This is a genomic window from Micromonospora sp. NBC_01638 (assembly GCF_045209745.1).
GTDB lineage: Bacteria > Actinomycetota > Actinomycetes > Mycobacteriales > Micromonosporaceae > Micromonospora.
This window is the reverse complement of sequence record NZ_CP109273.1, coordinates 5,329,397-5,387,067: the sequence shown is the minus strand read 5'-3', so window position 1 is coordinate 5,387,067 and position 57,671 is coordinate 5,329,397. Positions and strand designations below refer to the sequence as shown.

Annotated in this window: 48 protein-coding genes and 1 riboswitch (2 of these 49 running past the window's edge); of the genes, 25 read left to right on the top strand and 23 right to left on the bottom strand. The window is 70.6% G+C overall.

Translation table 11 applies throughout. The features are described from left to right. A protein-coding gene (locus OG811_RS25065; RefSeq protein WP_406069185.1) for a zinc-binding alcohol dehydrogenase crosses the window boundary here: on the bottom strand, positions 1–941 show its 5' portion. It extends 100 nt beyond the left edge of the window; only the first 941 of its 1,041 coding nucleotides appear in the window; its start codon is at positions 939–941; the stop codon falls past the left edge of the window. Positions 942–1,185: 244 nt separating this feature from the next. Here OG811_RS25065 and OG811_RS25060 point away from each other — a divergent pair, with 244 nt between their 5' ends. Both OG811_RS25060 and OG811_RS25055 read left to right on the top strand, forming a co-directional pair. Beyond that, positions 1,186–1,800, top strand: a complete 615-nt coding sequence (locus OG811_RS25060; RefSeq protein WP_406069183.1) for a methyltransferase domain-containing protein — start codon at positions 1,186–1,188, stop codon at positions 1,798–1,800. A 56-nt stretch (positions 1,801–1,856) separates the two neighbouring features. Further along, entirely contained in the window at positions 1,857–2,462 is a 606-nt protein-coding gene (locus OG811_RS25055; protein WP_406069182.1) for a class I SAM-dependent methyltransferase, read from the top strand. Positions 2,463–2,496: 34 nt separating this feature from the next. Here the strand turns inward: OG811_RS25055 and eccB are convergent, their stop codons facing one another. Beyond that, complete coding sequence (gene eccB, locus OG811_RS25050; RefSeq protein ID WP_406069180.1) at positions 2,497–3,882, bottom strand: type VII secretion protein EccB; 1,386 nt, start codon at positions 3,880–3,882, stop codon at positions 2,497–2,499. A 126-nt stretch (positions 3,883–4,008) separates the two neighbouring features. On the opposite strand from eccB, the gene OG811_RS25045 reads away from it, so the two are divergent. Together OG811_RS25045 and OG811_RS25040 are read left to right on the top strand one after the other, a co-directional pair. Next, the gene (locus tag OG811_RS25045) at positions 4,009–4,728 is read left to right on the top strand and encodes a spermidine synthase (RefSeq protein WP_406069178.1); all 720 of its coding nucleotides are present in this window, start codon (positions 4,009–4,011) and stop codon (positions 4,726–4,728) included. Between the two features lie 127 nt (positions 4,729–4,855). Next, positions 4,856–5,032: a hypothetical protein gene (locus OG811_RS25040; RefSeq protein ID WP_406069177.1), complete on the top strand. Its 177-nt coding sequence runs from the start codon at positions 4,856–4,858 to the stop codon at positions 5,030–5,032. A gap of 6 nt (positions 5,033–5,038) precedes the next feature. Here OG811_RS25040 and OG811_RS25035 read toward each other — a convergent pair whose 3' ends face one another. Then, the gene (locus OG811_RS25035) at positions 5,039–6,841 is read right to left on the bottom strand and encodes an acyl-CoA dehydrogenase (RefSeq protein WP_406069175.1); all 1,803 of its coding nucleotides are present in this window, start codon (positions 6,839–6,841) and stop codon (positions 5,039–5,041) included. 154 nt (positions 6,842–6,995) lie between these two features. Here OG811_RS25035 and OG811_RS25030 point away from each other — a divergent pair, with 154 nt between their 5' ends. Then, positions 6,996–7,418, top strand: a complete 423-nt coding sequence (locus OG811_RS25030) for an MmcQ/YjbR family DNA-binding protein (RefSeq protein WP_406069173.1) — start codon at positions 6,996–6,998, stop codon at positions 7,416–7,418. An 88-nt stretch (positions 7,419–7,506) separates the two neighbouring features. Further along, entirely contained in the window at positions 7,507–8,205 is a 699-nt protein-coding gene (locus OG811_RS25025) for an alpha/beta fold hydrolase (RefSeq protein WP_406069171.1), read from the top strand. 206 nt (positions 8,206–8,411) lie between these two features. On the opposite strand, the gene OG811_RS25020 is transcribed toward OG811_RS25025, so the two are convergent. The 3 genes from OG811_RS25020 to OG811_RS25010 form a co-directional block, all read right to left on the bottom strand. Continuing rightward, a complete protein-coding gene (locus OG811_RS25020; protein WP_406069169.1) occupies positions 8,412–9,668 on the bottom strand; it encodes an MFS transporter in 1,257 nt (418 codons plus the stop codon). Continuing rightward, entirely contained in the window at positions 9,665–10,258 is a 594-nt protein-coding gene (locus OG811_RS25015; protein WP_406069167.1) for an ArsR/SmtB family transcription factor, read from the bottom strand. The genes OG811_RS25020 and OG811_RS25015 overlap by 4 nt, the downstream gene beginning before the upstream one ends. 65 nt (positions 10,259–10,323) lie before the next feature. Further along, on the bottom strand, positions 10,324–11,895 hold the full coding sequence (locus tag OG811_RS25010; RefSeq protein ID WP_406069165.1) for an LLM class flavin-dependent oxidoreductase: 1,572 nt from the start codon (positions 11,893–11,895) through the stop codon (positions 10,324–10,326). 114 nt (positions 11,896–12,009) lie between these two features. Between OG811_RS25010 and OG811_RS25005 the strand changes: the two genes are divergently transcribed. The 4 genes from OG811_RS25005 (at position 12,010) to OG811_RS24990 (ending at position 15,891) form a co-directional block, all read left to right on the top strand. Further along, positions 12,010–12,606: a MarR family winged helix-turn-helix transcriptional regulator gene (locus OG811_RS25005; RefSeq protein WP_406069163.1), complete on the top strand. Its 597-nt coding sequence runs from the start codon at positions 12,010–12,012 to the stop codon at positions 12,604–12,606. 224 nt (positions 12,607–12,830) lie between these two features. Beyond that, positions 12,831–14,201: a multicopper oxidase family protein gene (locus OG811_RS25000; protein WP_406069161.1), complete on the top strand. Its 1,371-nt coding sequence runs from the start codon at positions 12,831–12,833 to the stop codon at positions 14,199–14,201. Between the two features lie 244 nt (positions 14,202–14,445). Further along, positions 14,446–15,456 carry an ion transporter gene (locus OG811_RS24995; protein WP_406069159.1) on the top strand — a complete coding sequence of 337 codons (1,011 nt, stop codon included), beginning with the start codon at positions 14,446–14,448 and terminating at the stop codon, positions 15,454–15,456. Between the two features lie 81 nt (positions 15,457–15,537). Then, positions 15,538–15,891, top strand: a complete 354-nt coding sequence (locus tag OG811_RS24990; protein ID WP_406069157.1) for a TraR/DksA family transcriptional regulator — start codon at positions 15,538–15,540, stop codon at positions 15,889–15,891. Between the two features lie 83 nt (positions 15,892–15,974). On the opposite strand, the gene eno is transcribed toward OG811_RS24990, so the two are convergent. Further along, entirely contained in the window at positions 15,975–17,240 is a 1,266-nt protein-coding gene (eno, locus tag OG811_RS24985; protein ID WP_406069156.1) for a phosphopyruvate hydratase, read from the bottom strand. Positions 17,241–17,358: 118 nt separating this feature from the next. Between eno and OG811_RS24980 the strand changes: the two genes are divergently transcribed. Beyond that, entirely contained in the window at positions 17,359–18,276 is a 918-nt protein-coding gene (locus tag OG811_RS24980; RefSeq protein WP_406069154.1) for a MerR family transcriptional regulator, read from the top strand. Here the strand turns inward: OG811_RS24980 and OG811_RS24975 are convergent. Beyond that, positions 18,273–19,268, bottom strand: a complete 996-nt coding sequence (locus OG811_RS24975) for a ribonucleotide-diphosphate reductase subunit beta (protein ID WP_406069153.1) — start codon at positions 19,266–19,268, stop codon at positions 18,273–18,275. The genes OG811_RS24980 and OG811_RS24975 overlap by 4 nt on opposite strands. A gap of 38 nt (positions 19,269–19,306) precedes the next feature. Then, complete coding sequence (locus OG811_RS24970; protein WP_406075901.1) at positions 19,307–21,625, bottom strand: ribonucleoside-diphosphate reductase subunit alpha; 2,319 nt, start codon at positions 21,623–21,625, stop codon at positions 19,307–19,309. Between the two features lie 193 nt (positions 21,626–21,818). Further along, positions 21,819–22,037: riboswitch (cobalamin riboswitch) on the bottom strand. Positions 22,038–22,414: 377 nt separating this feature from the next. Here OG811_RS24970 and OG811_RS24965 point away from each other — a divergent pair. Together OG811_RS24965 and OG811_RS24960 are read left to right on the top strand one after the other, a co-directional pair. Continuing rightward, on the top strand, positions 22,415–23,809 hold the full coding sequence (locus tag OG811_RS24965; RefSeq protein WP_406069152.1) for an enolase C-terminal domain-like protein: 1,395 nt from the start codon (positions 22,415–22,417) through the stop codon (positions 23,807–23,809). 8 nt (positions 23,810–23,817) lie between these two features. Then, positions 23,818–24,543 (top strand): FadR/GntR family transcriptional regulator, encoded by a 726-nt coding sequence (locus OG811_RS24960; protein WP_406069150.1) that lies wholly within the window; start codon positions 23,818–23,820, stop codon positions 24,541–24,543. 30 nt (positions 24,544–24,573) lie between these two features. Here OG811_RS24960 and OG811_RS24955 read toward each other — a convergent pair whose 3' ends face one another. From OG811_RS24955 to OG811_RS24935, 5 genes are all read right to left on the bottom strand, one after another. Next, positions 24,574–25,392 carry an ATP-binding cassette domain-containing protein gene (locus OG811_RS24955; protein WP_406069148.1) on the bottom strand — a complete coding sequence of 273 codons (819 nt, stop codon included), beginning with the start codon at positions 25,390–25,392 and terminating at the stop codon, positions 24,574–24,576. Next, positions 25,392–26,444: an ABC transporter substrate-binding protein gene (locus OG811_RS24950; protein ID WP_406069146.1), complete on the bottom strand. Its 1,053-nt coding sequence runs from the start codon at positions 26,442–26,444 to the stop codon at positions 25,392–25,394. The genes OG811_RS24955 and OG811_RS24950 overlap by 1 nt, the downstream gene beginning before the upstream one ends. 38 nt (positions 26,445–26,482) lie before the next feature. Further along, positions 26,483–27,487 (bottom strand): ABC transporter permease, encoded by a 1,005-nt coding sequence (locus OG811_RS24945; protein ID WP_406069144.1) that lies wholly within the window; start codon positions 27,485–27,487, stop codon positions 26,483–26,485. Positions 27,488–27,870: 383 nt separating this feature from the next. After that, entirely contained in the window at positions 27,871–28,749 is an 879-nt protein-coding gene (locus OG811_RS24940) for an amidohydrolase family protein (protein ID WP_406069143.1), read from the bottom strand. A 266-nt stretch (positions 28,750–29,015) separates the two neighbouring features. After that, the gene (locus OG811_RS24935) at positions 29,016–30,098 is read right to left on the bottom strand and encodes a glycoside hydrolase family 19 protein (protein ID WP_406069141.1); all 1,083 of its coding nucleotides are present in this window, start codon (positions 30,096–30,098) and stop codon (positions 29,016–29,018) included. 474 nt (positions 30,099–30,572) lie between these two features. Between OG811_RS24935 and OG811_RS24930 the strand changes: the two genes are divergently transcribed. The 5 genes from OG811_RS24930 to OG811_RS24910 all read left to right on the top strand — a co-directional run bounded on the left by OG811_RS24930 (position 30,573) and on the right by OG811_RS24910 (position 37,200). Beyond that, the gene (locus OG811_RS24930) at positions 30,573–31,598 is read left to right on the top strand and encodes a polysaccharide deacetylase family protein (RefSeq protein ID WP_406069139.1); all 1,026 of its coding nucleotides are present in this window, start codon (positions 30,573–30,575) and stop codon (positions 31,596–31,598) included. Positions 31,599–31,776: 178 nt separating this feature from the next. Beyond that, complete coding sequence (locus OG811_RS24925) at positions 31,777–32,880, top strand: endonuclease domain-containing protein (protein ID WP_406069137.1); 1,104 nt, start codon at positions 31,777–31,779, stop codon at positions 32,878–32,880. Then, the gene (locus OG811_RS24920) at positions 32,877–33,569 is read left to right on the top strand and encodes a hypothetical protein (protein WP_406069135.1); all 693 of its coding nucleotides are present in this window, start codon (positions 32,877–32,879) and stop codon (positions 33,567–33,569) included. The genes OG811_RS24925 and OG811_RS24920 overlap by 4 nt, the downstream gene beginning before the upstream one ends. Then, on the top strand, positions 33,566–36,829 hold the full coding sequence (locus OG811_RS24915; protein WP_406069133.1) for an ATP-binding protein: 3,264 nt from the start codon (positions 33,566–33,568) through the stop codon (positions 36,827–36,829). The genes OG811_RS24920 and OG811_RS24915 overlap by 4 nt, the downstream gene beginning before the upstream one ends. A 38-nt stretch (positions 36,830–36,867) precedes the next feature. After that, on the top strand, positions 36,868–37,200 hold the full coding sequence (locus OG811_RS24910; protein WP_406069132.1) for a putative quinol monooxygenase: 333 nt from the start codon (positions 36,868–36,870) through the stop codon (positions 37,198–37,200). Positions 37,201–37,254: 54 nt separating this feature from the next. Here the strand turns inward: OG811_RS24910 and pdxY are convergent, their stop codons facing one another. The 3 genes from pdxY to OG811_RS24895 form a co-directional block, all read right to left on the bottom strand. Then, positions 37,255–38,106: a pyridoxal kinase PdxY gene (gene pdxY, locus OG811_RS24905; protein ID WP_406069130.1), complete on the bottom strand. Its 852-nt coding sequence runs from the start codon at positions 38,104–38,106 to the stop codon at positions 37,255–37,257. 143 nt (positions 38,107–38,249) lie between these two features. Beyond that, the gene (locus OG811_RS24900; RefSeq protein WP_406069129.1) at positions 38,250–39,035 is read right to left on the bottom strand and encodes a S1 family peptidase; all 786 of its coding nucleotides are present in this window, start codon (positions 39,033–39,035) and stop codon (positions 38,250–38,252) included. A gap of 141 nt (positions 39,036–39,176) precedes the next feature. Then, positions 39,177–40,193, bottom strand: coding sequence for a LacI family DNA-binding transcriptional regulator (locus OG811_RS24895; RefSeq protein WP_406069127.1), 1,017 nt, complete (start codon positions 40,191–40,193; stop codon positions 39,177–39,179). A 256-nt stretch (positions 40,194–40,449) separates the two neighbouring features. Between OG811_RS24895 and OG811_RS24890 the strand changes: the two genes are divergently transcribed. Further along, positions 40,450–42,804 carry an AbfB domain-containing protein gene (locus OG811_RS24890; protein ID WP_406069126.1) on the top strand — a complete coding sequence of 785 codons (2,355 nt, stop codon included), beginning with the start codon at positions 40,450–40,452 and terminating at the stop codon, positions 42,802–42,804. Between the two features lie 145 nt (positions 42,805–42,949). On the opposite strand, the gene OG811_RS24885 is transcribed toward OG811_RS24890, so the two are convergent. Beyond that, positions 42,950–43,885, bottom strand: coding sequence for a hypothetical protein (locus tag OG811_RS24885; protein ID WP_406069124.1), 936 nt, complete (start codon positions 43,883–43,885; stop codon positions 42,950–42,952). A 310-nt stretch (positions 43,886–44,195) separates the two neighbouring features. Here OG811_RS24885 and OG811_RS24880 point away from each other — a divergent pair, with 310 nt between their 5' ends. Both OG811_RS24880 and OG811_RS24875 read left to right on the top strand, forming a co-directional pair. Beyond that, on the top strand, positions 44,196–45,176 hold the full coding sequence (locus OG811_RS24880) for an ATP-binding cassette domain-containing protein (RefSeq protein WP_406069123.1): 981 nt from the start codon (positions 44,196–44,198) through the stop codon (positions 45,174–45,176). After that, positions 45,173–46,000: an ABC transporter permease gene (locus tag OG811_RS24875; RefSeq protein WP_406069121.1), complete on the top strand. Its 828-nt coding sequence runs from the start codon at positions 45,173–45,175 to the stop codon at positions 45,998–46,000. Before OG811_RS24880 ends, OG811_RS24875 begins: the two co-directional genes overlap by 4 nt. 1 nt (position 46,001) lies before the next feature. Here the strand turns inward: OG811_RS24875 and OG811_RS24870 are convergent, their stop codons facing one another. Then, a complete protein-coding gene (locus OG811_RS24870; protein WP_406069119.1) occupies positions 46,002–49,178 on the bottom strand; it encodes a BTAD domain-containing putative transcriptional regulator in 3,177 nt (1,058 codons plus the stop codon). Between the two features lie 182 nt (positions 49,179–49,360). Between OG811_RS24870 and OG811_RS24865 the strand changes: the two genes are divergently transcribed. Both OG811_RS24865 and OG811_RS24860 read left to right on the top strand, forming a co-directional pair. Beyond that, complete coding sequence (locus OG811_RS24865; RefSeq protein ID WP_406069118.1) at positions 49,361–50,815, top strand: SDR family NAD(P)-dependent oxidoreductase; 1,455 nt, start codon at positions 49,361–49,363, stop codon at positions 50,813–50,815. A gap of 25 nt (positions 50,816–50,840) precedes the next feature. Next, positions 50,841–51,317, top strand: coding sequence for a heme-degrading domain-containing protein (locus OG811_RS24860; protein ID WP_272618255.1), 477 nt, complete (start codon positions 50,841–50,843; stop codon positions 51,315–51,317). 26 nt (positions 51,318–51,343) lie between these two features. Here OG811_RS24860 and OG811_RS24855 read toward each other — a convergent pair whose 3' ends face one another. Then, entirely contained in the window at positions 51,344–52,720 is a 1,377-nt protein-coding gene (locus tag OG811_RS24855; RefSeq protein WP_406069116.1) for an FAD-dependent oxidoreductase, read from the bottom strand. 235 nt (positions 52,721–52,955) lie between these two features. Here OG811_RS24855 and OG811_RS24850 point away from each other — a divergent pair, with 235 nt between their 5' ends. After that, positions 52,956–54,341: a serine hydrolase domain-containing protein gene (locus tag OG811_RS24850; protein ID WP_406069115.1), complete on the top strand. Its 1,386-nt coding sequence runs from the start codon at positions 52,956–52,958 to the stop codon at positions 54,339–54,341. A gap of 111 nt (positions 54,342–54,452) precedes the next feature. Here OG811_RS24850 and OG811_RS24845 read toward each other — a convergent pair whose 3' ends face one another. Next, the gene (locus tag OG811_RS24845) at positions 54,453–54,710 is read right to left on the bottom strand and encodes a hypothetical protein (RefSeq protein WP_406069113.1); all 258 of its coding nucleotides are present in this window, start codon (positions 54,708–54,710) and stop codon (positions 54,453–54,455) included. Positions 54,711–54,721: 11 nt separating this feature from the next. Between OG811_RS24845 and OG811_RS24840 the strand changes: the two genes are divergently transcribed. Then, positions 54,722–55,117: a DUF4386 domain-containing protein gene (locus tag OG811_RS24840; protein WP_406075900.1), complete on the top strand. Its 396-nt coding sequence runs from the start codon at positions 54,722–54,724 to the stop codon at positions 55,115–55,117. Between the two features lie 100 nt (positions 55,118–55,217). On the opposite strand, the gene katG is transcribed toward OG811_RS24840, so the two are convergent. Beyond that, positions 55,218–57,494 carry a catalase/peroxidase HPI gene (katG, locus tag OG811_RS24835; protein ID WP_406069112.1) on the bottom strand — a complete coding sequence of 759 codons (2,277 nt, stop codon included), beginning with the start codon at positions 57,492–57,494 and terminating at the stop codon, positions 55,218–55,220. After that, positions 57,491–57,671 carry the 3' end of a Fur family transcriptional regulator gene (locus OG811_RS24830; protein ID WP_406069110.1) on the bottom strand. The gene runs 275 nt beyond the window's last position, so only the last 181 of its 456 coding nucleotides appear in the window; its start codon lies beyond the right edge, outside the window — the gene reads right to left on this strand; it ends in the stop codon at positions 57,491–57,493. Before OG811_RS24830 ends, katG begins: the two co-directional genes overlap by 4 nt.

Genomic DNA, 57,671 nt, shown 5'->3' with positions numbered 1-57,671 from the left:
AGCGGCAATGGGTCGACGCTGTGGTCCGCCACCAGCTCCATGAAGGTCTGCGCCACCCGGTCCCCGGTCCACCGGCCGGCCATGCTCGGCGCGGGGGTGGGTCCGGAGACCTGGGCGGCCACCAACTGGATGCGGTTGTGGTGGAACTCCTCGCCGAGGCCGAGCGCGTCGGCCTGGCCCTGGTAGAAGCCGGCGGCCACGACCCGGCCGGCGTGTGCGGTGGACCGGATCGCCTCGTGCAGCGCCGGGTACGTGCCGGACAACTCCAGACAGACGTCCGCGCCTCGGCCGTCGGTGGCCCGACGCAGCACGGCGGCGGCGGATTCGGAGCCGGCGTCCACGGTGGATGCCGCGCCGTATCGGGTGGCGTGCTCCAGCCGGTCGGACACCCGGTCGACGGCCACCACGCGGGCACCGGAGAGCACGGCGAGTCGGGTGGCGAGCAGCCCGATGACGCCCTGCCCGAAGACACCGACCCAGTCGCCGAGGTGCAGGTCACCGGCGAGCACGGCGGTCAGCGCGATGGCGCCGGGCCGGGCGAAGACCGCGGCGAGCGGGTCCAGCCCGGTGGGCAGCGGACGGACCGCCTCGGCGGCGAGCACGGCCTCGGCCCGGTGCCCCCAGATGCCCCAGACGAGCTGCCCCGGGTGCCGGTCGGTGACCTCCGGCGCCACCTCGACGACCTCGCCGACCTCCTCGTAGCCGAAGCCGATCAGCGGGTAGGGCACCGGGGTCTGTCGGGGGACGAACATCCGGGCGGCGTCGTCCCAGTCCTTGCTGAGCCGGGGATTGCTGCCCCGGTAGAGGGTCAGCTCGGTGCCGGCCGAGATGCCCGAGTAGCAGGTGCGGACCCGGACCTGGCCGGGGCCGAGCGGATCCGGCGGGCAGGGCTCGAGGCTGATCCGTCGAGGCCCGGCGAGAGAGACAACCCAGTTGACCATGAGTCACATCCCGGTAGCACTGGGCTACAGGATAACAAAAAATCGCCATATGTCTTGTCATTGATCTATCGAAGGTGTTGAATCCGGCATGCACTCTTCGAGAGGAGGGTTCCGGATCGGCGAGAAGGGCTGAGCGGATCGGGCGTCACAGTCCGGAAAATTCGGGCTGTGACACCCCCCACAATCGCCTTCGTGTCCGTACCATCGGCACGTCCTTTTCTGGCACAGCTGAGGGAGCCGGTGCATGAGCCAGCCACGACGGAGCCGTCCGACCGAAACAGCGGGCGAGGATTACACCGACCGGCTGCAGCGCCTAGGTGGTGCCCGCTGGAAGCAGATGCTCGACGTGCAGGCGCCCTACCGGTGGAACCTACGCCGGCTCAATCTGGGCAACACCCTCGACGTCGGCTCCGGCCTGGGTCGCAACCTCGCCAACCTGGACGGCAACGGCGTCGGCGTGGACCACAACCCCACCTCGGTGGCGCACTCCCGGGCCGCCGGGCTCGAGGCGTACACGGTTGAGGAGTTCAAGGACAGCCCGCACGCCCGGCCGGGCGCGTTCGACTCGCTGCTCGCCGCGCACCTGCTGGAGCATCTGCCGGCCGAGGAAGCGTGCCAGGTCATCTCGTCCTACCTGCCGTACGTGCGTTCGGGTGGGCAGGCCGTGTTCATCACCCCGCAGGAGCGCGGGTATGCCAGCGACGCCTCGCACGTCCGGTTCGTCGGCTTCGCCGAGGCGGCGCAGACCTGCCAGGAGCTGGGCCTGACCGTGACCCGGCAGTTCTCGTTCCCGTTCGCCCGGCCGCTCGGGCGGGTCTTCACCTACAACGAGTTCATCACGGTGGCCCGGCTGCCCTGACCGCCGCCGTCCCGGGTCGCCTGCCGGGCCCCCACCCGCCCGGTTACGGTGGCCCCATGGCCAACCCGACCCGCTGGGCGACCGACACCGGTCCCGAGCACTCGCAGTGGTATATCGACCGGTTCCGGAAGCTCGCGGCGGAGGGCGCGGACCTGGCCGGCGAGGCCCGACTGGTGGACACCCTGGTCGCGCCCGGCTCACGGGTTCTCGACGCCGGCAGCGGGACCGGCCGGGTCGGTGCCGTGCTGGCCCAGCGTGGGCACACCGTGGTCGGGGTGGACGCCGACCCCGCGCTGGTGGCTGCCGCCCGCGCCGACTATCCCGGCCCGACGTGGCTGGTCGCCGACCTCGCCGAGCTGGACCTCCCGGCGATGGGTGAGGCGGAGCCGTTCGACGCGGCGGTGCTGGCCGGCAACGTCCTCACCTTCGTCGCCGTCGGCACCGAACCGGAGGTGCTGCGCCGGGTCGCCGCGCATTTGCGGCCCGACGGCGTGCTGGCCGTGGGCTTCGGCACCGAGCGCGGTTACCCGCTCACCGCGTTCGACGCCGACGCGGTGGCCGCCGGGCTGCGTGTGGAGCAGCGCTTCGCCACCTGGGACCTGCGCCCGTGGCGCGACGACGCCCCGTTCGCGGTCAGCATCTTGCGCCGGCCGGCCGACTGACAACCCGCGAAATCCCGGTCGGGCCGCGTCACCCTCAGTCGGGCGCGGCGACGGCCCGGGCGGCCGCCGGGTCCAGGGTGGCACCGGCGGGCACCAGGCTGACCAGCCCGGCCGGCAGCCGCAGCGGTCGCACATTGCGGTAGCCGAGCATCGCGAGCACCTCGGGGTCGGCCAGCACGAACCGTCGGCCCAGGTCGGTGACCACGGAGACCGCGCCGCCGGACGCCCCGGGCGCCGCGGCGGCCTCGACCACCGCGCCGCGACCCGGCTCCACCACCACATGGTCAGCCAGCACCGCCCCGCCGGTCGGCGCGGTCCGTGGCGCGGCCGTCAGGTCCCGCAGCGGTACGCCCCAGCGCACCTCACCAACCCCGCCGTCGTCGGCGACGCGGGTGCAGAGCGCCCCGTCGCGGCCCACCGCGAGCCGGGGCGGGGTCGGCGGCGGGGCGTTCGGGCCGGTCGGGGCGAGATCGGGCACCGTGGGCAGCGCGGCGAACCGGCCCAACGTCATCGACACCGGCTCACCCTGCCCGGTGCGAGCCAGCAACAGCCCCGCTTGCAGCTCGGTGATGCCGGCCAACCCGGCGTCGAGGGCCACCGCGTACTGTCGGCCGCCACCGGAATTGCTCACCAGGTAGACCGTGCCGATCGTCGCGCCCGGCACCCGCGTGGCGGGCCGGCCCAGCTCGGGCAGGGCGAGCGGGGCGAGGTCGGTGCCGGCGGGCAGCGAGTTGAGCAGGGCGGGCGCGACCGGCGCCGCCTGTGCCCGGGTGGTGGCGAGCGCCGCCAGCACCCTGCTGGGATCGCGGACGAGGTAGCGCCGTTGGTGCCAGACCAGGTGCAGCCCGCCGTCGGGGTGGCGCAGCAGCAACGCGTCGTCGCCCAGCGGCCGACCGCCGTCGGCCTCGGTGCCGATCAGCAGCGCGGAACGGGGGGCCTCGCCGCCCGCGCCGGCCGGGACCGTCGAGCAGACGGTCCAGGCCGCGGTGGCCAGCCGGCCGGGGGCGGGCAGCGAATCGGGCGCGTCGGCGATGCCCAGCGGCAGCCCGCGCGGCACACCGTCGATCGTGCGTCGGGAGACCAGCACGGTCTTCGACCTGTCCGCGCCGACGATGAGCAGCGCCGAGGCGTAGTTGAGCACCGGGTGCAGCTTCTGCTCGCGATAGACGAACCGGGCGCCGGACTCCTTCTCCACGATCACCGCGCCCGGGTCGCGCCACCCGTTGCCGCCACCGGCGAACAGGCCGTAGAGCGCCGAACCACCGAGCCCGATCGCCGCGACCAGGACGCTGGCCAGGCCGGCGCCGGCCAGTCGCCGAAACGGCGACTGCGCGGGATCGGTCTCCCGCATGACCAGGGCAGCGACCGCCCGCTGGATGCTGAACTGGTAGGAGTGCAGCTGGTCCTGCCGCGACGGCATGAGGTCCCTTCCGGTGGATCGGCCGGGCACAGAATATGCGTTGCGTCGATGTCCTGCGGACCCTGCGTGGCCGTCACGGGGCAACCGGTACCATCCGTGGACGAATCCGACGGCGAGAGGGCACCCGTGGGCGCGCGTTTCGAAGAGCTGGCCTGGCGGGAGACCCCGATCGGCGCAATCAGCCTGCGTCGGCGCCGGGATCCGGCGCTCCAGGTCGAGGTGTACGAGGTCAAGCTCGGCGACGAGTACCTGATGTCCAGCCTCTTTCCGGTCGCGGAGATCGAGCTGGCCCGGCTCGGTCTCGCCGAGGTGGCCGGTGGCTCGCTCGACGTGGTGGTCGGCGGTCTCGGGCTGGGATACACCGCCTGCGCGGTGCTGGGTGACCCGCGGGTGCGTTCGCTGCTGGTGGTGGAGGCCATCGAGGACGTGATCAACTGGCACCGGCAAGGGCTGCTGCCGTTCGCGGCGGGGCTCGCCGAGGACCCGCGGACCCGGTTCGTGCAGGCCGACTTCTTCGCGGCGGTGGCCGGTGACACCGGCTTCGACACCGAGGTGCCCGGCCGGCGGTTCGACGCCGTGCTGCTCGACGTCGACCATTCCCCGCGCAACGTCCTGCACCCGAGCCACGCGGCGTTCTACCCGCCGGCCGGGTTGCGCCGGCTGGCCGCCCTGCTACGCCCGGAGGGAGTCTTCGCGCTCTGGTCGGACGACCCGCCAGACACCGAGTTCACCACAGCGCTCACCGAGGTGTTCGCGAGCGTACGGGCGCACGTCGTGCCGTTCGCCAACCCGCTCACCGGCGGCGAGTCCGCCAACACCGTCTACGTGGCACGCGCCGCGGGCTGAGTGGCGCCGGCCCCGCCGTTCAGTCGAGCGCGACTGGCTTCTCACGTCGCGGGCATGGTGGCGGCCGAATCGGGAAGGTGGCACGGGGGGTCGCCGCTGCGAGCGCGACCGGTTACCGGAGGTGGACATGCGTGCACTGCTCTGGGTCGTCGGCGTCGTCGCCGGTGTGCTGATCCTGCTCGGGCTGTTCCTTGAGGCGGTCCGCTGGCTGATCATCATCGGTCTGATCGCGCTGGTCATCGTGATCATCTTGGGCATGGTCAAGGGACGGCAGGCCGTGAACCACCAGACCCGCCGACGGTGACGCCGCTCAGAACCAGTCCGCGCGCATGTCGAGGGTCGTCCGGTCCCGGCTGTCCAACAGGTCGAACTGCGGACCGGTCCGGGGCAACTCGACCGTGAAGAAGTAGCGTGCGGCCTGCCGCTTGCCGGCGTGGAAGGCGTCGCCGGCCCCCTCCGGCGGCAGCGCCAGCACCTGCTCCAGCCACATCCACGCGATCACCACGTGCCCGACGGCCTCCAGATAGGCGGTGGCGTTGGCCAGCGCGAGCACCGGGTCCCCGTCGGCCCAGAGCCGACGGGTGACCGGGGTTACCCGGTCCACCGCGCCGGCCAGCCGGCCCGCCAGACCAGCCGCCTCGCCTCCGACCTTCCGGGCCCGCTCGATCGTGTCCCCGATCGTCGCGGTCAGCAGGGCGAGACCCGCACCGCCCTGCATGGTCATCTTGCGCCCGAGCAGATCCAGCGCCTGGATGCCGTGGGTGCCCTCGTGGATCGGGTTGAGCCGGTTGTCCCGGTAGTGCTGCTCCACGTCGTGGTCACGGGTGTAGCCGGCACCACCGAGCACCTGGATCGCCAGATCGTTGGCGGTGAGGCACCACTGCGACGGCCAACTCTTGGTGATCGGGGTGAGCACATCCAGCAGCAGGTGCGCGCGCTCGCGGTCGGCGTCAGCGGGCGCGGTCTTCTGTTCGTCGAGCAGCCGCGCGCAGTAGAGCACCAGCGCCAGCGCCCCCTCCACGTAGCTCTTTTGTGCCAGCAGCATCCGCCGTACGTCGGGATGGTCGATGATCGGCACCTGCGCGGCGGCCGGGTCCTTCGCGCCGACCGGACGGCCCTGCGGCCTCTCCTTGGCGTACGCCAGGCTCTTGAGATAGCCGGTGTAACCCAGCGCGGTGGCGCCTGCCCCGACCCCGATCCGCGCCTCGTTCATCATGTGGAACATCTGCGCCAGACCCTGATGCGGCGCGCCGACCAGGTGGCCGACCGCACCGGCGCGGCCGCCCGGCGTGTGCCCGCCGTCGCCGAAGCTGAGCAGCGTGTTGGTGGTGCCCCGGAAGCCCATCTTGTGGTTGAGCCCGGCCAACACCACGTCGTTGCGGTCACCGAGCGACCCGTCCGCGCCGACCAGCACCTTCGGCACGATGAACAGCGAGATGCCCTTCACCCCGGGCGGACCGCCGGAAATCCGGGCCAGCACCAGGTGGACGATGTTCTCGGCCAACTCATGGTCGCCACCAGAGATCCACATCTTGGTGCCGAAGAGCCGGTACGTGCCGTCCTGCTGGGGTTCGGCGCGGGTGGTGATGTCAGCCAGTGAGCTGCCGGCGTGCGGCTCGGACAGGCACATGGTGCCGAAGAACCGGCCGTCCAGCATGGGCCGGACGTAGGTGTCCACCTGCTCGGCGCTTCCGTGCGTCAACAGAAGGTTGGCGTTGCCCAGGGTGAGGAACGGGTACGCCGAGGTGGCCACGTTGGCGGCCTGGAACCAGGTGAAGCAGGCCGCCGTGACCGCGTGCGGCAGTTGCAGGCCGCCGACCGTGGCGTCCAGCCCGGCGGTGAGCAGGCCCGTCTCGGCGAAGCTGTCCAGCGCCGCGCGGACCTGCGGGATCAGCCGCACCCGCTGCCCGTCGAAGGTCGGCTCGGCGAGGTCCGCAGCGCGGTTGTGCGGGGCGAACTGCTCGGTGGCCACCCGCTCGGCGAGGTCCAGCGCGTCGTCGAAGGTTTCCCGGGAGTGCTCGGCGTAGCGGGGACGCTCGACGAGTTGGGACACCCGCAGCCAGTCGTGCAGCAGGAAATCGAGGTCGCGGCGGGAGAGCAGGGTGGACGGCACGGCACTCCTCAGCGGGCACGGGGTGGATCGGGCCAGGACGACGGCCCGAGGTCGCCCCCGGCCCATCCTGGCGGATCGACAGGGCGCGCACCACCGGCCCGGGCGCCGTTCGACGAGCGGAACTTGTCACACCGGCCGGCTAGGGTCGCTGTCCGTGACCGAACCCGGAGACGTCCCGCCCGAGGTCCTCGACCGGCTGCGGCCGATCTGCCTCGGGCTGCCGGAGACCTACGAGGAGCCCGCCTGGGTGGGCACGCGCTGGCGGATCCGCAAGCGGACCTTCGCCCACGTGCTCACCGTCGACCCCGACCGACAGGTGGCCCACGCCCGGGCCGCCGAGGTCGACGAGCCCGCCTGCCTGCTGATCTTCCGGTCGCCACCCGATGAGATCGCCGGGCTCCTGGGCAGTGGGCACCCCTTCTACAAACCACAGTGGGGCCCGAACGTGATGGGCATGGTCCTGGACGCGGACACCGACTGGGAGGAGGTCGACGAGCTGCTCACCGAGAGCTATCGCATGCTGGCCCCGAAGCGGCTCGCCGCCCTGGTCGGCCCTCCGGCCCCGCCGCTCGACTGACGCTGCCCACCGAGAAGGATCCCCGGCTGGCCTGGGTGGACGCGATGTCGACCACCCGTGTCGCAGGGCGGCGCTAGGGTCCCGGGCCATGGTTGATTTCGTACTGGTGGCGGGGGCGTGGCTTGGGTCGTGGGCATGGGACGAGGTGGTGCCGCCACTGCGGGCGGCCGGCCACGGCACCCATCCACTGACCCTCTCCGGCCTCGCCGACAAGCAGGGCGTGCCCGCTGGGCAGCAGACCCACGTGCGGGACATCGTCGACGAGATCGAGCGCCGCGACCTGCGCGACGTGGTGCTGGTCGGGCACAGCTACTCGGGCATCCCGGTGGGTCAGGCCGCCGAGCGGATCGGCAACCGGTTGACCCGGGTGGTCTTCGTCGACTCGGAGGTGCCGGTCGACGGCGGTTCGTTCGCCTCCGGTTGGTGGCAGGGCCCGGCGGCGCTGGAGTCGTTGATCGCGGACAACGGCGGCTACTGGCCGCCGCCGCCCGGCGCGGCCGACCTCGACGGCCAAGGGCTCACCGATGAGCAGGTGACACGGTTCATCGAGAACTCCACTCCGCACCCGGGCGCCACGCTGACCGAGCCGGCGGTGTTGACCCGCCCACTGGGTGAGCTTCCGACGACGTACATCAAGTGCCTGCTCGACGGGCCGGAGCCCAACGACACCGTGGCCAAGTTGCTGACCAGCGACCACTGGCGACTGCTCACGATGGCCACCGGCCACTGGCCGATGTTCTCCCAGCCCGCCGAGCTGGCCCGGCTGCTGGTCGCGGAAACCACCTGACCTGCACCCCGGGTGGGTGTCGGTCGGTCCCGGGCCGGCGATGTGCTGGACTGCCGTCGGGGCCACGCCGCGCGGTCAGTCCGATGAGTGTGATGCCTCTGAGTCATCAATATGCCGCTGAGGCATCACACTCATCGAGGTGAGCGCCGCCCGCGGTGTCGGGTCAAGCCCCGCCCGCGGCGGTCTGCTCAAGCGCCACCGTGCCATCAGGCCACCGGGTCGTCGAGGGTCCTGATGTGGCGCACCGGCGACGCGAGCAACCAGAACACGGCGAGCACGCCACCCAGACCGGCGACGACCAGCGTGGGCCGCAGCCCGATGGTGGCGCCCAACGCACCACCGACCAACGCGCCGAGCGGTCGGATGCCGTAGTTGACGGCGCTGTACGCCCCGGCGCGGCGGCCCCGCGCGTCGTCGGGCGTCACGGCGGTGATGAGGGCATTCAGGTTGACGTCCATCAGCATCACCCCGACGCTGGAGACCAGCTCGATGGCCGCCAGCATGGCAACCTTCGTCCAGGTGGGTCCGGACACCAGCGCGGTCAGCGCCAGCGGGGCGGGAAAGAGCACCACGCCGATCATGGCGGTACGGCCCAGCCCGATGGCGCGCGAGATCCGTGGGGCCAGCGCCGCGCCGGCCAGGCCGCCGAGCGCGCCGAAGCCGAAGGCGATGCCGATCGCGCCAGCTGACAGGTCGAGTTCACGGCTGGCGTAGAGCACCAGCAGTGCAGCGGAGATGAAGGTGAAGAAGTTGACCGTGCTGGTGCAGCCGAGGGCGGCACGCAGCACCGGGTGCCGCAGCACCAGCACCAGGCCCTCGCGGACCATCCCGAGAGTGGACGACCGACGCGGCGGCGGAGGCGACTCGGTGACCGGAATGCGACCGAGCAGCAGCGCGGAGCCGAGGAACGACACCGCGTCGACGACGATCGCGAGCGGCGCGCTGAGCGCTTGGACGAGCCCACCGCCGACGGCCGGGCCGGCGATGAACGAGAGGGATCTGCTCATGCTCAGCTTGCTGGTCGCGTCCACGTATGCCGATCGCGGCACCAGGGCCACGAAGAAGGCCTGACGCGCCATGGCGAACAGCACCGCCCCGGCGCCGGTGAGCAGTGCCACCAGGTAGAGCTGGGTGAGGGTGATCGCGTCGAACAGGTAGGCCACCGGCAGGCTGAACAGCACCGCCGCGCGGATCAGGTCGGCGATGATCAGGAGCCGCCGCTTGTGGGTGCGCTGGTCCACCCACGCACCCAGGAACAGGCCCAGCAGGTTGGGCAGCCAGATCAACGCGGTAAGGACGCTGACCTGCACGGGCGTCGCGGCGAGCAGGGAGACGGCGATCAGTGGCAGGGCCAGCTCGCTGATCCGGTCGCCGAACTGGGAGATCGTCTCGCCGATCCAGAAGGTGCGGAACCGCCGGTCGCGGTGCACGGCCGGCGGGGGCACGGTGGCGGTGACGGTCATGACGCGGCCGGGTCGTCGCCAGTCTCGGGCAGGAGGTAGCGCAACATCCGGACGACCCGCGCGCCGTCCGGAGGGGACTCCTCCTTACGCCGCACGTACGGAGCGATCAGCTCTTCAATCGACTCCTCCAGCTGCCGCAACTCGTCGGCGGTGGCCACGAATCGGGTGTCGGCCATGCCGGCCAACGCACGCCACTCGTCGTCCAGTCGGGGCTCCTCGTGCAGCAGCCACTGCTGCGGAGCCTCGGCGTTCCGGGCGAACATCTCGCCGCGCAGCTGCTGGCTGGCGGACTGCCCCTCGGCGCCGTCGGGCATCGTGAAGCGGAAGCCTCGGGCTGCCGCCTGCCACCAGCGTTCCCGCTTGCTGGTGGCACCGTCCCAGTCGATGACCAGGCCGAACGTCGCGAGGTGCCGCAGGTGCCAGCTGACCACCGACGGTGTGGCGCCGACGTGCGGCGAGAGCCCGGTGGCGGTCGCCGGGCCGTGCCGCTGAAGGTGCTCGAGGATCGCCAGCCGGACCGGATGGGCCAGTGCCCGCAGCGCCTGCGGCTCGGTGATCTCGAAATCCCCGTACGGATTCTTGAGAGACATGTTTCGAGAGTAGGCTCTCAGATCGGACCCGGGCAACCCCGAACCGCGGTGGGGTGCCGTAATGATCAGCCGATGCCCAACCGCGCCAACGGCTCGACCAGCTCACGCTCCTCGTAGCTGAGGTGCGACAGCAGGGCGTCGGTCAGCAGATCCACCGCGGCCCGCAGCTCGGCGAGGCCGTCCGGAGACCCGACATACGCGACCAGGGCCCGGTCGACACCCTCCAACACGTCGTGGATGACGTGATGCTCCTGCTCCAGCCGATCGACAACCGGGCCGAGTCGGGGGTCACGCGCACGTAGCCGGGGGAAGAGCGACTGGTCCTCGATCGTGTGGTGGGTGGTGACGATGCGGCAGTACGACTCGCAGTAGACGCCGAGCGTCCACCGGTTCTGCCGCATGGTCATGGTGTTGATGTGGGAGCGGGCCACGCCGGCGTCGATCTCGCCGGCCGCCACCTGCTCGATCAGGTCGTGAATCTGGGCCAGCTCGGCGCGCAGGCCGTCGTGGATCTGCACCAGGTGCTGCCCGGTGGCCTGCTCGTGCGGGGTGTAGGTGCGGTTCGGGTCGGGCACCGGCCCGGTCGGCCGGGTCGACTCGTCCCAGACGTCCTGGTCGCTGCGCCGCACGCCGTCGTCGGGGGTCGGCACCACGGCGAAAGCGCCGCCGGTCACGGTCGCGCGGCTCGGTCGCACTGGCGGCGCAGCCACCGGCTCCGGTGCCGACTCACGCTCCGGTGCCGCCCCGCGGTCGCGCTCGGCCGCCACCAGCTCGCGGACTGCGGGGGCCACCTCGCCGGCGAACCGCCGCAGGTCGTCGGGGTCGTCGCTGGCGAGGATGAAGGTGCTGACGCCCTCCCCCAGCGCCAGCTCGACCAGCTCCTGCACCCACTGCTCGGCGGGCCCGTTCAGCGGGCCACTCCCGACGGCCGAGAACTGGCCGGAGATGTTGAGCAGCCGGCGCACGTCCCGGGGTGAGCGCCCGGCCTGCTGGGCGGCCTCATCGATGGTCGCGTTGCCCTTGGCCAGGTCACTGGGCTGGAGGTAGCCCAGTGAGGGCAACCAGCCGTCGGCCCGACGACCGGTGAGCTGGAGCATCCGAGGCTTGTACGCGCCCAGCCAGATCGGCACCGCGTGTGCCGGAGCCGGGCCGCGCTTGGCGCCCACCACCCGGTAGAACTCGCCGTCGACACGAACTCCGCCGCGCGCCTCGGCGTCCCAGAGCTGACGGATGATCTCGATGGCCTCCTCCAGCGCTCGTACGCCCTGCCCGGGGGTCAACCGCCGACCACCCATCGCCTCGATGGCATCCCAGAACGCTCCCGCGCCGAGGCCGAGGCTGACCCGGCCACCGCTGAGCAGGTCCAGGCTGGCCACGCTGCGGGCAAGCACCGCCGGCGGGCGCAGCGGCAGGTTCGTCACGTTCGCCGCCACGTGCACTCGGCTGGTCCGGGCCGCGACGAAGCTCAGCAGCGTCCAGGTGTCGAGGAATGCGGGCTGGTACGGGTGGTCCTGGAAGGTGACCAGGTCCAGCCCGACCTGCTCGGCCAGGACGGCGACGCCGACCGTGCGGTCCGGATTGCCACCGCTGGGGGTGACGAAGGAGCCGAAGACCAGGTCGTGGCCGTAGTCGCTCATCTGCGAGCCTCCCGATTCACGCGACGCCTCTGGCGATGCGTCATAGCCTCAACCTTATGCCATACAGAACATCTGCTGCCGACAAGGTCTGTGGCGCTGCGCTATTGTCGACGCATGACGGGTGCCACTGACACGCGGGACCGGCCCGATCCGCTCGACGACGACCTGGGCTGGATGCTCGGTGTCGTCTTCCGTGGCTACGTCCGGGCGGCCGAGCACGCCCTCACCGACTTCCCCGGCGGCCCCCGCGGCTACCAGTTGCTCACCGCAGCGATCAACGGGCCAGCCCGAAACCAGGGTGCGATCGCCGAGGAGCTCGGCATCGACCGCACCGTCCTCACGTACCTGATCGACGACCTGGAACGGCCCGGGTTCGTCGCCCGTCGGGCGGACCCGGCCGACCGGCGCAGCCGGCTGGTGGACGTCACCGAGGTCGGCCGCGCGGCCTGGGAGCAGCGGCGGTTGGCGCTGCGGCAGGTCGAGTCACACCTGCTGGGCGCGCTCGCGCCGGCCGAGTCGGCGACGCTGCGGGCGCTGCTCCAGCAGGTCGCCTGCTCGGCTCAGGCGGTGGACCCGCTGCGCGACCTCTGCGAGGTTGTCGCGCAGGTGCGGCCCGACCCGACCACCCCTGCCCCGAACCGATCGGGGGCAGCGCCCGCGCCGGACCGGCGAGCACCCGCCACCCGAGACCGCCACCGCGGCACCGACTGATCGCGGTCGGCACGGATCATCGATCTTGGGAGGGGCCGGCCCAGTAGGGGCTCACCGCATCGAACTGTCAGGGTGTTGCCCGGGTTGAATCCCCGTTGTCGCGCGTCGCCGGGCCGGAAAAGATCATCTGTATGAAGCGTCGCGATCTTTTTGTGTTCGCCGGATTGGCGGCAGTTGCCGGATGCGGGAGCCCGGGTGCAGGTTCGAAGGGAAACGCCGGCAGGTTGACCTTCGCCAACCGGCTGAGGGTGCCGCCGCTGCTGGATCCGGCCGTCGCGGCGGACGGCACGAAGCGGTTTTCGTTGACGATGCGGGCCGGGCAGGCGGAGTTGCTCCCGGGAAAGCCGACGACGACGTGGGGTTTCAACGGCGCCTTCCTCGGCCCGACGATCCGCGCGACGCGTGGCGATCGCGTCGCGATGCGTGTGCACAACCAGCTCGGCGAGCCGAGCTCGGTCCACTGGCACGGCATGCGGCTGCCCGCGGTGATGGATGGCGGCCCGCACCAGACGATCCAGCCGGGCGCCACCTGGACCCCACACTGGACGATCGACCAGCCGGCCGCCACCTCCTGGTACCACCCGCATCCGCACGGCAGCACCGCCAAGCACGTGTACCGCGGGCTGGCGGGCCTCTTTCTCGTCGATGAACCGGCGACGGCCGCACTGGACCTGCCCTCGACGTACGGAGTGGACGACGTCCCGCTCATCCTGCAGGACAAGACCCTCGACGCGAACGGCGTTCTGCGGGAAGACTCCAAGCCGACGTGGGGCCTCATCGGCGACCAGATCCTGGTCAACGGGGTCTACGACCCGTACTTCGAGGTGACCACGACGCTGGTGCGGCTGCGCATCCTCAATGGCTCCAACGCGCGAATGTACAACGTCGAGTTTGCCGACCGGCGACGGTTCCACGTCATCGGCACCGACGCCGGCCTGTTGGCGGCGCCGGTGACGGTCGACCGCGTGCAGCTGAGCCCAGGGGAACGGCTGGAGGTGCTGGTCGAGTTCGCCCCGCGCGACGAGGTCGTGCTGCGCAGCGTCGCCGGCGACAACGGGATCGACGAAGGGGATTACGAGCTGCTGAAGTTCGTCGCGGCGGGCCAGCTCAAGCCCGGGCCGTCGGTGCCGCAGCGGCTGGCCGCGAGCCCGCGCGTCGAGGCACCCGCGGGCGCTCGGGAGCGCACGTTCCGGCTCAACGGCAGCGACGCGATCAACGGGCGGGAGATGGACATGGCCCGCATCGACGAGGTGGTGCCCGCGGGCGCGAGCGAGATCTGGCACGTGCAGAACAGCGTCTACGCCCACAACTTCCACATCCACGAAGTGGCATTCCGCATCCTGGACATCGACGGGAGGCAGCCGCCGGCCTACCTGCAGGGTCCGAAGGACACGGTGTTCATTCCCGGCAAGTCGACGGTACGGCTCGCCGTGCAGTTCGGGCACCACACCGACCCGAAGACGCCCTACATGTACCACTGCCACATTCTTCGGCACGAGGACAAGGGCATGATGGGTCAGTTCGTGATCGTGGAGCCCGGCACCGAAGCGTCGGTCCCCCGCACGTTGCCGAGCCACCACCACCATCACGGCTGAGCCGCCCGTACATACCCTTGCAACTCGAACACCGAGGCCTCCAGCAGGTCGGCGAGGCCGGCCCAGCCGATCGGTTTCCCCGGGCGGGGTCGCCCGCCCGGGGCCGAGCGCATGACGGTCGGCTGCGGGTCGGGCGCTTCGTTAGGGTGATGGACATGTCCGCACGCCGCCCGCACCGCCACGACGCCGGCCGGAGGTGGGCCGGACCGGCGGCCTCCGCACGCACCATCGGGCCGGGCGACTGGTGAGTGGTGCACGCGTACCCGTCCCGCGGGGTGAGTCGGCGGCACCCGCGCACGGCCGACCCGGACTGGTCGACGCCTGCGGTCGGCTCGCCCGGTCGCGCCCCTTCGAGGTCGGCATCGTCGCCGTCATCCTCGCCAACGGGATCGTCCTCGGCCTGGAGACGTACCGGGGCCTGACCCCGGCAGGCACGGCACTGCACTGGCTGGAGTTTTTCTTCCGTACCGTCTTCGTCGTCGAGATCGGCGTCCGGTTGGCGGCCTACGGCAAGCGTCCGCAGGACTTCTTCCGGCAGAGCTGGAACGTCTTCGACTTCGTGGTGATCGCGGCGATCTTCATACCGGGCCTGCACGGGGATCCCGCACTGCTCCGCGTCGTGCGGGTCGCCCGCATGGTCCGGTTGGTGCGGTTCTCGCCGGGCCTGCGGACCATCGTCTCCGCGCTGTGGCGGAGCCTGCCGGGCGTCGGCGGCTTTCTCGCCCTCGCCGTCGTGACGCTCTACGTGTACGGCATGGCCGGGTGGCTGATCTTCGGAAGCAGGTACCCGGAGGAGTACGGCGACATCGGCCGATCCCTGCTGACGTTGTTCGTGCTGCTGTCGCTGGAGACGCTGCCGGACCTCATCGAGCAGGGCATGGCGATCTCGCCGTGGACGCTGCTCTACTACGTCAGCTACGTGGTCATCACCGTCAACCTGCTGCTCAACATCCTCATCGCGGTGATCGTCAACTCGATGGAGGAGGCGCGCCGGTTGGAGATGACCGAACGCCTGGCCCCCGGGTACGACGAGGACGGCGACGGCGTACCGGACGAGGTGGACCGCATCGCGATCACACAACGGCTGGACGACCTGCGGGCAGTCATCGCCGAGTTGGAGCGGGAGCTGCGCATCGACCGGGAGGACGGGCACGGACGGTCCCACCGGGACGGCGCCCGCGCCACTATCCGAACTGGAGAACACAGCGCGAGCGTCGGATCACCGGCGCAGCGGACAGCCCACAGGCGGCGCTGATCCCAGCAGCCGGGTCACCGGATGCCTTCGCCCGCGCTGCCGCACCCTCGTAGGGGCATCCCGCAGTATGGTGGAACGGCCATGAACAGGGATTCCAGCGCGATCCGCGAAGAACTGCTGCGGCTGCGCCAGCAGACCGAAAGCCAGGCCGCCGCCCTGGACGGCGACCTACGGAGCCTTTTCGAGGCATCCCGGTCGTCCAACGCCGATGACGAGCATGACCCCGAGGGCAGCACGATCGCCTTCGAACGCGCACAGCTCACCGCCGTCCTGGACGCGGCACGCCGACGCTTGGCCGAGCTGGACGGTGCGCTGCGACGGGTCGACGAGGGCAGCTACGGCGTGTGCGAACGGTGCGCCCTTCCGATTCCCGCCGAGCGGCTCGTCGCCCGCCCATCTGCGCGTACGTGTGTCGCCTGCGCCAGCCGACGGTGACGGTGCCCGTCGACCGTGAGGGCTGATCGCCTCGACCCGTGCCCCACCACCTGACCAGAGGGCACCCGCACAGCCGGGTGCCCTCAACGGCTCCGGGCGTAGATGGCGCGGTCACCGAGCTCCTCCTCGATGCGGATGAGCTGGTTGTACTTGGCCGTGCGGTCGGAGCGCGACAGCGAGCCGGTCTTGATCTGCCCGCAGCCGACGCCCACCGCCAGGTCGGCGATGGTGGTGTCCTCGGTCTCCCCGGATCGGTGCGACATCACCACCCGGTACCCCGCCTTGTGGGCGGCGTCCACCGTTGCGAGGGTCTCGGTGAGCGTGCCGATCTGGTTGACTTTGACCAAAATCGCGTTGGCGTAGCCGCCTTCGATCCCGTCGCGAAGCCGGTCGACGTCGGTGCAGAAGACGTCGTCGCCGACCAACTGCACGCGCTCTCCCGCCACTGCTGTCAGCCGCTTCCAGCCGGCAATGTCATCCTCGGCCATCGGGTCCTCGATCGAGCTGATCGGGTACCGGGAAACAAGGTCGAGCAGGTAGTCGATGTGCTCCTCGACGGTGCGCTGGCGTCCCTCGCCGACGTAGTCGTAGACGCCCGCATGGAAGAACTCCGAGCTCGCCGGGTCGAGGCAGATCAGCACGTCGGTCCCGGGCTCATAGCCGGTGTCCTCGATCGCGCGCAGCACGAACCGTAGCGCCTCGTCAGCGCTCGCGAAGTTCGGCGCGAAGCCGCCCTCGTCGCCGACATTGGTGCTGTGACCGGCCACGGCCAGCGACGCCTTGAGGGTGTGGAAGACCTCCGAGCCCATCCGGACCGCCTCGGCAAAGGTCTGCGCACCGACCGGCGCGATCATGAACTCCTGGAAGTCGAGCGGATTGTCGGCGTGCGCGCCGCCGTTGATGATGTTCATCATCGGCACCGGCAGCAGGCGGGCGCCGACGCCACCGACATAGCGGTAGAGCGGCTGCCGGTGCGCCACCGCCGCCGCCTTCGCCGCCGCCAGGGACACCGCCAGGATCGCGTTGGCGCCCAATCGACCCTTGTCCTTTGAACCGTCGAGATCGATCATCGTCTCGTCGATCAGCGCCTGATCCTCCGCGTCGAACCCGATCACCGCTTCGGCGATCTCGCCGTTGACCGCAGCGACAGCCGTACTGACGCCCTTGCCGTGAAAACGCGTGCGGTCTCCGTCGCGCAGCTCGACCGCCTCGTTCGTTCCCGTCGACGCGCCGGAGGGAACGGCGGCCCGGCCGGTCGATCCGTCCGCGAGAACCACATCGGCCTCCACGGTCGGGTTCCCCCTGCTGTCGAGAATCTGCCGACCACGCACCCGACTGATTACCGTCATCACAAACTCCCTGATCAAGATGCCTTTTCGCAGCCAGACTGGCACGAAACGGCGGCCGTGCCACCGCGACGATGAACACGTTGACCCGTACCCCAGGGTGCGGGTTTAGGGTCGCGGGATGCAGGTGGGTGAGCTGGCACGCCGGACCGGGACCACGGTCCGGGCACTGCGGTACTACGAGTCGGCCGGGCTGGTCGTGCCCCGGCGGCTGGGCAACGGCTACCGCGAATACGACACGATCGCCGTGCGGCTGGTGACACAGATTCGCGAGCTGATGGCACTCGGCCTCACCGTCGAGGAGACCCGACCGTTCGTGGAGTCGATCGCCGGTGGCTCCGAGGACACCGACGTGTGCGCGGCGGCGGTGGCCACGTACCGCAGCACCATCACCAACCTGCAGGAACGGATCGGCAAGTTGACTGCCCAGCGGGAGGCGCTGGATGCTCGCCTTGATGCGGCCGCGACTCAGGTCGTACCCGGCAGTCACGCACCAGGCGCCGATCCCGCCGCGCTGGTCGGCACCAGATTGCCACCCCTGTCCTTCTACGGCACCGACGGCCGCCCGGTCGATCTCGGCGCGCTCGGCGTCGGGCGCAGCGTCATCTTCGTGTACCCACTGACCGGGCGGCCGGGCGTCGACCTGCCCAACGGGCTGTTGGAGGTCCACGGCGCCCGGGGCAGCACCGAGCAGGCCGCCTGGTTCCGCGACCACCACGCGGAACTCCGCGCGGCCGGCGCTGCCCGGGTGTACGGCCTGTCCGCGCAGTCGACCGGGTATCAGCGGGAACTCGCGCACCGGCTGCGGCTGCCCTACCCGCTGATCCCCGACCCGAGGCTGACCCTCGCCACCGCACTGCACCTGCCGACCCGTACCGCGGGTGACATGACGCTGTACGAGCGGCTGACCCTGATCATCGCCGACGGCGAGGTGGAACACGTCTTCCACCCGATTCCGGAGCCGGCGTCGCACCCGCTGCACGTCATGCGGTGGCTCACCAAGCGACGCCAGGACTCCGGATCGGTCAGCCCTTCCTAGAAGTCGTCGTCGAAGGCGACCGTGCCGGTCACCCCGACCTGGTACGCCGACACCCGCCGCTCGAAGAAATTGGACAGCTCCTGGACGTCCTGCAACTCCATGAAACCGAACGGGTTGCTGGACCCGTAGTGCGGCGCGATGCCCAGCTGGGCGAGACGGCGATCGGCGACGTGCTGGAGGTACTCCCGCATGTCGGTCAACGTCAGGCCGGGCACGCCGTGGCCCAACAGGTCCTCGGCGAACTGCACCTCACACTCGACGGCCTCGGTGAGCATCTGCCGAACCTGGTCGGCGAGGTCGTCGTCGAACAGGTCCGGCTCCTCGCCGCGGACGGTGTCGACGACGTCGAACGCGAACGCCATGTGCATGGACTCGTCGCGAAACACCCAGTTGGTGCCAGAGGCCAGGCCGTGCAGCAGGCCACGGGAGCGCAGGAAGTAGACGTACGCGAAGGCGCCGTAGAAGAACAACCCCTCGATGCAGGCGGCGAAACAGATCAGGTTGAGCAGGAACGTACGTCGGTCCTCCCGGGACCGCAGCTCCCGCAGGTCGTTCAGGGAGTCGATCCAGCGGAAGCAGAACTCGGCCTTGCGACGGATCGAGGGGATGTTCTCGATGGCGGCGAAGGCGGCGAACCGCTCGGTCTCGTCGGGCACGTACGTGTCGAGCAGGTTCAGGTAGAACTGGACGTGCACGGCCTCCTCGAACAGCTGCCGGGACAGGTAGAGGCGGCCCTCGGGGCTGTTGACGTGCTGGTAGAGGTTGAGCACCAGGTTGTTGGCGACGATCGTGTCGCCGGTGGCGAAGAACGCCACCAGCCGGCTGACCAGGTGTCGCTCGGCCGGCGACAGCTTGTCGAGGTCGGCGAGGTCGGCGTGCAGGTCGACCTCCTCGACCGTCCAGGTGTTGCGGATGGCGTCACGGAACCGGTCGAAGAAGTGCGGGTAGCGCATTGGGCGGAGGGTGAGGTCCATTCCGGGGTCGAGCAGCATGTGCGTGGTCCTCCTGTCGGCGGTGGTGTCGGCGGCGCTCACTGGCAGGCCTCGCACGACTCGGGGTTCTCCAGGGAGCAGGCAAGGGCGTCGGCGTCGGTCGCCACCGGCGCGACAACCGTGACGGTGGCCTGCTGGATCCGGGTGGCGGGGCGCGAGCGCAGGTAGTAGGTGGTTTTCAGCCCGGCCTTCCAGGCGTACAGGTACATCGAGGAGAGCTTGCCGATGGTCGGTGCGGCCAGGAACAGGTTCAGCGACTGGGACTGGTCGATGAACGGGGCGCGGGCGGCGGCCAGGTCGATCAGCGCCCGCTGCGGCAGCTCCCACGCGGTGCGGAACAACTCCCGGACGCCGGCCGGCAGCTCCGCGATGTCCTGCACCGACCCCTCGGCCCGCTTGATCGCCGACCGGACCCGGTCGGTCCACAGACCACGGGCCTTCAGCTCGCGTACCAGAGCGGTGTTGACCTGGAGAAATTCCCCCGACAGGGTCTCACGCTTGAACAGGTTGGACACCTGCGGCTCGATGCACTCGTAGCACCCGGCGATCGAGGCGATGGTCGCGGTCGGTGCGACCGCCACCAACAGTGAGTTACGCAGCCCGTACGCCTCGACCTGCTCCCGCAGGGCGGCCCAGCGCGCGGTCTGCGTGCCCTCGACGCCCCACAGGTCGGGTTGCAACTGACCCCGCGCGGCCCGAGTCTGCCCGTACGCCGGGTGCGCGCCGAAGCGGCGCGCCAGGTCGGCGGAGGTCTCCAGCGCGGTCAGGTACAGCTCCTCGCTGATCTGGGTGGACAGCTTTCGCGCGGTCGGGGAGTCGAACGGCAGCCGCAGCGCGAAGAACACGTCCTGCAGGCCCATGAGCCCGAGCCCGACCGGCCGCCAGCGGGGGTTGCTCGCCGCCGCCTGCCGGGTCGGGTAGTAGTTGATGTCGATGACCCGGTCGAGGAAGGTCACCGCGGTACGGACCGTGGCGCGTAGCCGCTCCCAGTCGATGCCGCCGTCGCCGAGGTGGGCGGCGAGGTTCACCGAACCCAGGTTGCACACGGCGGTCTCGGCGTCGCTGGACACCTCGACGATCTCGGTGCAGAGGTTGGACAGGTGCACCACGTTGCCCGGTTCGGCGGTCTGGTTGCACAGGCGGTTGGCGGCGTCCTTGAAGGTCATCCACCCGTTGCCGGTCTGGGCGAGGGTCCGCATCATCTTTCCGTACAACTCCCGCGCCGGGACCTGCCGCACGTAGCGGCCCTGCGTCTCGGCCTCCCGGTACGCGGCGTCGAACCGCTCCCCCCAGAGGTCGGGCAGCTCGGGCACCTCGTGCGGGTCGAACAGCGACCACATCTCGTCGGCCTCGACCCGGCGCATGAACTCGTCCGGGACCCAGTTGGCCAGGTTCAGGTTGTGGGTACGCCGGGCGTCCTCGCCGGTGTTGTCCCGCAGCTGGAGGAACTCCTCGATGTCCGGGTGCCACGGCTCCAGGTAGACGCACGCCGCGCCCTTGCGTCGGCCGCCCTGGTTGACCGCGGCGACGCTCGCGTCCAGCGTGCGCAGCCACGGCACGATCCCGTTGGACTGCCCGTTGGTGCCGCGGATCAGCGCGCCCCGGGACCGGACCCGGGAGTACGCGATGCCGATGCCGCCGGCGAACTTGGACAGGTTGGCGACCTGGGCGTACCGCTGGTAGATCGAGTCCAACTCGTCGAGCGGGGAGTCGACCAGGTAGCAGGAGGACATCTGGGTGTGCCGGGTCCCGGAGTTGAACAGCGTCGGTGAGCTGGGCAGGTAGGCCAGGCTGGACATCAGTCGGTAGAAGTCGGCCGCCTCGTCCGGCGTACGGGACAGCCCGCAGGCCACCCGCAACAGCCAGTACTGCGGGGTCTCCAGCACCAGCCGGCTGGTGGGGTGGCGCAGCAGGTACCGGTCGTACACGGTGCGCAGGCCGAAGTACTCGAACCTCCGGTCGCCGTCCGGATCGATGGCGTCGTCGAGCATCGTGGCGTGTGCGGCGACGAACGCGGCGGTGTCGTTACCGATCAGGCCCTCGGCGTGGCCGACCCGGATCGCCGCGCTGAACGAGGTGACGCCCTGCCGACGCACCTCCTTGTCGACGTAGCCGGCCAACAGCCGGGCGGCGAGGCGCGAGTACTGCGGTTCCTCACCAATCATCTCGGCCGCCGTCTGGATGGACAGCCGATCCAGCTCGGCCGTCGTCGCGCCGTCGTACAGGCCGCTGATCGTGCGGGTGGCGACGCGCATCGGGTCGACGTCGGTGAGGTCGTCAGCCCACCGCTCGACCGCCCGGACGATCTTGTTCACGTCCACGGATTCGGTGGCGCCGTCGCGCTTGCGGACCTGCATCGGCGTGCGCCGCAGGGTCGCGTCGCTGCTGGCCGGGACTACCTCGGTGACTGTCACCACTCACTCCTCGCGAGTTCGAGACCTGATGGCCCTCGGACGCGAGAAGACAGACACCGGCGGACACACGCCAGCGAGGCGTGGGTCAGGTGGCGTCAGCCGTCCCACGCGGCCTCGGACCGCCGCCCACCCGGGTGCGGGTGTGCGGCGCGCTGGCAGGTCTTCGGACTCGCGGACACGACCGGGCTCGCCGGTCTCCTACTGGCCGTCGCTTCCCAGGCCGATTGGTGGCCCAGTGCTGATGACGGCGGTCGTTCCCACTCACCGCTGCGGGACAGTCCCGGATTTTCACCGGGTTCCCTCTTGCCTCGACCACATCGGATGACGCGGCCGAACCAGCTGCGCTCGACACCATATATAGGGACGCAGCCGTTGTCACACACCACATGTCGGTCTTCGGCGTGTCGGCGGCCGGTCTGGTGATGACCGTCACCAGACTCGTCCAGCCGACCCGGGCGGCTGCGACAAAGATTCGATCTATCAGGTCAATGGATGCATCGAACGTCGAGCACACTCCGCCGGCAAACGGTGCCCAGGAGCGAACATCCAATCTTCACGGTGTCCACTTCGCTCGCCGTGCCAGAGTGCGCGGGTCCCCCAGCCGAGCAGGAGGTCGAAAACATTAGATGTATACGGCCCGAGGGTGATCAACCTCGTTGACGCACCGAATCGACCCTCCGTATACTTTTCGTGATCATCTGATCTTTGGGCCTAGAGCCGGGCGAGGAGCGCATGCCGCAGATCACTGCCGTCACCGTCGAGGACGTCCGCTTCCCCACCTCCCTGACCGCCGACGGGTCTGACGCCATGAACAAGGACGGCGACTACTCGGCGGCCTACGTCGTGCTGCACACCGACGGCGTCGACAGCGCGGGTGCGCCGCTCGCGGGTCACGGCCTCACCTTCACCATCGGTCGGGGCAACGACATCGTCGTCGCGGCGGCGGTCCACCAGGCACAGCGCCTCGTGGGCCTGGATGTGGCGACGATGGCAGCCGACATGGGGGCGGTCTACCGCCTGCTCACCTCCGACTCACAGCTGCGGTGGCTCGGGCCCGAGAAGGGCGTCGTCCACCTGTCGCTGGCGGCCGTGCTGAACGCCTCGTGGGACATGGTCGCCCGGGTTGCCGACAAGCCGCTCTGGCGGCTGCTCGTCGACATGTCCCCCGAGCAGCTCGTCGACATCGCGGACCTGCGCTACCTGTCCGACGCGCTGACCCGGGACGAGGCTCTGGCCATCCTGCGCGCCAAGCAGAGCACGCGGGCCGACCGTCTCGCCGAACTCGACCGGACCGGCTACCCCGCCTACACCACCTCGGCCGGCTGGCTGGGCTACGGCGACGACAAGCTGCGCAGGCTGTGCCAGGAGGCGGTGGACACCGGCTACGGCTACGTCAAGCTCAAGGTGGGCGCCAGTCTCGACGACGACATCCGCCGATGCACGATCGCCCGGGAGATCCTCGGCCCGCACCGCAAGCTGATGATCGACGCCAACCAGGTGTGGGACGTCGGTCAGGCGATCGAGTGGGTCAAGGCCCTCGCCCAGTTCACACCGCTGTGGATCGAGGAGCCGACCAGCCCCGACGACATCCTGGGCCACGCGGCCGTCCGCCGCGCCGTCGCTCCCATCGGGGTAGCCACCGGCGAGCACTGCCACAACCGGGTCATGTTCAAGCAGCTGTTCCAGGCCGGGGCCATCGACTTCTGCCAGTTGGACACCGGCCGGCTGGCCAGCATCAACGAGATCGTCGCCGTGCTGCTCCTCGCCGCGAAGTTCGGCGTCCCCGTCTGCCCACACGCCGGCGGTGTCGGGCTGTGCGAGATGGTCCAACACGTTTCGGTGCTCGACTACGTCGCGATCTCGGGGGATCTCACCGACCGTGTCACCGAGTTCGTCGACCACCTGCACGAGCACTTCACCGATCCGTGTGTCGTCCGGGACGCCGGGTCAGGCAGCGGATATGTTCTTCCCAGCCGGCCCGGCTACTCCACCCAGATGCGTCCCGAGTCAGTTGCGCGGTACCGGTTCCCCGACGGCGACTACTGGGCTGCGGCAGAGCCGACTACCGTGTCATCTCCGGAGCCGTACGTGATCGCAGGTGGGACGGCCACCCCCGCCGGCCGCTAGGAGGTGTCATGTCTCGCACCGACGAAGTGGTGAACGGGATCAAGCGGATGATCCTCGAAGGGTCGTTCAAGCCCGGGGATCGGCTGCCCGTCGAGAAGGATCTCGCCGAGTCGCTCGGCGTCTCACGGGGATCGCTACGCGAGGGGATGTCGGCCCTGTCGATCCTCGGCATCGTCAACATTCGCCAGGGTGACGGCACCTACGTCACGAACCTCGACGCGCCGCAACTGCTGGCCCCGATGGGCTTCGTGGTGGACTTCCAGGGCCAGGGCGACCCACGGCACATCCACACCGTTCGACGGCTGCTGGAGTGTGAGGCCGCCCGGTTGGCGGCGACCAGGATCACCGACGAGGCCCTCGCCCAGGCAGGGGCACTGCTCGACGAGGCGGCCCAGATGGTCGGTCAGTCACCGCAGGACCACGAGCGAATCATCGAGATCGACATCGCCTTCCATCGGATCATCGCCGTGCACGCCGGGAATCCGGTGCTCGGTGGCCTGATCGAGGCGTTCGCCGGGCGCACCGTACGCGGACGGCTCTGGCGCAGCCTGCACGAGGAGGGCGCGGACCGGCGTACCCACGACGAGCACGTGGCGATCCTGAAGGCCCTCGTGGCACGCGACCCGGAGCGGGCCCGCACCCGCATGGCCAACCACCTGATCGGGGTCGAGGAGTCGTTGCAGGGGTTACCCGACGACGGTGACGCGAGCCTCGACACCGCCGCCCGGTCGTGACCGCCCACCCGCCCCGCTAGGCGACCACCGTCACTGCTCGTCCCGTTGCGCGGTGGTGCTCCCGGTCATCGCCGCGACCAGGTCGTCGGTGGTGACCTCGTCCGCGCGAAGCCGGGCCGCCCGCCGGCCGAGGCGCAGCACCTCGACGCGGTCGGCGATCTCGAGCACCTGCGGCATGTTGTGGCTCACCAGCACCACCGACATGCCGGCGTCGCGGGCACGCCGGACGACGTCCAGCACGCGCCCGGTCTGAACGACGCCGAGTGCCGCGGTGGGCTCGTCGAGGATGACCACGCTGGTCGCCCAGATGATGGCGCGGGCCACCGCGACGCACTGCCGTTGCCCACCGGACAACATCGCGATCGGGGTGGTGACCCGGGGAATCCGTACCCCGAGTTCGTTGAGGGCCGCGGCGGCGCCCTGCCGCATCGCGCGCTTGTCGAGCAGCCCCAGCCGACGCAGCGGCCCGGAGCGCAGGATCTCCCGCCCGAGGTACAGGTTGGCGGCCACGCTGAGGTCGTCGGCGACAGCGAGATCCTGGTAGACGGTTTCCACCCCCGCGCGCCGGGCGTCGACCGGGGTGGCGAAGTGGACGGGACGACCGCCCACCCGGATCTCGCCCTCGTCGGGCGGGTGCACACCGGACAGCGTCTTGATGAGAGTGCTCTTCCCGGCGCCGTTGTCGCCGATCAGCGCCACGACCTCACCCCGGTGGACCGTGAAGTCGGCGCCGCGCAGCGCCTCGACGTGCCCGAACCGCTTGACGATGCCCCGGGCTTCGAGGACCGGTGGTTCCTCGGCGGTCGGCTGCTGAGCGCTGCCGGCGGTGGCGGCTGGGGTAGCGCCCATCACTGCACCGGGGGGTTGGCGCAACTGGGTTCGAGCACCGCCTTGATCTCCGCGGAGTCGATGTTCTCCTTGGTCACGAACGTGACGCCGGTGTCCGCCGACGCAAGCGGCGCTTTGTCCCGGAGGTGCCGGACCATCTTGTCGACGCCGAAGTAGCCCATCTTGAACGGGTTCTGCACGACCAGCGCCGAAATCTGACCGTTGCGCAGCCCGGCGACCTCGTCCGGGGCGGCGTCCCAGCCGATGATGACCACCTTGCCCGACTTGTTCGCCGCCTTGATGGCCTGCGCGGCACCCAGCACGCTCGGCTCGTTGGCAGCGAAGACGCCGGCGAGGTTGGGGTTGGCGGTGAGGATGTTCTCGGTGACGCGTCGTGCCTCGTTGACATCGCTGCGGCTGGGCTGCTGGCCGACCAGCTTCAGGTTGGGGAACTGGGCGAGGCCGGCCTTGAAGCCGTCGACCCGCTCGGTGTTGGTCTGCGATCCGGGCTGGAACTCGACCAGCGCCACCTCGTGGTTGCCGGGGCCAAGTTCGGTGGCGAGCAGCTTCGCCGCCTCGACGGCCGACGCACGGTTGTCGGTGGCGAAGAGGGGCACGTTCGACGGCTGCGGGCTGGTGCCCGAGTCGATCATCGCGACCGGGATGTTGGCGGCGAGCGCCTGGTCGGTGGCTGGTGCCAACGCGCGGGAGTCGGTCGCCGCGTAGACGATGCCGTCGACCTTCTTGGTGACGAAATTCTGGATCAGGTTGACCTGGCCCTCGACATCGGTCTCGGTGGTCACCCCATCCCACTGGACGGTGACGTTTCCCGCGCGCTGCGCGGCGCAATCCGCGCCCGCCTTCACCGTGTTCCAGTAGTCGGCCCCGACGGCCTTCGGGACGACCGCGAGCTTCAACGGACCGCTCGCGTCCTTGGTCGTGCCGTCGCCGCCGTCGCGAACGGCGACCCCGCCGCAGGCGCTGAGGAGAGCGGTCGCTGCGGCGGCGGCCAGGATGGCCTGTGCGCGCAGGAGGGGTCCTCGCGTCCGCCGGCTGGTGGTGGTGTGTGCCATGGTGTGTCCTTCCTCGTTCGGACTCTCGGAATGGCAGGTCAGCCCCGTGACTCCAGCCGCCGGCGGCGATACTGGTCAAAGTAGACGGCGGCCCAGATGATCAGGCCGACGATCACCTGCTGGTAGTGGATGCTGATGTCGAGCAGGACGGCACCGTTGCGCACCAGGGCGATGAGGAACGCGCCGATGATGGTCCCGACGATCCGGCCCTGCCCCCCGAACAGGCTGGCTCCGCCGATGACGGCGGCGGCGATGACGTCGAGCTCCAGCGAGATCCCATAGTTCGGCTGGCCGGAGTTCACCCGGGAGGCGGCGATCATGCCGCCCAACCCGACCAGCACACCCGCCAGCACGTACACCCCGCTCAGGTGACGTCCCACCCGGATGCCGGCGCGGCGGGCTGCCTCCAGATTGGAACCCATCGCGTAGGTGTGCTGACCGAAGCGGGTCTGGGAGAGCAGGAAGGCAACCCCGACGGCGACGAAAACAGTGATCACCACGGCGAACGGTATGCCGAGGATCTCCCCGTTGCCGAGCAGCTGAAAGGATCGGGGCAGGCCATAGACGCCGACTGCGCCGGTGATGATGAAGACGAGACCACGGCCCACGGACATCGTGCCCAGCGTCGCGATGAACGGCGGAATCCGGGCCACGGTCACCAACAGCCCGTTCACCAGCCCGGCCAGCGCGCCGACGCCGATGGCGACCACCGTCGCCGCCCAGAGCGGGAAGCCGAGGTCGCGGACGACCATCGCTCCCACGACGCCGGAAAGCGCGGCGACCGACCCCACGGACAGGTCGATGCCCTTCGTGATGATGACCACCGTCTGCGCCGTGGCGATGATGGCAATCACCGCGGTCTGCGCCCCGATGTTGAACAGGTTGTCCGCCGTCAGGAAATAGGGACTGGCGAAGGCCAACGCGATGAACAGGACGACGAGCGCGGTGGCCGCGGTGAACTCGGAGACGGCGTGGGAGATCCGTTCCCGGAACCAGTCGCTGAGTTCGCGCTGCGTGCCGGCGGTCGCCTCGACGAAACTCACGCCGGACCTCACCTCCCATGCGTGGCTCCGGCACGCGACGGGGGACCCGCCCAACGAGCCGAGCACCTGTGAGCAACCGAGCCGCCTCGGACGGGAGGGGCGGGCACGCACATACCCACACCGCCGGCGAAGATAGGTCGGATGTTTCCCTGAATCAGGCGTTACGATGCCACGCGTTCGCCTGTGTTGCCAAGGTCTTGGGGCTATGTTTTATCGTCGTTTCCCGAGCCGCCGAGGGGATACGTCTGATCAACCCGGCACAACCTGCGGCGGAACGGGGACGGCCCAGGCCGACACGTTGTCGCCAGTACGCTGCCGACGGGTCACGGTCCGCACAGGACCGACGATCACGGCGGGAAGAGGCGGACCGCGCATGCGGACCGTCAGGACGCGGACAGCCGGTACGCCCGGCGGGCGGTCTGCCGCCAGATGGCCGCACGCTCGTCGTCGCGCAGCGGGTCCAGCAGGTCGGCGAGGACCTCGACCCAGCGGGTGTACGAGGTGGCGAGCAGGCACACCGGCCAGTCCGAGCCGAACATCAGCCGGTCCGGTCCGAACACGTCGAGCGCGTGCTCGACGGCGGGCCGCAGCTCCGCCGTCGTCCAGGACGGCCCGTCCACCTCGGTCACCAGGCCAGAGAGTTTCGCCGTCGTGTTGGGCTCGGCGGCGAGCGCCCTCAGGTCACGGGGCCAGTCGCCGAGGCCGGCGTGCCCGAACGGAGGCCTGCCGAGGTGGTCCAGGACGAACCGCATCTGCGGCAGGTCACGGACGAGCCGGGTGGCTGCGGGCAGCTGGTGGTCTCGCACCAGCAGGTCGAAGGCGAGGCCAGCGGCGCCGACCGCGGCGATGCCCCGCCGCACGTCCGGGCGGTCGAGGTAGGACGGGTCAGGTTCGGACTGGACGAGGTGGCGGATCCCGACCAGCCGCTGGCCGCCTCTTGCCGCCCGGAGCCGGTCGAGGCGATCCCCGACGTCGTCGGCGGTGAGGTCGACCCAGCCGACGACCCCGCCGATGAGGGGGTCGTCGGCCGCGATGCCCAGCAGCTCGGGCGTCTCCGTCCGGACGGCGACGGTCTGCACGACGACGGTCTGGGTGACTCCGACGGCCCGAGCCGTCGGGGCGAGATCGACCGGGGTGAAGTCGTCGTCGATCGCGGCCATGGTGTGCGGATCGATCCAGGGCTGCGGGTGCCGTGCCCGAACCCAGAGATGATGGTGCGCGTCGATGATGCCGGGTCGCTGCACCGCCACGTCGGCCGTCATCGGACCCGTCCCGGCGCTTTCACCTGCACCCACACCCCGCCCAGTCATTGGTCGAATGTCCCGGTCGGCCCGGTGCTTCAGACCCGATCCGGCAGGTTGACCATGTTAGCGGTAACAGGTCCACGTGCGTCACACGTGCGTCTCAGCGCAGCGACGAAAGGTTTCGGGAAAGCCCGGGGCTGAAGTCACCCGGGCACCGTCCCACCACGGGCGTCCTGCCGGGCCTCGACTCCGCTCAGCGACGTGCGCCGAGGCCCGGCCGCGCGTCAGCAGTAGAGATTGGCCCCGGCGGGCACGCCGAGGATGCCGACGAACTGCTGGTACCTGGTGACGCGACTCTGCACCTGGGCGGGGTTTCCGCCGTTGCACTCGATCGAGCCGTTGATGCTGCGGATCGTCTCACCGAACCCGACGCCTGAGACCATCGCATTGTGGGCGGTCATGCTGCCCGGTCCATTCTGGGTCATCCAATACCAGATCCCGGTCTTCCAGGCCACTGCGGCATCGGTCTGCACCAGCCACGGGTTGGTCAGCAGTGGCAGGTTGAGGGCGTTCCCAGCGGCGTTGTAGTTGAAGTTCCAGCTGAGCTGGATCGGCCCGCGCCCGTAGTAGGCAGCCTGCCCCGCGGGACAGCCGTAGGGCTGGCCGTAGTCGCAGTAGTGCGGGTAGTTCGCGGTGTTCTGCTCGACCACGTGCACGAGCCCGCCGGTCTCGTGGTGCACGTTCGCCAGGAAGGCCGCGGCTTCCTGACGCTGGACGGTGGCACTGCCGGTCCTCGCGAACGCCGAGTAGGCGCTGAGCGCGGAGACGAGCCCGGAGTACGTGTAGAAGGAGTTGCGACCCGGGAACATCTGGTTGAACTGGGCTTCAGTGACCACGAAGCCTCCCGGGTTGGTGGGCGGCGGGCTGGTGGGCGGTTGGCCGCTGCAGGCGTATGGCTCCCAGTACCAGGTGCTGATGACGGGGTCGTAGCCGGGATTGTCGTGCTCGGCGATGTAGTACAGGCCGTTGGTGTACCGCACGATCGTCCCGGCGGTGTACCAGGTCCCGGCGACCCAGTTCGGGTGGTTGCAGGTCCCCCCGGTGGGCGGCGGCGTGGTGCCTCCTCCGCACGCTCCAAGATCCTCCCAGACGCCGGTCGTACCCGGCGGCGCCTCGTTCTGGGTCCACCACTTCGCCTGGTAGTTGCGGCCGTTGTGCGAGACCTGGGCACCTCCCCAGTAGACAGCCGAGGCTTGCCACGATGCCGAACAGGCCGCCGCCGACGCGGCGGTCGACGGGATGACGGCAACCAACCCGCTGGCGACGATCAGAGCCGCCAGCGCGACCAGCGCGCGCAGTCTCGTCATGTGATCACTCCATTCCTGGACCTCACTGGCCGAGAGCTCGGCCGGATATCGATGCAGGTGACTGTAACACCTTCTGTTCACACTCTTTACTATTACGGGATCTCGCCACCTCATCCCGTCGGCCTGCTGTCGCCTCCAGCCTCGAGTCAACGTCGGTATTTCCGGTGGGTTTCCGGATCATGCCGCCCGGAGCTGCCTCGATCGACGTGATCGGTCTCGGTGTCAGGAGAGTCGTGCAGCTCGACAGGACCGCCTGAACACGGAGTCAGACCTCACGTGCCGTCCCATCTTGTTCCGGAGTGCTTCCGGAACTTGTTGACGCGCCAGAAATCTCGCTGCAATACTCCGATCCATTGAGGTCAATGCAATCGGCGCGGTGCCGTCTTCGGTTTGACCTCCCCACTCACCCACACCTGCCCGGACCGTGCTGCCCACGTATCGGGGTCACGGCCGGCCTGCGAGAAGGGGCATCAAATGAGCAAGGTCCCCCCCGGCACGGCCCAGCGGTCGAGGCGGTTGCGCGCGTTACTGGCCGTCCTCAGCACCGCCGTTGCGATGTGCGGCATCGTCCTCGCGGCAACCTCGACCCCGTCGAGCGCCGCCACCTGCAACGGCTACGTCGGCCTCACCTTCGACGACGGCCCGACCGGCAGCACCAGCGCGCTACTGAACGTGCTGCGCGCCAACGGCGTACGGGCCACGATGTTCAACGTCGGGCAGAACGTCCAGAACAACCAGTCGGCGGCCCAGGCACAGGTGGCCGCCGGCATGTGGGTCGCCAACCACAGCTGGAACCACGCCCACATGACCTCGATGAGCCAGGCTCAGATGCAGTCCGACCTGTCTCAGACCAGCTCGGCGATCCAATCGGCCACCGGTAGTCGGCCCCAGCTGTTCCGGCCGCCGTACGGGGAGACCAACTCGACTCTGCAGTCCGTCGCGTCCTCGCTCGGCATGCGCCAGGTGATCTGGGACGTGGACTCACAGGACTGGAACGGCGCCAGCGTCAGCCAGATCGTGTCCAACGCGAGCCGCCTCCAAGCCGGTCAGGTCATCCTGATGCACGACGGGATACAGAACACCCGTGACGCGATCCCCCAGATCATGGCCAACCTCACCAGCCGCAACCTGTGTCCCGGAATGATCTCGCCGTCCACCGGTCGCGCGGTCGCGCCCGACGGCACCACCCCGCCGCCCAGTACTGGCACCCCGCCGCCCGCCGGTGGCACCTGCACCGCGGCGGCGACGACCACCAACGTCTGGGGCGACCGGTACAACACGTCGGTGACGGTCAGTGGCGCCAGCACGTGGACCGTGGTCGTGGCCATCACCGCACCGCAGCGGGTCTCCACCGTCTGGAACGGCAACGCCACCTGGGACAGCAGCGGCAACGTGATGACCGTGCGGTCCAACGGCAGCGGCAGCACCTTCGGCTTCACCACGATGACCAACGGCAACAGCAACGGGCGTCCGCAGATCCGCTCCTGCACGGCGGGCTGACACCACACTGACCGACTCGCTGCCGGCGGGTGCCCGGCGTTCCCCTCGCCCGGGCACCCGCCCCACCTGAGAGATTCGTCGTCCAGATCCAGGCTGACCAGCGCGAACCGCGCGATCGTCAGCCGGACCGCCGGTGCCGGGCCACCGGTCGGGCATGCCCGTGTCGTAGGGTGCCGGCATGGCGCATCCCGTCCGGGCCGACGGCGAGGCCGACGATGCGTGGTGGGCCGCCCCTCCGATGCGGCGGGTCAGTCATCTGCCGGGCGCCGACCCGGAGCTGCTGCGGGTGGCACTCGACCCGTTGCCGCCGGCGGCGCCTGCGGTCATGCACTACCGGCCCACGGTCGTGGGTCCGCTCGGCGACCTCGTGGACGCGCTCCTCGACCAGTTGGACACCGCAGCGCTGGCGATGTTTCCGCGCTGGCTGGCGGGAGCCGACCGCTTCGAGACAGACGGCACGCTCGGTGTGGCGGCGGTGCGCGCCCTCGCAGCCCGCACCGCCGCCCACTCCCGGCATTTCGGCCCGTTTCTCGGAGACCTCGCCGAGCGTGGTCTGCGCGGTCCCCGCCAGCCCGCCGGCCGGTCCCGCTTCGCTGCGGAGGTACGCGCCGCCGGGCTCGCCCGGGTGATCGCCGCGTCCTACGACCGGGAGGACTGCGTACTCCTCGTCGCTCTGCCCGACCTGGGCCCCGACGCCGAGCGGACGCTCGTGGCCGCGGCCGAGTGGCTGGTGCGGCACGGCGGCTTCACGGTGTGGTTGGCCGGCGGACCTCTGCGCCACGCCGACCGGGTCAGATCGGTGCCGCTGGTGGTGCCGGCGCAATTCGCCGCGCTCGCCGACGCCGCCGATCGGATCATCGACCCGGTCGCCGGGCCGGAGTCAACGGTGCTGGCCTGGCCACCGATCGCGGGTGTGCCACGTGGCGACAGCGCGGCGGAGCAGGCATTGGAACGCGCGCTCGCACCACACGACTGGGCGCGGGGCCGGCGGTGGAACCAGACGTACGAGTGGCACGTGCTGGGTGCGACGTACCGTCTGGATCTTTTTTGGCCCGCTGAGGGTCTTGCGGTCGAGGTGGACGGCCCGGAGCATCGTGGGCGAATCGCTTTCGCCAACGATCGGCGGAGGGACGTGCAGCTGCAACTACTCGGGTTGGACGTGCTCCGCTTCACCAATGAACAGGTGCTTTCCGACGCGTCGGCGGCGGTCGACGGGATCCGTCGGCTGCTGGCGCGACGACGCACGGACGGCACGCACCCCCACGGAAAAGAGAGATCATGACGAGCCCGGCGGACGTCCCCCACCTGACGCCGAACCAGATCAACGCCCTCGTGGTGCTGATGGTCGAGGCGCGCCGACTCACCAACGTCGAGCTGCGCGAGCTGGCCGGCTTCGCGCTGACCGGCAAGGACAACGAGAAGCTCGTCAAGCTGGGTCTTGTCGACACCGATCGGACGCACCGACCGTTCGCCCATGAGCTGACCGAGGAGGGCTGGCGGGTGGTCCGTCAGCTGCACACCTCCGCGCCGCCGAGGCAGGGCGGCTCGGCGACCCGGTCCCTGTTCGTCGTCCTGTCCAATCTGCATCGTTCGCTGGACCGGCTCCGGGTCAGCCACGGCGAGTTCTTCAAGCAGACCGACGCAGCGGCACCGCCGGCCAGCGAGCCTCGACAGGAGGCACCGGCACCCGCACCGACGGCGGCAGCGGCGGACGTGGAGGCGCTGGTTCGCGCGGCGTACCGGGAGCTGGCGACGGCGCCGGGCGCCTGGGTCGGCCTCGCCGACGTCCGGGACCGGCTCGCCGACACCGATCGGACCGCCCTGGACGGGGCGTTGCGGGCGATGCTCGGCCGGGAGGACGTTCGCATCATCCCGGTGGCGAACACCAAGTCGCTGACCCCACGGGACCGCGCCGCGGCCGTCCGCATCGGGAACGAGGACAACCACGCCCTGGCGATCGGCCCGGCGTGATCTCCGAGGACCAGCGGGCCGCCCTGGAAGCGGTGAGTCTCAACCCGGCGGTCACCCCCGACGACGTCTGGCGACCCAGCCCACACAACGTGCCGGAGCTGCACGAGAAGGTGGTCGCGGAGATCCTGCGCGGGGTGGGGCGGGCCCGCACCGACGACACGACCGTGCCGCTCGGCGTGGCCATGCAGGGCCGCGCGGGCGCCGGTAAGACGCACCTGCTCGGGGCGGTCCGCGAACGGATCCAGCGCGACGGCGGCTACTTCTTCCTGGTCGACATGGTCAGCGGCAAGACGTTCTGGGAGAGCGTCGCCCTGGCCCTGGTGGAGGGCATGGGACGCCACCATGTCGGCTGGGGCACCCAGCTGAAGACCTTCCTGCGTCGACTCACCCCCCAGCTCGGCCTGCCGGTGGACGTCCGCGACGCGGTCGCCGGCGCCCGACCGGTGACCCGCGAGCAGCTCGACGTGTTCATCCGGGCGCTGCGTGCCCGCGATCGGGAGGTCGGGCGGGACGCCCAGGACACCGCCCGGGCGCTCGTCCTGCACGGTGCCATCGACTTCGAGGCGCAGGACGTGGGTTACGCCCACCTGATCTCCGAGCCCGGCGACCCGGCCGCGCGGACGGCGTGGGGCATGAGCGCCACGATCCGGACCCCGCAGCAGATCGTGCAGGACATCTCCCGGCTGATGGCCCTGACACTGGATCCCACGGTCATCGCCGTGGACCAGCTCGACACGCTCTTCGCCCAGACCAGCACGTCACTGCTGAACCATCACAACGGGCTGGAGGACGGCCAGGCCAAGGTGCTCGGCCCGATCGCCGACGGCCTGCTCAAGCTCCGCGACGTCACCCGCCGCACGTTGGTCGTCGTCTCGTGTCTGCCGGACACCTGGGTGCTGATGACACGCACCGTGCCCACCCCGGTCGGCGACCGGTTCCGTGAGGCGACCCTGCCGGACCGGATCCCCACCTCGGAGATCGGCCAGGCGATCGTGGCGAAGCGGCTCTCCGCCGCGTTCGCGGGTCCGCACTTCGTGCCACCCCACCCCACCTGGCCGATCGCCCGTGCCGCCTTCGCCGACGCACCCACCCTGACGCCACGCGCCCTGCTGCGCCGGGTGGACCGCCATGTCGCCTGGTGCCGCGACCGCGACGAGGTGGTCGAGCTCGACCGGCTCATCGACGGCGCCGACTCGACGCCGACGACGGCAACCGTCCGCGGCGTGCCTGGCGACCCGACGACGGACGAGCGCCGCCTGCGCGAGCTGGACGCACGGTTCGCCGAGCTGGTGGCAGCCGCGGACGTGTCGGCCGCCGTCGCCCCGGCGGGCGAGGACGAGCACATTCCAACGCTGCTCGCCGCCGGCCTGGCCGCCTGGATCGCCGAGCAGGCGCCGACCGGCGCCACCTACAAGTACGACCCGCCGCCCGGACGCAAGCCCGCGCTGCACGGACGGCTGATCGAGGTGCTCGACGAGGCCACCGAGAACGAGGCGCACTGGTGCTTCCGGGCCATCGCGCACCCCAACGCCATCGCCGTCACCGCCCGGGTCAAGGCCGCGTGCACGATGGCCGGGCTGGACCGGGACCTGCCGCAGCGGCGGCTGATCCTGCTGCGCAACGGTCCGTGGCCGACCGGGAAGCGTACGACCGAGGTGTTGACCGGCTTCGACGCGGCCGGCGGCCTCCGCTGCGGGGTGACGGAGGCGGACCTACGGGTCTTCGCGGCGCTGCGGGTGATGGCGGCCGAGCCGTCCACGGCGTTGCAGGAGTGGCTGGTGGCCCGTCGTCCGGCCAGCGGCACCGAGCTGTTCCGGGCAGTCCTGCCCGGGTCCGACGGGTCGCGCGAGGGCACCCCGCCCGAAGGCGCCGGACCCGGCGCAGCGCCCGAAGGCGCCGGCCCAGTGCCGGGCGGCGCCGGTCCCGACGCGACGGGAGCGCCGATCGCCGACGTGACCGGTGGACCGTCGACCGATTCGGCCGCCGTGCCCGTGACCGCTGAGGTGGTCGACGCCGGAGGTCGGGCGGTCGGGCTGGGGCAGACCGTCGATGGTGGTCACCCGTTCACGGTGGCCCTGGAGTCGCTGCGTCGGCACGCCGTCGTGTTCGCCGGATCCGGCTCGGGCAAAACGGTGCTCATCCGCCGGCTTGTCGAGGAGTGCGCCCGGGAGGGTGTCTCCGCGATCGTGCTCGACCCCAACAACGACCTCGCCCGGCTCGGTGAGGCGTGGCCCGAGCCGCCGAGCGGCTGGGGTCCCGGCGACGCCGAACGGGCCACCGACTACCTCGCGCACACCGAGGTGGTGGTGTGGACACCCCGGGTCAGCGCCGGTCGGCCGCTGAGCTTCCAGCCGCTGCCCGACTTCACCTCGCTGCGGGACTGGCCCGACGAGTTCGACCAGGCGGTCCGCTCCGCCGTGGCGGCGCTCGCGCCACGGGCCGGTGTCGACCGGTCGAGCAGGCTCGCCCAGCAGGGCAAGGCCGTCCTCACCGAGGCCCTCCAGGCGTACGCGCGAAGCGGGATGGTGGGCCTGCCCGGCTTCACGGAGTTTCTCACCGACCTGCCCGAGGGGGTCAGTCGGCTGGCCCGCGCCGGCAAGCTCGCCGAGGAGTTGGCGGAGGCACTCAAGGCGGCGATGGTCACCGATCCGCTCTTCGGCGGGGTCGGCGCACCGGCCGACCCGGGGCTGCTGCTGACGCCGTCGCCGGGACGACGAGCTCGGGTGTCGGTGATCAGCTTCGTCGGTCTCACATCCGACCAGGAGCGGCAGAGCTTCGTCAACCAGTTGCAGATGGCGCTCTTCGCCTGGATCAAGCGGCACCCCGCCGGCGACCGGCCGCTGGGTGGGCTGTTCGTGATGGACGAGGCGCAGACACTCGCCCCGTCGACCGGCACCACGGCCTGCACGGCCAGCTCGATCGCGCTCGCCTCGCAGGCCCGCAAGTACGGGCTCGGGTTGGTCTTCGCCACCCAGGCGCCGAAGGGTCTGCACAACCAGATCTCCGGCAACGCGACGACACAGTTCTTCGGGCTGCTCAACGCACCCGCGCAGATCGACGCGGCCCGTCAGCTCGCCGAGGCCAAGGGTGGGCGGCTTCCGGACATCGGCCTGCTCAACAGCGGCGAGTTCTACGCCGCCGGGGAGGGGTTCTCGTTCGTCAAGGTCCGTACGCCGCTGTGCCTCACACACCATCCGAAGGCGCCGTTGAGCCCCGAGGAGGTTGTCGCGCGCGCCCGACCGACCGACGTCGACGGCTGACCCACCCGCACGTCGGGCGCTCTGGGTAGCCTGAGGCCATGATCTTCATAACCGCCAAGTTCCGGGTCCTGCCCGAGCACGCCGACCGGTGGCCGCAGATCGCCGCCGAGTTCACCGAGGCGACCCGGGCCGAGCCCGGCTGCCTGTGGTTCGACTGGTCCCGCAGCCTGGACGACTCGACCGAGTACGTGCTGGTCGAGGCGTTCCGCGACGACCAGGCCGGTGCGGCCCACGTGCAGTCCGCCCACTTCCGCACGGCACAGGAGACCCTGCCGCCGCACCTGGCCGAGACGCCGCGCATCGTGAACGCCACCGTGCCGCAGGAGGACTGGTCGCTGCTCGGCGAGATGGTCGTCCCCGAGGGCCGCTGACCGCCGCCGGCGCGCGTGGTCCTCGACCCGCTGGCGCTTGTTGTCGACCCGCCGTCAGCGGAGCCGTCGGGCGGTGAACCGGGCCGGCGGGTCGGCGATCACGTCCTGTGCCGCGATCAGCTGGATCTCCCGGGTGCCCGCCGCGAGGGTCGCCTCGAGGACGGCGAAGACGGAGGCGATGGTGCGTTCCAGCGCCGTCGCGGGTGAGCCGGTCGTCCACAGATGCGCGAGGTACAACGCCGCGGTGACGTCACCGCCGCCGTTCGGGTTGATCGGCAGCAGTGGGGTGGTCACCGCCCAGGCGCCCTCGTCCGAGACGGCCACCACCTCCAGCGAGTCCGGCGGCAGGTCGCCGTGGAGCACGCTGGTCACCAGGACGTGCCGCGGCCCGGTCGCGCGCACCACGTCGACCGCGTCGAGCACCTCGGCCAGCGAGTTCGTCCTACGGCCGGCGAGGAAGTCGAGCTCGAAGTGGTTCGGGGTGATGATGTCCGCGCGCGGCACGACGGTGTCCCGCAGATACTCCGGAATGCCCGGCCGGACGAACATCCCGCGACCGGCGTCGCCCATCACCGGGTCGCAGCAGTACACCGCAGCCGGGTTGGTCGCCTTGACCGTCTTCACCGCGTCCAGGATCACCGCGCCCATGGCCGGGTCGCCCTGGTAGCCGGACAGCACCGCGTCGGCGCCGCCGAGGACACCACGGTCCGCGATGCCCGCGATCACCTCGGCCACGTCAGCCGCCGCCAACATCGGACCACGCCACGCGCCGTATCCGGTGTGGTTGGAGAAGTGCACCGTCAGGACCGGCCAGACCTCGTGCCCGAGCCGCTGCAGGGGGAAGACTGCCGCCGAGTTGCCGACGTGACCGTAGGCGACCGACGACTGAATGGACAGGATCTTCACCGGCACATCATGGCCGCATCGACCGGCGTCGCACGCGCGGCCCGCCGTTTCTGTCGGGTGGCCCACTCGGCGCTCACCTGTCGATGACGGCACGAGCGGACGGCCCGGACATCGTCGTCCGGGCCGCCCGAGCGGTCGTACGGTCAGCCGCCGAGGCTCGCCGCAGCGGAGGCGATCGATGAGGCGAAGTAGCTCACCTGGGTGTAGACACCCGGGTAGTTGGGCCGGGCGCAGCCGTTGCCCCAGCTGACGATGCCCACCTGGATCCAGGCGTTGCTGGCGTCGCGGCGGAACATCGGGCCTCCCGAGTCACCCTGACAGGTGTCCGTACCGCCGCTGGCGTAGCCGGCGCAGATCTCCTCGGCGGGGATGAGGTCGCCACCGTAGTTGGAGTTGCAGATGGAGTCGCTGACGAACGGGACGGTGGCCTTGAGCAGGTACCGCTGCTGTGCGCCACCCTCGCGCGCGGCACCCCAGCCGGAGATGGTGAAGGTGCCGCTGTCGTAGGCGGTCGTGGTGGCGATCGGCAGTGTGCTCAGCCCGGTGACGGGGGTGGCCAACCGGATCAGCGCCCAGTCCCGGCCGGAGCCGTTGTAGCCGGGAGCCCGGTAGACGTAGTTGGACCGGACGGTGATCCGGCTGGACGACTGGAGGTCGACCACCCCGAGCGTCGCGGTGATGCTGGTGTTGGTGCCGGTCGCGCCCACGCAGTGTGCCGCAGTGAGCACCAGCCTCGGGCTGTACAGCGCCCCGCCGCATCCCATCGAGAGCCGCACCATGAACGGGAACTCGCCCTGGGCTGCTCGGGTGCCGCCGACGACGTTCGGCGTCATCGGGTTGTCGGCCGCAGCGGCCGGCGCGGCGAGAGTGAGGCTGGCCGCGGTCAGGGCGGTGGCCAACAGGCCGGTGAGGGTACGCCAGCGAACCATGCATTTCCTCCGCATCAGGATGGCACGCCTCGTGAGCGCACCTCATTCGAGATAGCGGTCATCATATTGAGATCCGTGGATGTTGCGGGTCATCCTCTCTGGGTCGTACCACCGGCGCTATGGATCTCGGGCGACCGGTCGTCACCCGCCCGGCGTGCCGGTGCTCTCCCGTCGGATGAGCCGGAACGGCGTCTGCACGGTCAGCGGCGCCGCGACCTCCGCGCCCTCGATACGGGCGATGAGGCGGCGCACCGCGAGACGCCCGATCTCCCTCTTGTCCGGTGCGATCGTGGTGAGGGTCGGGGTACTGAACCGTCCCTCCTCGATGTCGTCGATCCCGACCACCGCGACGTCGTCGGGCACCCGGCGACCGGCCTCGGCCAACGCCCGCAGCGCGCCGAGGGCGACCAGGTCGTTGTAGCCGAACACCGCGTCCGGTGGGTCACCGAGGGCGAGCAGGTCACGCATGGCCCGCTTGCCGTCCAGTCGGCCGAAGGCGTCGGTGCGGGCGACCAACCGCGGGCGGTACGGCAGGCCGGCGGCGGCCAGGGCCTCCCGGTAGCCGCGTACACGCAGATGCGCCGACTGCCGGTCACCGCCCAGAGTGGCGCCGATGAACGCTATCCGGCGGCGGCCGATCGCCACGAGATGCTGGATCGCCGCGTGGCTGGCGGCCACGTTGTCGATGGCGATGTGATCGTGCGGCACGTCGTAGACGCCCTCGCCGATCAGCACGAGCGGACTGTCGGCGGTCCGGGCCAGCACCTCCTTCCGGCCGATCCGCACCGGACTGAGGATCAGGCCGTCGATGGTGTGCCGCCGGGAGCCATCGAGGAGGGCCAGCTCCGCCTCCCGGTCCGCGGCGGTGTTTTCCATGACGAGCGTGTAGCCGAGCCCGGCGGCCTCGGAGATGGCGATCTCGGCGAGCTCGGCGAAGTAGGGGTTGTTCAGTTCCGGGATGGCCAGGGCGATCAGGCCGGTACGCCCCCGACGAAGGTGCCGGGCGCTGAGGTTGGGGGTGTACCCGAGTTCGTCGACCGCCTGCTGCACGCGCTGCCGGGTCCGCTCCCCCACGGGTCGGTACCCGTTGACCACGTTCGAGACCGTGGCCAGCGAGACGCCGGCGCGCTCGGCTATGTCCTTCAGGCTGACGCCCATCCACCGACCCTCCGCGAATCCGACTGGCGATCTGCAAGACATTGACAGGCAAGGATTGACGGGATGCCCGGCAGACCTCTATAACGTTATAGAGGTGGTGCTGGATGTCAATCAAACCGCCATTGTTTGACCACGGGAATCCCACCGACATCCATCCGTGGCGCCCGTCCCTCGTCACGTGACCACCCGATGCCCACCGCCAACGCGCTTCGGGCCCGGCTGCACCGCCCGCGGCGACTCGCCCCCCGGAGACGGCATGACACGACAGGTCCGCATCCGCCCCGCCCTGCCTCTGCTGGTCATCCTCACCCTGGTCGCCGGCCTGTTCGCCGCGCCCACCCGGCCAGCACAGGCCGCCCCTCCCAGGACGCCGCCACTGACCACCCCCTGGACCAGTCAGGCGTTGATCGGCACACCGCTGCCGGAGTACCCGCGACCGCAGATGACGCGGCCGGACTGGCTCAATCTCAACGGCGAGTGGCAGCTCCGCCAGTCCGGCACCGACGACGCCCCGCAGTTCGGCACGGACCTGCCCGAGCGGGTCAACGTGCCCTTCCCGGTGGAGAGCGCACTGTCCGGCATCCAACGGGCCGCCAACGACAACCGCAACTACCTGTTCTACCGGCGCACTGTCACCATCCCGGCGAACTGGTCGGGTCGGCGGGCCCTGCTGCACTTCGGCGCCGTCGACTGGCAGAGCACCGTCTGGGTCAACGGCATCCGGGTCGGTGCGCACACCGGCGGCTACGACGCCTTCACCTTCGACGTGACCCCCCAGCTCACCGCCGGAGCCAACGAGATCGTCGTGAAGGTCTGGGACCCCACCGACACCCGGCAGAACGGCAGCCTGCCCCCCATCGGCAAGCAGACCAAGACACCCAGCGGGATTTTCTACACCCCCAGCTCGGGCATCTGGCAGACGGTGTGGATGGAGCCGGTGCCCACGGCCTCCATCAGCAGCGTGGACGTCTACCCGAACCTCGCCAACAACACCCTGCGGGTCCGGGTCTTCACCCGGGGCGACGTGAGCGGCCACAGCGTGCTCGCCGAGGCGCTGAACCAAGGCACCGTGGTCGGCTCGGCCACCGGTGGCTTCACCGAGTTCAGCGTGCCGGTGCCCAATGCTCGCCGCTGGTCACCCGACGACCCGTTCCTCTACAACCTCCGGGTGACCCTCCGCAACTCCGGAGCTGCCACCGTGGATCGGACCACGCACTACTTCGGAATGCGTGAGATCACCACCGGCCTGGTGAACGGGGTGCTGCGCCCCAAGCTCAACGGGCAGTTCGTGTTCCAGGTCGGCACCCTCGACCAGGGCTACTGGCCGGACGGGCTGTACACCGCGCCGACCGACGCCGCCCTCGCCTTCGATCTGCAGAAGCACAAGGATCTCGGCTTCAACATGGTGCGCAAGCACATCAAGGTCGAACCGCAGCGCTGGTTCTACCACGCAGACCGTCTCGGCCTCCTGGTCTGGCAGGACATCCCGTCGATGACCGCGCAGGACATCAACCCCACCGACGCCCAGCAGGCGCAGTTCGAGACCGAGGCTCGCGAGATCGTCGACGAGCACCGCAGCTCCCCCGCCGTGATCGCGTACACGCCCTACAACGAGGGTTGGGGTGAGCGAGCCCTGGCCGACACCCGCAGGGTCGCGCAGAACATCAAGAACCAGGACCCGACCCGCCTGGTCAACCCGCACAGCGGCCACAACTGCTGCCAGTCCCTCGGCAACCCCGGCAACGGTGACATCGACGACTGGCACGTCTACCTCGGACCGGGTTCCCCCGTACCGTCGAGCAGCCGGATCGCGGTGCTCGGCGAGTTCGGCGGTCTGGGCCTGCACACGCCGGGCCACGAGTACAGCCCGAACGGCAGCTTCTTCGCCTACGAGTGGCAGGCCAGCTCGAGCGCGCTCACGGACCGGTACGTGGGGCTGGTGCAGGGCAGCCAGAACCTGATGCTCGGCAAGGGGCTGAGCGCCTCGGTATACACCGAGATCACCGATTTGGAGGGCGAGCTGAACGGCTTCCTCACCTACGACCGACAAGTGATCAAGATGGATCAGGCGCGGGTCCGCGCCGCGAACACCGCACTGATCAACGCCGCAAAGACAATCGGCAGCTCGGCGCCCGTCGCCCTGCCGGTCAACACCCGACGGTCGTTGCAGGTCACCACGCCCGGCTACACCAACCGGTACCTGCGCCATCAGGACAGCCTGGCCTACACGGAGGTGGTCGACGCCGCCAGTTCCAGCCTGCTCAAGGCCGACGCCACGTACACGGTGCGGCCCGGTCTGGCCGACAGCAGCTGCTACTCGTTCGAGTCGGTCAACTTCTCCGGGCAGTACCTGCGCCACCAGAGCTCCCGGGTCCGCAACTCGCCGGACGACGGCTCCGCGCTCATGCGTGCCGACGCCACCTGGTGCCCACGCGTCGGACTGACCGGCACCGGAGTATCGCTGGAGTCGTACAACTTCCGGGGTAGATACCTGCGGCACTACAACTCGGAGGTCTGGCTGAGCGACGGTGCCGGCGGCGACGCGTACAACACGCCGGCGTTGTGGGCCGCCGACAGCACCTGGAACATCGCCGCCCCGTGGGCGCCCTGACCGGTCAGGGGCGTCAGGACAGAACGACACAGGGGGTTCCGGCCTGAGCCGGAGCCCCCGCGTCACGCGGGGCCGCCTGCCGAGCTGAGAGCGCTACGGAGGCGGCGACCGCACCGGCCGGCTGACCAACGAGGTCGCTCCGGGCTCACCGGGGAAAGGGCTCCTGGTCGGCCAGTACGACCAGGTCGCCGGCGCGGGCCGACAGCGGTGCCGTCGCTCCGTCGAGCCACACGAGATAGCCCACCGGCGGACCCGACGAGCCCCACTGTGCACCGATGATCGTGGCCGAACGCGCCTCGTTCGGTTTCGTGAGCAGGCGCACTCGGGTGCCCGGCGCGTGTCCGTCGTCGGCGACGATGAGCAGCGCGTCGAGGATCTGCCGGACACCGACGGTCGGCAGCCCCTCCACGTACGGCTCACCCGCGTACCCCACACGTGGCGTCATCATCGTGCGGAAGAGCGCGGCCTGCCGGATCGCTTCCTGGCGAATCTGCCGGTCCGTGCTGCGTTCGGCGATGGCCAGCGCCTTTTCGAGGATCGACCAGAGCACCAGCGGCTCCCGGTCGAGCAGCCGGCGGGCCTCGCGGTCGACGTCGGCGCAGGCCGTGTCGAGCGCGGTGTCCTCGCCCAGCTCCGCGATCCAGGCGAGGTCCCCCACGTCGGGCAGCAGCCCCGGCGACTCGGCCGCGACCACGATGTACAGCATCGCCAGCAGTTCCTCGCGGCCCTCGCCGTGGTAGAGCAGGCCCACCCCGGTACGGCCACGGCTGGGTGGGAAGCGTTCGGCGAGGTGCTGGGCGCGGCCGTGCGGCAGGGCCGCGGCCCGCCGCGTGTCCGACACCCGCTCCTCGAAGGACCGCCGCTCACGGCGTTCGACGAGCAGCTGGCGGTGTGGGTCGACGCCGGTCGGATAGATCGTCCGCCCGTACGTGGAGAGGGTCTCACCGGGTTGCAGACCGACCGACTCGAGTTGCCGGGCGGCCTCCGTGTAGGCGACGCCGGCGCGGGCCGCCTGCTCCCGGATGGCGCGCTTACGGGCACGTCCCGGGGTCGGGGTCCGCCGGGGGTTGCGATCAGTCATGGCGCCTCCGGTGCAGGCCCACGCACTCCACCGAACAGGCGGCGTGGCCGGCACGCCGGGAGTCGACACAACGGCGCGGAGTCGGAGACTCTTGGCCCCAGCATGTGGTCAGGCGTGGGCCACCACATCGGGCGCTGGCAGGCGCGCTGCCACGGCCAGCATATCGCGACTCCGCCAACGGCACAGACATGCACGCCTGTCCGAAAGATCCCGATCCTCTTAACCTGGTCGCCCACCCGACGGTCCCGGTGTCAGCCCGTGTCGGTGACGTGTCGGAGCGGTGTCAGCCGGTCCGCGCACGCTGTTGGGCATGACAGCTGACCTGGTGATCGAGGCCGCGGGCCTCGTCAAGAACTTCGGGAAAACGAGGGCGCTGCAGGGCGTGGACCTCGCCGTGCCCCGGGGGACGGTGCTTGGCGTGCTCGGCCCCAATGGCGCCGGCAAGACCACCGCCGTACGCATCCTCACCACCCTCCTGACCCCGGACGGCGGCACCGCCCGGATCGGCGGCTTCGACGTGGTGCGTGACGCCGAGCGCGTTCGTCAGAGCATCGGACTCACCGGCCAGTACGCCTCGGTCGACGAGGACCTGACCGGGCGACAGAACCTGGAGCTGTTCGGCACCCTGCTGGAGCTGGGGCGCACCGGCGCCCGGCGACGCGCGGCCGAACTACTCGACTGGTTCGACCTGACCGACGCCGCGAACCGACAGGCCAAGACCTACTCCGGCGGCATGCGGCGACGACTGGACCTGGCCGCCAGCCTCGTCGGCTCCCCCGACGTGATCTTCCTGGACGAGCCGACGACCGGACTCGACCCGGCCAAACGCGAGGACATGTGGGACGTGGTCCGCTCGCTGGTCGGCAACGGCTCGACGGTGCTGCTCACCACGCAGTACCTGGAGGAGGCCGACGCGCTCGCCGACGCGATCACGGTGATCGACCATGGCCGGGTCATCGCGCACGACACACCTGAAGGGCTGAAGCGGGTGGTCGGCGGGCAGACACTCGAGGTCCGGCCGTCCGACCCGGCGCAGCTGCCCCGGACCGCGGCGATCCTGACCCAGGTCGGCTCCGGCGCGCAGGCCGACGAGATCCGCAAGGGCGTGCTCGCGGTGCCGGTCACCGACGACGCGGCGCTGACCGAGAGCGTCGCGCGGTTCGCCACCGCTGGCATCGCGGTCACCGAACTCTCCCTGCACCTGCCGAGCCTCGACGAGGTGTTCTTCACCCTCACCGGGCGTACGGCGTCCGTTGACGACACCACCCGCCCCACGGAGGTCGCGGCATGAGCACTCTGATCGACGACTCACCCACGAGGACCCTGGGGCTCTCGGCAGCCGCCCCGAACCCACGGCCGTTCCGGCTGGTCCGGCACTCGTTGGCGCTCGCCAAGCGCAGCCTCATCAAGACCTGGCGTACGCCCGAGGCGCTCATCGACGTCACGTTGCAACCAGTGCTGTTCCTCATCATCTTCGTGTACATCTTCGGCGGCGCGGTCGCCGGATCGACCCACGACTACCTGCAGTTCCTGCTGCCCGGCATCCTGGCGCAGACCATCGCCACCGGCGCCATCGCGATCGGCGTCAACCTCAACACCGACATCTCCAAGGGCATCTTCGACCGGTTCCGGTCGCTGCCGATCCCCCGCTCCGCACCACTTGTCGGCGCGGTCCTCGGCGACGTCGTCCGGTACGTGATCGTCACGGTCTCGACCCTCGCGATCGGCTACCTGATGGGCTTCCGGATCGACACCGACCCACTCCGGACGATCGCCGGGTGTCTGCTCGCGGTGTTGTTCGCGCTGTGCCTCAGCTGGCTGCCCGTCCTCGTGGCGATGGAGGTCCGTACCCCGGGTGCGGTGCAGGGCCTGATGTTCGCGCTGATCATGCCGCTGAGCTTCGCGTCGAACGTGTTCGTCGACGCCGACACCCTGCCGGGCTGGATGCAGGCCTTCGTCGACGTCAACCCGATGACCCACCTGGTGGCGTCGGTGCGCGGACTGTTCCTCGGCACACCGCTCGGCTCACACGTGTGGTGGACGCTCGCCTGGTGCGCCGGCTTCGTGGCGGTGTTCATGCCGCTGGCGCTGCGCGCGTACCGCAAGAAGATCTGAGTCAGGCGAGCAGATCGTCCATCAGCTCACGGATCCGGGTGACGGCCACAGCGGGCGGCCGCTCGCGCCACGCGGCCAGTAACGGCTCACGCTGCTCCTCGTCCCCGAGGACGGCGCTGAGCCGTTCGCCGGTCCCGGTTGGGAAGAACATCTCGATGTGGGTGCCGATCCGCTTCGCGAGTGCGGCCAGTTCGCGGGCGGTGGCGACGTCATCCCGGTACGCCGCGAGTTCCGCGCCGCCCGATGCCCACGCCCCGATCACCGGCAAATCCCTTGAGGTCAGCGCATCGTCGCGGGCGAGCGACAGCAACGCGGCCGCCTGGACGTCGGCGTCGTTCCCCGACACCTGCCGGGCCTGGGCGACCCTCAGGTGGAGGATCGCCACCGCGGCCCGGAGCATCACGCGCGGCTGCGGCGGCCCCGCCCACCCGGCGAGGATGCGAGGCACCTCGTCGGCGTGGGCGAGCGCCTCGTCGTAGCGCTCGCGCTGCCAGGCGAGGTGCGCCAGGCCGAGAAGCGCCTGCGCGGCGTCCATCTGCTCGGCCTGACCCGGTGCGGCCGTCTCACTGAGTCGCCGCTCCGCCTCCGCGTCGCCGGTGAGGGCGAGCTGCACGTCCAGCCGGACCCGGATCGACCGCGCGTCCTGCGCGGCGCCGACCAGTTCCATGTGCTGAACGCTGCGCTTCAGCCACTCGGCCGACCGGGCTTCCCCGCCCGGTACCAGGAACTGCCCGACGGCACCCGCCGCCATCGCCATACCCCAGTGGTCACCGGCAACCTCGAAGCGGTGGTACGCCTGCTCGGCGTCGCTGATCGACGCTTCCGGCAGGCCGCCGTTCTCCCGTACCGCCGCGCGCGCGAACAGCCCGAGGCCCTGCACGTACGGGTCCGGGTGCGCGATCATCTCGGTCGCGCTCTTCATGCTCTGCTCCAGATCGGACGCGTCGAAGCCGGGCAACGCCGACGCGAGTGCGGTCAGCCGGGGCGACACCTCGGCGGGCCGTTCGGCCTGGAGCGTCCGCAGGGCCCGCCGGGCGAGCACGGCGGGCCGCAGATCGGCGCTGATGCCGGCGTTCACGCTGATCACCACGCACGTCCAGGCGAGTCGGTCGGCGTTGGGCAGCGGCCGGCCGCTGGCCCCGCCCCGCAGGATCGCCGACCGTCGCCGTCGCTCCGGGTTGTCGACGTTCAGCAGCCCGCGCGCCCACGCGAGGACCTCAAGGTGCAGGCCACGCACCGACCAGAGGTGGAACAGCGCGGTGGCGACGTCGACCGAGGCGGGCTCGTCGTCCTCTCCCAGCGCCCACCGCAGGCCCGCGACCAGGTTGTCCTGCTCGGCGGCGCAGCGGCGGAGCGCCTCGACCTGGCCGGGGCCGACGAAGCGGCCGGCGAGCGCCACGGCCTGCTCCCGGGCCCACCCGACCAGGCCTGCCATGACCGGACCCCGGGCACCCGCAGCGTCGAGCCGGGCTTCGCCGTACTCACGGACCGTCTCGAGCATTCGGTAGCGGGGCGGACCGTCCCCCTCGAGCAGGGTCAACAGGGACTGTTCGACGAGAGTCGCCAGGCCGCGCCGTACGTCCGGGGTCTGCGCGACCGCAGCGGCGAGGTCGGCAGTGAACGGCGCGGGGATGGCCGCGACCCGCTGGAGCAACTCACGGTCGCCCGCGGTGAGTAGTTCCCTGCTCCAGTCGACCATCGCCCACAGGCTCGCGTGCCGCTCCGGCAGGCCACGCAGGGCGTCGTCGAGCAGCGCGAACCGGTCACTCAGCCCGGCGAGGACATCGTCGATCGGCATGTGCCGCAGTCGCGCGGCGGCCAGTTCGAGTGCCAGTGGCAGGTTGTCGAGGCGGTGACACAGCGCGAGCACCCGCTCGGTGTCCCAGGTCGGCACCGCACCACCGGCCCGCGCCCGGGACTCGACCAAAGCGAGCGCGTCGGTGTCCGGCAACGCGGTCAGCCGGTGGACCAGCTCGCCGGCCAGGCCCAGCGGGGCGCGGCTCGTCGCGAGCACCGTGACCTCCGGCGAGGTCACCGCGACCAGGTCCGCGACGACGGTCGCCACCGCGTCGAGGAGGTGTTCGCAGTTGTCCAGCACGACCAACCCGTCGAGGTCGGGTGCCACGGCGCGTAGCCGTTCCTCGGGGCTGAGCACCCGCCGCTCAAGGCCCAGGTTGCCGCCGGTCGCCGAGGTGTCCGCGCCCCCGAGCGCCGCGAGCACCGTGGGAAGCACCTCGTCGGGCGAGCGCAGGCCGGCGAGTTCGATCACGCGTACCGATTGCCCGGCCGCCGCCGCGCAGCGCGTCACCTCGGCGGCGAGCCGGGTCTTACCCGCGCCACCGGTCGCCACGATCGTCACCAGGGCCGCACTGGTGAGTGCCTCGCCCACGGTCTCGACGTCCTGCTCCCGGCCGACGAGGGCGGTCATCGGCCGGCGCCAGGCGGCGGGCAGGGCGATCCGCGTCGGCTGCCGGGGCGGCGCCTCGGCGACCGGAGTGGTCAGCTCGCCGCGCAGCAGCGCCAGGTGGACCTGGGTGATCACGGGCGACGGGTCGGTGCCGTACCGGTCGGCCAGTTCGGCCCGGAGTCGCTCGACCACCTCCAGTGCCTCCGCCTCCCGCCCCTGGGCGGCGAGCACCCGGACGAGCAGGGCGGCGGACGGCTCGTCGGGCGGCGTACGCGCGACGAGCCGGCTCAGGTCGGCCTCGTCGAACGGGCCCGCGCCGGCGAGTGCCGCCTGCGCGCGCAGGGCGGCGACATCCGCGAACAGGCGCGTGTCCTCGGCGGTGACCAGCTCCGGAACCTCGGGGAACAGCGCACGCGCCTGATCGGCCAAGCTGCGGGCGCCACTGGCGTCACCGCACCAGAGCACGGTCCGCGCCTGGTCGACGAGCGCGCGCGCCTCGACCGCGTCGACGGTGACCTCCTCGGCGGGCAGACGGTATCCGCCCGGCACCGCGACCACGGGCAGCCCGAGACGGCGCACCCGGGACACGAGCGCCTGAACGGCGCCAGTCGCGTCGTCGGGTGGCGCGCCGTCCCACACAGCGTCCACGAGCAGGCTCGTGGAGACCGCCCGCCCACGCGCGTCGACGAGCGCGCGGATCACCGCCGCGAGCCGTTCGCCCCGAACGGGCCGGCCGTCGACGGCGAATGGACCGAGGGTCGTGATCTGCACGGACCCAGCATCCCCCACGCGTGCACGGCCCCGACGACCGCCGGTCCACCAGACTGGCCGCCAGTAGCCCATCGCTGACGAAGCCGAGCAGCGCACGTGGGGTGCATCCGCGTACAGTTTCGGGTCGGACTTGGGGTGGGCCGGCTGGATCCGGCACGGGATACGGGACGAGACAAAGACGCATGACGGTGGACAACATTACCGAAAACGGTCAAGATGGCATTGACCGAAACCGGCTGGAGGCCTGCCTCAGCGTCTTCGAGGCGCTGGAGGCCCTGCCCCCCGACCACCCCGACGTGGTGCGGGTGCAGCGGGCCACCGCCCGGCTCTACAAGGTGATCAAGCAGCGGCGACGTGAGGAACGGCGAGATGCCATCCTCGCGGCCGACCGGGCGGTGACGGAGGCCACCGCCACCGGCGCTCCAGGGCGCATCGACGACGAGACCCAGGGCATCCCGCTCGCGTCCTCCGCCGCCGGTGAGACGGCGGGCTTCCTGCACAATCCGCGCGGCTGCTACGTCTGCAAGCAGCGCTACCGCGAGGTGGACGCCTTCTACCACCAGCTCTGCCCGTCCTGCGCCGCGCTCAACCGGGAACGCCGCGACGCCCGTACCGACCTGACCGGCCGGCGTGCGCTGCTCACCGGCGGCCGGGCGAAGATCGGCATGTACATCGCGCTGCGGCTGCTGCGCGACGGCGCACACACGACGGTGACCACTCGGTTCCCGCACGACGCGGTCCGCAGGTTCGCCGCGATGCCCGACAGCGGGGACTGGCTGCACCGCCTGCGCATCGTCGGGATCGACCTACGCGACCCCGCCCAGGTGATCGCCCTCGCCGACTCGGTCAGCAGCCAGGGCCCCCTCGACATCCTGATCAACAACGCGGCGCAGACCGTTCGCCGCTCCCCCGGGGCGTACGCGCAGCTCATCGCCGCGGAGGCCGCGGCTCTGCCGGACGGCCCACTGCCGGAGCTGATCACGTTCGCGAAGCCGGACGGCCAGAGCGGCCCGGTGGGCAGTCTGACCGCGCAGTCGACCGCGCTCACCCCGCACGCGCTCACCGCGCTGGCACTCACCAGCGGCTCCGCCTCACCGGACCGGATCGCGGCGTCCACGGCCATCGACGCCGGGGGTCTCGTGCCGGACCTCGACTCGGTCAACAGCTGGGTCCAGCGGGTGCAGGAGGTCGACCCGGTCGAGCTGCTCGAAGTGCAGCTGTGCAACGTCACCGCGCCGTTCGTCCTGGTCAGCCGACTGCGTCCGGCGATGGCCGCGGCGCGGGCCCGCCGGAAGTACGTGGTGAACGTGTCGGCGATGGAGGGGCAGTTCGGCCGTGGCTACAAGGGGCCCGGGCACCCGCACACCAACATGGCCAAGGCCGCGCTGAACATGCTGACCCGCACCAGCGCCGAGGAGATGTTGACCGACGGCATCCTGATGACCAGCGTCGACACCGGTTGGATCACCGACGAACGTCCCCACCCGACGAAGATGCGGCTGGCGGACGAGGGTTTCCACGCCCCGCTGGACCTGGTCGACGGCGCGGCCCGGGTGTACGACCCGATCGTTCGCGGCGAGCAGGGCGAGGACCTGTACGGCTGTTTCCTGAAGGACTACGCGCCCTGCGCCTGGTGACCACCCGTACGACGAGGAGAACAACATGTCAGCTGACCGTGACCCGTGGCCGACGTTGGACGAGCTGCTGCGCGAGGAGAGCGAGCTGGAGCTTGCGGGCCTGTCCGAGACGGACGCGTACGAGCTGGGGATGCTCGCCGTCGCCGCCGCGAGTGAGCAGCGGCTGCCGGTGTCGGTGGGGGTGTGGCGGGCCGGGCGCCAGCTGTTCCACTGTGGCCTGCCCGGGTCGACGGCGGACAACGACGGTTGGCTGCGCCGCAAGGGGCGGGTGGTGATGCGGTTCGAGCACTCGTCGCTGTACATGGCCCGGTTGTGCCAGGACAAGCAGGTCACGCTGACGGAGAAGTTCGGCTTGCCGGCCTCGCGGTACGCGGCGGCCGGTGGCGCGGTGCCGCTGCGCGTTCGCGGCACCGGCGTGGTGGGCTGGGTCGGTGTCTCCGGACTGCCGCAGCTGGACGACCACCGCTTCGTCGTCGACATCCTGCGCAAGCTCCCCCGCTAGTCGAGCGGCGCTGGCCGCGAGGGCGGTCAGCGTGCGCGCCGGTTGGCGCGCACGGCTCCGAGGAGCACGCCGGGCCGGGTCAACGAGCGCGGATGCTCCTGCATGGAAACGACCTCGTTGAACCGTCGCGCGGTCGTCACGTCCGTGACGGTCGCGGCGATGATCTGCCTGCTGGCCCAGCTGGTAATCCGATGGCCACGCGGGTAGGGCCCGTCGACGTGGGGCAGCGCCAGATCGGCAGAGGTCGATATCGACCACGCGGCGTCGACCACGACCTTCTGCAGTGCGAGGTACTGGTGCGCAGGCACGGTCAGATCCGGGCCGGACCGCAGGTACGTCGACAGGCAGGCCGCGTGCAGGGCCCCCGCCGTCATCCCCTGCCCGTACACCGGGTTGAACGACGCGACGGCGTCGCCGACGCTGACCAGCCCGGCCGGAAACCGCCGCAGCGCGTGGAAGTCGCGCCGTCGGCTGTCGGCATGGTGGTAGGTCTGGACGTCGCCGAGCATCTCCTGGCCGGCGACGTCGCCGAACTCGGGCGGGAACTGCTTTCGCAGGCGGCGGACGAAGTCCTCCCCGGTACGGCCCGGACGGTTGTCGCCGTAACCGGCCATCATGGCCATCCACCGACCGTCCTCGATGGCGAAGAACGCGGCACCGGCCACGTCCGCCGCCATCCTGGGCGTGTTCAGGGCCAGGACGACCGTCGAGGCCGGGGTCACCGCCGGGCGTCGGAACAGGGCGGTCGCGTAGTTCAGGTGCACGGCCATCCGCCTTGTGACCGGCCGCTCCCAGCCGGCCCGTTCCAGCCAGTCCGACAGTTTGCTCGAACGCCCCATGGCGTCCACCACGAGGTCTGCGCTCTCGACGCCGGGCACCCCACCGACGTCGCAGCGGACCCCGGTGACCGCGGCGCCGTCGAACACGAGACCGGTGGCACGGGCAGTTACCGTCTTGACGTTGGGCAGTCGGAGCACCTGCTGGCGGATCAGTCCCTCCAGGAGTGGCCGGCTGCCCGCCAGGCTGTCGGCGTCGTCGGGGACGACGACCTTCAGGCGGCCGTCGAGGTAGTTGCGCCTGGACGCGGGCGGCGCCTCGACCGCCCCGCGCGCCAGTGCCTGCTCGCGGAACTCCGGAAACAACCGCTCCAGATGCAGGAGGCCGCCGGGCAGCAGCGCGTGCAGCTGCGTCCCCTGGGGTACGCCGGCCCGCGCGCCGGGCAGCTGCGGGTCGTCCCGGTCGATGATGACGACGCTGTAGGCGTAATCGGACAGCACCCGGGCCGCCAGCAGGCCGGCGACACTGCCGCCCACCACGACGGCCGTACCCATCAGCGGGGAAGGCTGGTCGGGGGGTCGCACCGCGTTGAGCTCTGCGAAGACCCGGGACGGGGAGAGGGACATCGTGCTCTCCAAGGGGATGGTGTGGTGCCCTCCCCCGTGTCTGCCAGCGAACGGGGCGCGGGACAGACCGGTGGACGGTCGTTCGGCGTGACGCACGCCGATCGTCGCACACACCCGCCGGACGTCAACCGACCGTGTCCGCTAGGTGACCATCTGTCGGACGATGCGGTGGATCCGATCGACGTTCGGGTGGGTCGGTTGGCGCGCGTCAATGCCGCCTGTCACGATCTCCGGCATGCCCGTTGCGCGTCGTACTCTGCTCGGGGCCGGCCTGGCCGCCGCAACCTCCGCCCTCACCGGCTGCGGTGACAACAGCGCGCCGGACCCCGGTCTGGCCGGTCCCGGCGACGCGGTGACCGCGACCGACGCCGCCGGAAACAGGGTGGGATTCGGCTCGGCCGGAAACTTCCGGACGCCGTCCGGCGCACCCACCGCCACTCCGCCCGGGAACGGCGGTGCCGCGCCAGCCGGTCAGGCCCGCTACGCGCAGGACGTGACCGCGCTGCTTCGGCGACACCTGCCCGCGACACCGCAGACCGTTCAGCACAAGGGTTTCCCCGGCGCGGTCGCTGTCGTCCTGGTCGATGGGAAGACGACGGTGCACACCGCTGTCGGGGAGGCGCTGCGCTACGACGCGGGCCCGAAGCTCCTCACGGCCAGCCAGCGTGTCGCGATGCTCCCCGACTCCATCTTCGACCTCGCCTCGGTCACGAAGGTGTACACGGCCATCCTGCTGCTGCAGCAGGTCGACAAGGGGCGCGTCGACCTGGGTGCGCCGGTCCGCGACTACCTGCCCGCCTTCACCGGAGCGGGCAAGGAGCGGATCACCGTCGAGATGCTGCTCACCCACACCAGCGGTCTTCCGGTCGGCGCCAAGGTCACCGGCCTTCCCGACAACGAGGCCCGCTGGAACGCCGTGCTCACCACCGGGCTGGTCTCCGGCGCCGTTGTCGGGAACACGTTCCGCTATTCCAGCGTCGGGCTCATGGTCGCCGGCAAGATCGTCGAGAAGGTCACCGGTCAGGGGCTCGACCAGGCGCTCAGGAGCAACCTCACCGGCCCGCTCGGCCTGCGCGACACCGGCTTCAACCCCAAGACCTGGATGTCCACCAGCGCGAGGTCCAGCCGCCTCGTCGCCACCGACGCCCGCTCGTCCCGGGGCCTGCTCCGTGGCACCGTCCACGACGACGTCGCCAACCATCTCGGCGGCATCGCCGGTCACGCCGGCATCTTCGCCACCGCCAGCGAGCTCGCGGCGATCGGTCAGATGCTCCTCGACGGGGGCACCCACAAGGGCAAGCGGATCCTCGCCGAGGCGACCGTGCGCCGGATGCTCACCAACCACAACGCCGGGAAGCCCGCCGTCGACCCCGAGCGGCCCAACCGGACCTCGGCCCACGGCCTCGGGGTCGTCCTCAACCAGAGCTGGTTCATGGGCAGGCTCGCCTCCACCCGGACCTTCGGCCACACCGGCTTCGCCGGCCCCTCGCTCCTGGTCGACCCGAACCGCAAACTCGTGCTCGCCCTGCTCACCAACCGCGCGCACCCCAACTGGAGTTGGGCGAACCCGGACCCGGTCCGCGCCGCCGTCGGCGACCTCCTGGCCAAAGAGGTCAACTGACCGCAGCGCCACTGCACAATCGAACCCCACCGTTCCTCAGATTTTTCAAGTACCAACAGGAGAGTGTGGACCTTCCCTTCCGGCCGTTCCTCCGCTCGGATTCGTTCGCCCTCAGGCGCGGAGGCGTTCCAGCCCGTCCAGGAGCAGGTCGAGGGTGAACTCGAACTCGGTCTGGCCGTCGCACCAACCGAGGGTGGGGTCGGTGACGTCGTGGATCTCGGCGGCCACCATGGCCGTCAGGTGCGGTAGCGCCTCGGCCATCGCGGCCAGGTCCGCCTCCGCGACGTCGTCCTCCATGCTCCCGCCAGCCGACGACGGGCTGAAGATCTCCTGCGCGAACCCGAGCGGCAGACTGCCAAACGCGTGCATCGCCCGCGGCACTGCTCGCCACGGCTGTCGACCTCGCGCTCGACCCGGTCGGCGACGCGGCGGCCACCGTCCAAATTCTTTACCTGACCAGCGGCAACCTGTGGGGCGTCGGAGCGCTGTTCTTCGGCCTCTGGCTCATCCCCATGGGACGCTGCGTGCTCCGCTCGAACTGGATGCCCCGCCCGCTCGGCTGGATCCTCGTCGGCGGCGGCATCGGATACCTGCTCAGCGCATTCATCGGATACCTCGCCCCTGACGCACAGGGCATCGCCGACGTTCTGGTCGCTCCCGCGACGATCGGTGAGTTCTGGATGATCGGCTACCTACTGACGCGCGGCGTCCGCCGCCACGCATACGACCAGGCACCATCCGACGGGCAACCGGAGGCCGCGCCAGTGACCGCCTAGCCGCGAACACCGTCGATGGCTAGCTGGTCGTACCGGTTCATGGACCTGCAGAGGCCGACGAGCCCCGGTCGATCGACCGGGGCTCGTCGGTGGAAATCCGTCAGGCAAGGTCGAAGCGGTCGAGCTCCATGACCTTGGTCCAGGCTGCCACGAAGTCGTTCACGAACTTGTCGCGGGCGTCCTGGCTGGCGTAGACCTCGGCGAGGGCCCGCAGCTGCGAGTTGGAGCCGAAGATGAGGTCGACCGCGGTGGCGGTCCACTTCACCTCATCAGTGGCCAGGTCGCGGATCTCGTACACGTGCTCGTCGGACTTCGACGCGCTCCACCGGGTGCCCGGGGAGAGCAGGTTGGCGAAGAAGTCGTTGGTGAGCACGCCCGGCTGATCGGTGAGGACGCCGTGCTGGCTACCGCCGGTGTTGGCGCCGAGGGAGCGCAGGCCGCCGATGAGGACGGTCATCTCGGGCGCGGTCAGGTTGAGCATGTAGGCGCGGTCGACGAGCAGCACCTCCGGCTGGGTCTTCTCGCCCGGGCGCAGGTAGTTGCGGAACGCGTCCGCGCGCGGCTCGAGGACCCGGAAGGACTCCACGTCGGTCTGCTCCAACGTGGCGTCGGTGCGGCCCGGACGGAACGGCACGGTCACCTTGACGCCGGCGTCACGCGCCGCCTTCTCGACGGCGGCCGAGCCGGCCAGCACGATCAGGTCCGCGAACGAGACCTTCGCGCCACCGGCGGAGTTGAACTCCCGCTGGATGCCCTCGAGAGTCTCCAGGACCGTCGCGAGCTGCTCGGGCTGGTTGACCTCCCAGCTGCGCTGCGGCTCGAGGCGGATCCGGGCGCCGTTGGCGCCGCCGCGCTTGTCGGTGGACCGGTAGCTGGCGGCCGAGGCCCAGGCGGTGGAGATCAACTGGGCGGTCGTGAGGCCGGACTCCAGGACCTTCGCCTTGAGGGCGGCGACGTCGGCGTCACCCACGAGCTCGTGGTCGACGGCCGGCACCGGGTCCTGCCACAGCTGGGCCTCCGGGACCCACGGCCCGAGGAAGCGGTCGATCGGGCCCATGTCGCGGTGCAGCAACTTGTACCAGGCCTTGGCGAAAGCCAGCGCGAACTGGTCGGGGTTCTCCAGGAAGCGGCGCGAGATCTTCTCGTACGCCGAGTCGACGCGCAGCGACAGGTCGGTCGTGAGCATCGTCGGCTTGTGCTTCTTCGACGCGTCGTGGGCGTCCGGGATGATCGCCTCCGCGTCCTTGGCGACCCACTGCTTGGCGCCGCCGGGGCTCGTGGTGAGCTCCCACTCGTAACCGAAGAGGATCTCGAAGAACCGGTTGCTCCACTGCGTCGGCACGTCGGTCCACGTCACCTCGAGACCGCTGGTGATCGTGTCACCGCCCTTGCCACTGCCGTGGGTGCTCAGCCAGCCGAGGCCCTGCGCCTCCAGTGGGGCCCCCTCGGGCTCCGCGCCCACGTGACCATCGGCGACGCCGGCACCGTGGGTCTTGCCGAAGGTGTGGCCACCCGCGATCAGGGCGACGGTCTCCTCGTCGTTCATCGCCATCCGGGCGAAGGTCTCGCGGATGAAGTGCGCCGCCGCAAGCGGGTCGGCGTTGCCGCGAGGCCCCTCCGGGTTGACGTAGATGAGACCCATCTCGGTGGCCCCGACGCCGGCCATCATCTCCTTCTCGGAGGCGTAGCGCTCGTCGCCGAGCCAGGTGTCCTCCGGACCCCAGAAGATCTCCTCGGGCTCCCACACGTCCTCGCGACCGAAACCGAAGCCGAAGGTCTTGAAGCCCATCGCCTCCAGGGAGACGTTACCGGCGAGCACGATCAGGTCGGCCCACGAGATCTTCTGGCCGTACTTCTGCTTGACCGGCCAGAGCAGCCGGCGGGCCTTGTCGAGGTTGGCGTTGTCCGGCCAGCTGTTGAGCGGAGCGAAACGCTGACCACCGTCGCCGGCGCCACCGCGACCGTCCCCGATGCGGTACGTGCCGGCGGCGTGCCAGCTCATCCGGATCATCAGGCCGCCGTAGTGGCCGAAGTCGGCCGGCCACCAGTCCTGCGAGGTGGTGAGGGCCTCGGTGATGTCGCGCTTGAGGGCCTCGACGTCGAGCTTGGCGAACTCCTTGGCGTAGCTGAAGCTCTCCCCCAACGGGTTGCCCTTGGGCGAGTGGGCGTGCAACACCGAGAGGTCGAGCTGGTTGGGCCACCAGTCCCGGTTGGTGCGCGGACGACCGCCGGTCTTCGGGGTCGGCGAGTCGATCGCCGGGTTCTCGCTCTCGCTGCCGTGCGCGGTCACTGAGTCGTGCGCGACCGGGCAGCCGGCCGCTGCCTTCTGGTCCACGCCCTGCGCACTGATGGGGCCGTTGTCCTGGGTGTCGCTCATGTACTTCCTTCCGAGCTTGCGGATCTCTGGGGCATGCGGTCGGTCGCACAGTCGGGGCAGGTGCCCCAATAGACGACCTCCGCCTCGTCGACCACGAAACCGTGGTCGACCGGGGCGGTGAGACAGGGGGCGTGACCGACGGCGCAGTCGACGTCGGCGATCGCGCCGCAGGAGCGG

Coding starts and splice junctions, on each gene's coding strand:
- OG811_RS25060 (WP_406069183.1), top strand. CDS start 1,186: ATGAGCCAGCCACGACGGAGCCGTCCGACCGAAACAGCGGGCGAGGAT.
- OG811_RS25055 (WP_406069182.1), top strand. CDS start 1,857: ATGGCCAACCCGACCCGCTGGGCGACCGACACCGGTCCCGAGCACTCG.
- eccB (WP_406069180.1), bottom strand. CDS start 3,882: ATGCCGTCGCGGCAGGACCAGCTGCACTCCTACCAGTTCAGCATCCAG.
- OG811_RS25040 (WP_406069177.1), top strand. CDS start 4,856: ATGCGTGCACTGCTCTGGGTCGTCGGCGTCGTCGCCGGTGTGCTGATC.
- OG811_RS25025 (WP_406069171.1), top strand. CDS start 7,507: ATGGTTGATTTCGTACTGGTGGCGGGGGCGTGGCTTGGGTCGTGGGCA.
- OG811_RS25020 (WP_406069169.1), bottom strand. CDS start 9,668: ATGACCGTCACCGCCACCGTGCCCCCGCCGGCCGTGCACCGCGACCGG.
- OG811_RS25015 (WP_406069167.1), bottom strand. CDS start 10,258: ATGTCTCTCAAGAATCCGTACGGGGATTTCGAGATCACCGAGCCGCAG.
- OG811_RS25010 (WP_406069165.1), bottom strand. CDS start 11,895: ATGAGCGACTACGGCCACGACCTGGTCTTCGGCTCCTTCGTCACCCCC.
- OG811_RS25005 (WP_406069163.1), top strand. CDS start 12,010: ATGACGGGTGCCACTGACACGCGGGACCGGCCCGATCCGCTCGACGAC.
- OG811_RS24990 (WP_406069157.1), top strand. CDS start 15,538: ATGAACAGGGATTCCAGCGCGATCCGCGAAGAACTGCTGCGGCTGCGC.
- eno (WP_406069156.1), bottom strand. CDS start 17,240: ATGACGGTAATCAGTCGGGTGCGTGGTCGGCAGATTCTCGACAGCAGG.
- OG811_RS24980 (WP_406069154.1), top strand. CDS start 17,359: ATGCAGGTGGGTGAGCTGGCACGCCGGACCGGGACCACGGTCCGGGCA.
- OG811_RS24975 (WP_406069153.1), bottom strand. CDS start 19,268: ATGCTGCTCGACCCCGGAATGGACCTCACCCTCCGCCCAATGCGCTAC.
- OG811_RS24970 (WP_406075901.1), bottom strand. CDS start 21,625: ATGCAGGTCCGCAAGCGCGACGGCGCCACCGAATCCGTGGACGTGAAC.
- OG811_RS24965 (WP_406069152.1), top strand. CDS start 22,415: ATGCCGCAGATCACTGCCGTCACCGTCGAGGACGTCCGCTTCCCCACC.
- OG811_RS24960 (WP_406069150.1), top strand. CDS start 23,818: ATGTCTCGCACCGACGAAGTGGTGAACGGGATCAAGCGGATGATCCTC.
- OG811_RS24955 (WP_406069148.1), bottom strand. CDS start 25,392: ATGGGCGCTACCCCAGCCGCCACCGCCGGCAGCGCTCAGCAGCCGACC.
- OG811_RS24950 (WP_406069146.1), bottom strand. CDS start 26,444: ATGGCACACACCACCACCAGCCGGCGGACGCGAGGACCCCTCCTGCGC.
- OG811_RS24940 (WP_406069143.1), bottom strand. CDS start 28,749: ATGACGGCCGACGTGGCGGTGCAGCGACCCGGCATCATCGACGCGCAC.
- OG811_RS24935 (WP_406069141.1), bottom strand. CDS start 30,098: ATGACGAGACTGCGCGCGCTGGTCGCGCTGGCGGCTCTGATCGTCGCC.
- OG811_RS24930 (WP_406069139.1), top strand. CDS start 30,573: ATGAGCAAGGTCCCCCCCGGCACGGCCCAGCGGTCGAGGCGGTTGCGC.
- OG811_RS24925 (WP_406069137.1), top strand. CDS start 31,777: ATGGCGCATCCCGTCCGGGCCGACGGCGAGGCCGACGATGCGTGGTGG.
- OG811_RS24920 (WP_406069135.1), top strand. CDS start 32,877: ATGACGAGCCCGGCGGACGTCCCCCACCTGACGCCGAACCAGATCAAC.
- OG811_RS24910 (WP_406069132.1), top strand. CDS start 36,868: ATGATCTTCATAACCGCCAAGTTCCGGGTCCTGCCCGAGCACGCCGAC.
- OG811_RS24900 (WP_406069129.1), bottom strand. CDS start 39,035: ATGGTTCGCTGGCGTACCCTCACCGGCCTGTTGGCCACCGCCCTGACC.
- OG811_RS24895 (WP_406069127.1), bottom strand. CDS start 40,193: ATGGGCGTCAGCCTGAAGGACATAGCCGAGCGCGCCGGCGTCTCGCTG.
- OG811_RS24890 (WP_406069126.1), top strand. CDS start 40,450: ATGACACGACAGGTCCGCATCCGCCCCGCCCTGCCTCTGCTGGTCATC.
- OG811_RS24885 (WP_406069124.1), bottom strand. CDS start 43,885: ATGACTGATCGCAACCCCCGGCGGACCCCGACCCCGGGACGTGCCCGT.
- OG811_RS24880 (WP_406069123.1), top strand. CDS start 44,196: ATGACAGCTGACCTGGTGATCGAGGCCGCGGGCCTCGTCAAGAACTTC.
- OG811_RS24875 (WP_406069121.1), top strand. CDS start 45,173: ATGAGCACTCTGATCGACGACTCACCCACGAGGACCCTGGGGCTCTCG.
- OG811_RS24865 (WP_406069118.1), top strand. CDS start 49,361: ATGACGGTGGACAACATTACCGAAAACGGTCAAGATGGCATTGACCGA.
- OG811_RS24860 (WP_272618255.1), top strand. CDS start 50,841: ATGTCAGCTGACCGTGACCCGTGGCCGACGTTGGACGAGCTGCTGCGC.
- OG811_RS24855 (WP_406069116.1), bottom strand. CDS start 52,720: ATGTCCCTCTCCCCGTCCCGGGTCTTCGCAGAGCTCAACGCGGTGCGA.
- OG811_RS24850 (WP_406069115.1), top strand. CDS start 52,956: ATGCCCGTTGCGCGTCGTACTCTGCTCGGGGCCGGCCTGGCCGCCGCA.
- OG811_RS24845 (WP_406069113.1), bottom strand. CDS start 54,710: ATGCACGCGTTTGGCAGTCTGCCGCTCGGGTTCGCGCAGGAGATCTTC.
- katG (WP_406069112.1), bottom strand. CDS start 57,494: ATGAGCGACACCCAGGACAACGGCCCCATCAGTGCGCAGGGCGTGGAC.